The following is a 41,913-nucleotide window of genomic DNA, read 5'->3' as shown; positions in this document are numbered from 1 at the left end:
TTTATATAAAAATGGCTGTTTGATATAATTTTTAAACAGCCATTTTTTATTTTATTACCTGGATTAGTAATATAGTATTGTGCTTATGTATTTTAAGAATTACTTTTTTCTATAAGCTTTATTCTTTTACTATTCCAATTTATAATAACACGATAATTTTTAAAAAAATCTAAACCAAAAGTCTTATCTAAATACTGCTCTGAATACACTTTTACATCTTTTAAAGTAGAATTTCCGAATTCTATTTCACTAATAATCCCGTTATAAGACTCCCTTGTTGTATTATTATTACCATATATTCCCGTACTTTGAGTTTCGGATTTTTTGAAATCTGAAATTTCACCGTTTTCCTTTTGCTTTTTAAATTCAGAATATGGAATGACGATATCTCCATTATAACCATAATCTACAGTAAAATTCCAAATTTTTTCCCCATTTATTTTAGCGGCAATAGAAGGTACTCCTCCAACACCAATAAATAACTTATTTTCAATTACGTCTTTAGGTAAGTTTAATTTTGATTCATTATCGGTTATGGTAATTTGTTTTTGACTGAAATCAATATCCCAAATAGCGTGTTGCATTAAATTTGCCCCTATAAATCCGTCAACGTTCAAAGAAGCCCATATTGGTGTAGCGTTAAAATCATTTATTAAGGCTGTTGTTCCAACAAAATCCACTGTTCCAACTTTAATATTTTCTATTCTTGTATATTTATTTTGTTGTGCTTTATTATAAACATCGGCCGCATTTACAGAACCGATAACTTTCATATTTAAACTTTCAGCAAGTTCTTTTGATACAAGAGTGGGGGATCCTGTGTCTAAAAGAAATTTATAGGTCTTATTTTTTATTTCTACAGGGACAATTATCCATCCTTTTTTAAGCTCAAAAGGAAAAGTAACTTTATAGTTTTCCTGCTCTGTTTTTCCTTCTTTAAAATATTTAGCGGCTTTACTACCTGAACAGCTATTTATAAGAATAAGTGTAATCAAATAAATAAATACTTTGGCTATTTTCATTTTTTAAATTTTGGTAATACAGTTTTTGGCTTATTCACGCTAAACAATCAGTATCTAACTTTTAACTAAATTACACCTCCGAATAAATTTTGAATCAGGCTTTGAAAAAGATTAAGGGTTGCGATTTAAAGGTAATTGCAACTTTAAATTATTATCTAAACCTCCAATTTCTTTAATTCTTTGTAATTTTTATTCAAACGTCTTAGTAGAATTCCGTAGATCACCCGGTAGAATAACCATATAATTCCCAGGAAAACTGCCAGTCCACCTAACATTATTCCAGCAAACATTAGCCATTGTAGCGGAGTAAAACTATATTTTTCAACATCTTCAACCACGGTATTAGTGGCGTGATAATTCATGAAAAAGTAAGTATAAATAAGGGTAATTAGCGCAGTGGAAATTAAAATATAACCTATATAGTATTTTACAGTTTTTCTTGTTCGTAGAATATTTTTAATCAATTTCGCTACACTATCTGTAGAAGATATTCTTCGGTAGTTCTTATAAAAGCAATAAATAAAGAAAAAGGTTATTCCATAATTAATAACATAGGTTACTACGGTAAATTCTTTTAAATGAATACGTTCCATTTCGGCCCAGTATTCGTGATCTGCCCAGAAAATAGTAATAAGTGCCCAGAATAGAAATTCAAGAATACTAATTACAAAAATCCATTTTACAATTGAAGATGAGCGCTTCAACAGCATCTTATAAATTTCATCGTAGGAAAGTTGGGGAATATTACCTTCCCGTTTTTTCCAGTCTTTTTTTAATAAATCCAGTCCATCCATTATTCTCTACGGATTTAAAATATTTTTTAACTTAGTTTTTACCCTGTTCATCTTCACTCTTGCATTTACTTCAGTAATACCCAGGGTTTCAGAAATATCTCTATAATTTTTATCTTCGAGATATAAAAAAACGAGTGCTTTTTCAATATCGTTTAATTCCTGTATTGCCGAGTACATTACTTTTAATTGTTGCTCGGTCTCATCATCATATTCTTCGGCTTTAATTTTAAAATCTACAGTATCAAAATCCTGCGTTTTTATACTTCTTTTTTTCTTTCGGTATAAGGTGATGGCAGTATTTAAGGCAACCCTGTACATCCATGTACTAAATTTTGCTTCTCCCCTAAACTTGGGGTAAGCTTTCCACAGTTGAATAGTAATTTCCTGAAATAGGTCGTTGTGGGAATCCTGATCATTAGTATAAATACGACATATTTTATGCGCTATATTCTGGTGTTTCTCCAGATTTTTTACAAACTGGTGTTCTAATTCTTTATCCACAATAATTGGTTAGCTCTTATATGTAGTATTACAGGCTGTAATGTTACAAAAAAGTATAAAGTATAGTTAATGCAGGCTTATTTTTTCAGCCAAAGCGGGAGAAAACTTAAATTTGAGTGCATAACTTCCATAAAAAGGGAGCGATCTAAATCTCGATTATCGAGTAAAACCAACCTTTATGAATATTCCAAGAACAAATTTACCTAGAGTCGTTATTATTGGTGGCGGTTTTGCTGGAATGGCAATGGTAAGAAAATTAATTGGCGAAGACGTTCAAACCGTTATTTTAGACCGTCATAACTATCATACTTTTCAGCCTCTATTATACCAGGTTTCTACCTCTGGTTTAGAGCCTGATTCTATTGCATATCCTATGCGTAAAATTACACGTAATAGTAAGAAATGTCTTTTTAGAATGGCTGAGGTGAAATCTATAAATACCGAAAAAAGTTATATTGAAACTTCTATTGGCGATTTAATTTATGATTACCTGGTGATCGCTACCGGATCCAAGACTAATTTCTTCGGAAATAAAAGTATTGAGAAGAATGGAATGTGGATGAAAACCGTTCCGCAGGCATTGAATATTCGAAGTTTAATTCTGGAAAATTTAGAACAAGCCGTAATTACTGATGATCCTGAAAAACGAAAAGCACTACTTAACTTTGTTTTAGTAGGTGCAGGGCCAACCGGCGTAGAGCTTAGTGGCGCCATTGCAGAATTAAAGAATCATATTGTACCTAACGATTATCCCGATATAAACCCTAACGAAATGAATATTCATTTGCTGGAGGGATTAGATAGGGTTTTACCTCCTATGAGCGAAAAAGCTTCTAAAAAAGCTCATGCTTTTTTGGAAGAGTTGGGAGTTAAGGTTCATTTAAATACCATGGTAGAAGAATACGATGGCCATTTAGTGACTACCAACACAGACCTCGCCTTAAAAACCGAGACTTTTATCTGGGCCGCGGGAGTAACCGGTGCGCCGGTTAAAGGATTAAAGGCCGAAGCCATGGTAGAAAAAGCCAATAGATATGAAGTGAATGCTTTTAACCAGATTAAGGGTTATGAGAATATCTTTGCAATTGGAGATATTGCGCTAATGCAAACTGAAGCCTATCCAAAAGGGCATCCCATGGTTGCTCAACCGGCAATTCAGCAGGGGAAACATTTGGCCAAAAATATTATGAATATCCTGGAAGGGAAACAATTGGAAGCGTTTAAATATAAAGATAAAGGAACTATGGCCACTGTGGGTAGAAACCGTGCGGTAGTAGATTTAGAACAGGGCTCTTTCGGCGGATTTTTTGCCTGGTTTATCTGGATGTTTGTACACCTTTGGTTTCTAATTGGATTTAGAAACCGGCTGGTAACTTTCTTTAACTGGCTTTATAACTATTGGAATTATGATAAAGCCGCCAGGCTAATTATCAGGCCATTTAAAGGTTACGAAAAGCAAATGAAAGTTGATAAAGAAGAGATATAAAAATTAAAAATGCAGTTAAGGGTTTTTCGCTTAACTGCATTTTTTAAATTCCAATTACCTCATTTTCTTTATCTCTTTGTTGTAATCTTCTGCAAGGCTGGTTTTTTGTTTTTCGGTTAAGGCTTTTCCGGCCATTTGAAAAACTTCCTGTTCTTCTTCATCAAGATGATGAGTTACCTTATGTTCAAGTTCTTTAGCGATTTTTAGCCAGTTAGAAGCGTCCATTTCAGTGTCTTCTAATTCTTCTATTAGTTCATCCATTTCGTGATGCTCGGCCACACTATGCCTGGCTTTTTCCTGGGTAAGATCTTTCTTGATCAACGGAATATAAAAATGCCTTTCTTCGGCATCGGCGTGAATTTTTAATTCGTGTTTTAACTGCTCAAAAATCTTTTTTCTTTCTTCGGTATCACCTTGGGTTTCTACCAATTTAGCCACAAGATCGCGTTGTATTTCGTGTTCCTGGCGTAATGCTTCAAAAATATTCATAATTTAGTATGGGTTTTATATCGAAATTATAGATTTATAAGTTAAGGAAAATATAATCAGGTAATTTCTTTATAGTTTAAATCGGTTCTAAAGAATAATTACGGTTCAGTTTTAGTTTTCTACAATTCAGAAATTTTAATTAGTAAAGAAATTGACTTTCTCGCATCTTAGCTCCTGTAAATAAAAATTGATGAAATTTTTTCTGAAAATATTTAAAATCAGTCTCATAATCACTTTTTTGGTGGTTTTTCTTGAAATTGTTTTCAACCAATTTAAACTGGAAGCATTGCTGGAATTTGAAACCTGGATAATTTACTTTCTATATGCTTTTATTCTAACCCTGATAAATGGAAGTTACTTTTGGTGGTTTGGTGCTAAAATAGGCTGGGAAAAAGCTACTTTAAGAAAGGTCCTGGCGGGGGCTTTTGGCGCTGTTATTTTAACTTTAATTGGTTTCTTTATTTGCCGTTTGCTGCACCACGTAGTATATGACGGAGTACCACTTCAGGAATTTTTGGACAATGAGAGGATGGCTTTTTATCTTTTTCCTTTCCTTTTCACTACAATTATTTCCCTGTTTTTTCATCTTATTTATTTCTACAAAGCTTTACAGGAAAAGAAGGTAAAGGAGCAAAAGATAATCGCCGGTACGGCTTCGGCTAAATTTGATGCGCTTAAAAATCAATTAGATCCGCATTTTTTATTTAATAGTTTAAATGTTTTAAGTGCTTTGATTGATGAAAACCCCGAACAGGCACAAAAGTTTACCAGTGCGCTTTCTAAGGTTTATCGTTACGTTCTTGAACAAAAAAATAAGGAATTGGTTGATCTTGAAGAAGAATTAAAATTCGCCAAAACCTATATGGAATTACTTAAAATGCGTTTTGAAGATGCTATTGTTTTTAATTTTCCTTCAAATTTAAAGAATCCCGAAGCAAAAGTTGTCCCGCTTTCACTGCAATTACTTTTAGAAAATACTATAAAACACAACACTGTAAATTCTGAAAATCCATTAGAGATTAGCATTGTAGAAGAAGATAGAAATCTGGTGGTGAAAAATAATCTTCAGCCCAAAGCAATTCTCAAGCGGGGTAGTGGAGTAGGACTTTCAAATATTAAACAGCGCTATCATTTGCTAACCGACAGGAAAGTGCAAATAGACAATTCAAATAACATTTTCAGCGTAAAATTACCGCTGTTAACCAAAATTGTAAAAATGGAAGAAAAACCACCGGCGTATGCCGAACAGGACGCTTATTTACGGGCAAAGAAGCAAGTAAAAGCAGAGCGTGAATTCTATGGTAATTTAACATCTTATTTAATTGTAATTCCTGTATTGGGATTATTTAATTACCTCACCTACAGCGGATTTATATGGGCTATTTTTCCGGCAATAGGTTGGGGCATAGGAGTGTTTTTTCACGGCTTATCGGTTTTTAATTATAATCTTTTACTCGGAAAAAATTGGGAAGAGCGAAAAATTAAAGAATTAATGCAAAAAGATAAAATCAACTAATTATGGAAACTTCAGAAGATAAATATTTAAAAGCCCGGGAGCGGGTTAAAGAATTACGTGAGTTCTACAATCATTTATTCTCCTATATTTTGGTGAATTTATTTTTAGCCGGAATCAATTACTATACAAACCAATGGGAATATCCCTGGTTTTTATGGGTTGTAGGCGGTTGGGGAATTGGTTTAGCCTTTGATGCTCTAAAAGCTTTTAGGTTAAACCCTATGTTTGATAAACGCTGGGAAGAACGTAAAATAAGGGAATATATGGAAAAGGAAGAAAAACAGCGTTGGGAGTAATGGAATTAGTAATTGTTGAAGACGAAAAACCTGCCGCACGCCGCTTACAAAGAATGCTGAAAAAGCTGGATTTGGAAGTAAATACTATGTTACACTCGGTAAAAGAAGGAATTGATTGGTTTAATAAAAATCCTGAACCCGATCTCGTTTTTCTTGATATTCAACTTAGTGACGGCATTTCCTTTGAAATATTTGACAAGGTAAAAATCAACAGCGCTGTTATTTTTACCACCGCTTACGATGAATATGCGCTAAAAGCTTTTAAACTAAATAGTGTAGATTATTTGCTGAAACCCATAGATGAAGAAGAATTGGAAAATGCCGTGAACAAGTTCAGGGAAAATTACCAGAAGAATAATTCCCAAATTGATTTTAATGCTTTTAGAAAAATTCTTGAAACCGGAGTCAAACCAGATTATAAAACGCGTTTTACCATTCAGGTTGGGCAGCATTTAAAAATTATTTCAACCAGCGAAATTTGTTGTTTTTATTCTGAAAATAAAGCGTCTTACCTCACTACAATTTCCGGTAGAAATTATCCTGTAGATATTTCGCTTGAAAACCTGGAAAACGACCTGGATCCTGAAAAATTCTTCAGAATTAATCGTAAATCTATTGTGAATATTGATTGCATAGAAGATATTATTAGCTACACCAACAGCCGTTTAGAGGTTAAGTTGAATGCTTTTTCTGGGTTTCAATTAATTGTAAGTCGGGAGCGGGTTAAAGACTTTAAAAATTGGATTTCTTAACCTTAAACTGTTAAAATAGAATATTTTAAAACTTTAGACTTATTTCTTCGTAAATATTGATGAAGACTGGATTTTAAACAACTTTGTTTTCTTCCAGTTTTCTATTTCTATTTTTTTGGTTGGTTATGTGAAGGTTTGCTGTATAAGATATGGCGAACCTTCATTTTTTAATGATGGAGATTCACTAAAATGTTTTGTTTTAAAATTAAGGTGCAGCTACAGTTCCTAAAACATATAGTTGTTCCATTGTTGGAGTTTCACTACCGCCCTCAGGCTCCAGGGTAATTCCAAAAGCTTCAGACTGGTTTGGGTTTTCCAGACTAAATACTTTATTATCATCGGCTTCAAAATTTGCCAGTAAACCTAAACTGGTAGGAGTAAAAGGTTGCATGGTAAGTGACCAAACCTGGTAAACTTTCCCTCTGGGAGGTTCAGGTAAATCTTTTGCATCTATATAAGCGGTATTCTTCTGGGTATTCCAATAAACGGAAGCAAAGGCTTCAGGAGCTACCTGCTGACCTTTTAGCGGGATACGCTGTACGTTTCTGTCCCTTATAACTGCAAGTAATTCTTCTGCTTTTTCAGCATCCTCACGGGCGTTAGCGATTTGTTCTTCCATTTGAGCATTTCTGGCATTGGCAGCTTGTAAATCTTCTCTTAATTCGTTGGTGCGGTTAAAGAAAATAAATAGACCAATAAGCAATAATAAACTTGCTGCCCAACCGGAATAGGTAATCCAGTTTATGCTTCTAACCGGAGTCGCTACCGGAGCGGTAGTTGCAGTTGGTTTGCTTAACTTCTCTTTTATTGAAGAAATTAAATGTTCGGCATTATTTGGAGCCGTAGCAGCTGAAAGTGTAAGTAATGCTTTTTCAATTTCTTCAACTTCGGCTTTAACTTCAGGATATTCTTTTAGCACACGACTAACCTCTCTACTTTCTTCTTCAGAAAGGGCTCCATAAACATATAGTTCAAGAATTCCAGACGATATGTACTTTTGAATATCCATTACTTAATTACCATTGCTCTTAATTTATCTATACAAACACGGTTTCTGGTTTTCACCGTTCCCAGTGGCATATCTAATTCTTCTGAAGTTTCTTTTTGAGTATAGCCTTTAAAAAATAAGTAATCAATCAATTTTTTACAAACCGGTTTTAAAGCGTCTATGTACTTTTTAAGACCTATAGAATCTACAGCTTCAGAGAAATTAGTTTTAGCCTCTAATATATCTACGAAGTTATCGGTCTTAAGGTTTTGTTGGTCGTTTTTAAAATCTTTAGATCGTATTTTATCTATAGAAGCATTTCGGGCAATATTAAGAATCCACGTGAAAAAACGGCCTTTATCTGAATTATAACTGGGTGCTTTGTCCCAGATTTTTAAAAACACGTCCTGCAATACTTCTTCAGCAACTTTTTCGTCTCTAATTATGGTAAAAATAATTCCATAAGTACTTTCAGAATATAAATGGTAAATACGCTCAAAGGCACGTTCGTTACCCTTTTGAAGTTCTAAAATTAAAGCTTCTTGTTGCATAAATATATAATGACTTGCCGGGTAAAAATATGATAAACTCCCGTGTAAAAAAATAAAAAGCGGCAATTTGCCGCTTTTTATTAATTCTTATGTGAAAAGATTTACATTTTTATTACTCCACATCCAACTCTAGTGCCTGCAGCTCCAGAAGGTTGAGAGGTGAAATCATCAACTCCGTCGTGAACTATTATTGCTTTTCCAACAATATTCTTGTTTTCATCGTCACAATCTATACACCATTCATCTGTAGTCATGCTCACAGTACCTTCTCCATTGGCATCAACTTCAAAGTTGCCTATATCGCCTTTGTGGTAGCCTTCAGCATCACCCCACTTACCATGTTTTTCGTTGGTTGGGTTCCAGTGGCCCCCGGCAGAAGTTCCATCTTCAGCAGAGCAGTCTGCTTTCTGGTGAATATGGATCGCGTGTTGACCCTCGGCTAAACCTGTGATGGTAGCTTCCATAGTAACTTCTCCATTTTCCTGGGTAAAAGTTACTTCACCACCTAAGTTGCTTCCGCTTTTAGGCTCTAGAGGTACAGTTATTTCTTTAACTTCTTCCTCGTCTTGCTGTGCTTCCATTTCAGAATTCATTTCTGTTTCGGCAGCGTTTTCAGCGTCATTGTCTTTTTTGTCGTTTTTACAGCCAATTATAAATAAAGAGGCGCAAAATACTAATGATAAACTTATTCTTTTCATAATCTATCGATTGGTTTTTAGATTAAACAGTACTAAATTAAGCCTATCCCAAGGCCTGACCAAAGATTTAAGGATAGGTTAACAAACTCAGTTTTTTGGCTTTTTAAATTAGTTTGGTAGTAATATTTGTTTCTGAAGTTAAACTTCTGTGTACAGGGCAACGATCGGCAATTTCCAAAAGTCTTTGTTTTTGTTTTTCATCTAATCCCCCAACCAGCTTAATTTCCCTTCTAAAAGTATCTATTTTTGAAGTTTTCTCTTCGCAGTTTTTGCAATCTGTACTATGTTCGCGGGAATAATGAACGTGGGTTTCAACGTCTTCTAAAGGCCAGTCTTTTCGTTTAGCATACATTTGAAGCGTCATAGAAGTACAGGAAGCCAGGCCAGAAGATAAGAACTGATATGGAGTAGGGCCGTAATCTTTACCGCCGGCTTTTATAGGTTCGTCTGCCAGGAAAGTATGGTTCCCGGCTTTCATTTGGGTGGTAAACCCATCTTCTGCTTCTAAGCCTGCTACCACATCAGCTTCAGATTCTGGTACTTCTTTTTTAGGAATGTCTAAATATCTTGAAGCCCAGGAAGCAATAACATTTCCGGCATAAGCGGCGTCTTCTTTATTGGCAAGCAAATGTTGCGAACCGTCCAGGGAAATAAAACTTTTAGGATGCCGGGCAGCAATATAAAGTTCTTCCGCATTTTTAATACTTACAATTTTGTCTTGTGGCGAGTGCATTATTAACAGTGACTTTTTAAGCTCACCCAGGTAAGATTTTAATTCGTGTTTATCAATATCTTCAAGAAATTGCTTCTTTATTTTAAAAGGTCTACCGCCAATATTTACCTGTGCCTCACCGTTTTTCTCAATTTCCTCAACATTATTTTGTATTAAATGCTGAACATGAGCAGTAGTTGAAGGCGCTGCTATAGTGGTTACTGCTTTAACCGATTTTAATTCTTTTGCAGCGAATAAAACTGCTGCACCACCTAACGAATGCCCAATTAAAAGGCTGGGTGCTGTAAATTCTTCCTCTAAATAAGTTGCAGCTGCCAGAAGATCCTGAATATTTCCTGAAAAATTACTTTCTGAAAATTCTCCTTCGCTTTCTCCCAGTCCTGTAAAATCGAAACGTAATACTCCATAGCCGTTTTGGGCCAACGTTCTACTGATATTTTTAGCAGCAAAAAAGTTCTTATTGCAGGTAAAACAATGGGCGAAGAGCACAAAATTATGAGGATCCTGATTAAATGGAAGCTCTAAATATCCAGATAAATCGTCTCCATTTTTATTCTTAAAGTTTACTTTTTCAGTTTTCATCTATAAGTTTTTATTCAAGGTACAAATTGTTTGCAATGGCTAAAACAAAAAAGCTGATTGAATTATCAAAAAAATGGATTTTTTGAATTTCAATCAGCTTTTAATAACAAGGAGGTTTCTGCTTATTCCAGTTCCCTTATTTTAATATTTCTAAACCAAACTTTATCGCTATGATCTTGTAAAGCAATGTGGCCTTCCCGATTTTTACCGAAATCTTCCCAGTCTTTAAACTTTGAGTTTTCTACCAATTTACTCCATTCTTCCCCATGTACCGGGAACTCGTTTATTAAAGTTCCATTTAAACGTACAGAACCTTTATTGGTTTTATGGTTAATTCTAATTATGGTTTTGTTCCATTCTCCCGCATTTTTGGTTTTATCTTCACTTGGCGGCATCATATCGTAAAGGGCACCGGCTTGTCTAACCTCACCATTTTTTGCATCCGGATGCAGTTTATTATCCAATAACTGAATTTCGGGACCTGTTAAATATGGTTCAGAAAATTCTTCGCTTTCCTGAACTCCCCACATAATTCCGCTATTTCCTCCTTCTGAAATTTTCCATTCCAGGGAAAGTTCAAAATTAGTATAGGTTTTTTCTGAAATTAGATTCTCAGAACCTTCACGCTCTCCTTCAGCAGGGGTAAAAGCAAGCACGCCATCTTTTACCTGCCACTGGCTTGAAATTGAATCGGCGTTAAAGGCTTTCCAGCCCTCAAGGTTTTGCCCGTTGAACAAGTTGGTGTAATTTTCCTCATTATTAGCCATTGCCGTAGTATCATTCGCTGCATCAGCTTCATAGGCCTCTTTTGCTTCCTGGTCTTCTCTATCTGATTTATTATCAGATTTACAGGCGGTGGCCATAATTGTAGCCGTTACTAGAATTAAACTTATTTTCTTCATTTTATATAATTAGTTGATTCCTAAGATTCGTTTTAATTTCTTCTCGTCTATTTCGCTTCCTGCAAAATCATCAAATTTCTTTTGAGTAGCTTCAATAATATGACTTTGAATAAAAGGAGCTCCCTCGCGAGCACCCTGGTCTGGAGATTTAATACAGCATTCCCATTCCAGAACCGCCCAAACATCGCAACCATATTCGGTTAATTTTGAAAAAATGGTTTTAAAATCTACCTGGCCATCTCCGGGATGTCTATATCTTCCCGCTCTGTCTATCCAGTCACCATAACCTCCAAAAGAACCTTTTTTCCCCGTAGGGTTAAATTCAGCATCTTTTACGTGAAACATTTTTATGAATTCGTGGTAATGGTCTATATATGAAATATAATCTAATTGTTGCAGCACAAAATGGCTGGGATCATACAACAAATTAACCCGCTTATGATTATTAGTAGCTTCAAGAAAGCGTTCAAAAGTAACTCCGTCGTGAAGGTCTTCTCCCGGGTGAACTTCATAACAAACATCTACGTTTTGTTCATCAAATTCATTTAAAATAGGGAGCCAGCGTTTTGCAAGTTCCTTGAACCCCATTTCTACCAAACCTTCCGGTCTTTGCGGCCAGGGATGAGCGGTATGCCAAAGCAAAGACCCGCTAAATGTACCGTGCACATCAAGACCAAAATTACGGCTTGCGCGAGCTGCACTTTTCATTTGTTCTACGGCCCATTCGGTTCTGGCCTTTGGATTGCCTTTAACTTCTTTTGGAGCAAAATTATCAAACATAGTATCGTAAGCCGAATGTACTGCCACGAGTTGTCCCTGTAAATGGGTGCAAAGCTCTGTAATTTCCAGTCCGTAAGATTCTACTTTTCCTTTAATCTCGTCGCAATAATCTTTGCTTTCTCCAGCTTTGGTTAAATCTATCAAAGCTGATTCCCAGGTTGGGATTTGTATTCCTTTATATCCTAAATCTGCCGCCCATTCACATAAACCATCCAAACTATTGAAAGGTTTTTCTGTATCCATAAATTGGGCTAAATAAACCGCAGGTCCTTTTACTGTTTTCATCTCATTAATTTTTTATGCGTCTATTTTTATCCAAACATTTCCTTTAGCGTGAGACTCTACTACTTTTTCTATAAAGTTCATTCCACGTATACCATCTTTCATAGTAGGAAATTCAGCAGGGTGATATTTTTCGCCATTGATGGCGCGAGCAACTCCTTTATAAATATTCCCCATAGAATCAAAAATACCTTCTGGATGTCCCGGAGGTAGCTTGGTGCCGTCTAAAGACAGGGCAGAATTGTACTCGTGCCCCGGTTTTAAAACCTTCATAGGTTGCCCTTCTTCTAATTTGTAAAGGTAATTTGGGTTTTCCTGTTCCCATTTTAAACCGGCTTTTTTTCCATAAATCTTTACCGCAAAGTTATTTTCTTCCCCGGTAGCGATCTGGCTTGATCTAAGCACTCCTTTTACAAATTCTGAAAAACGAAGAAGCACTGTGCCGTCCACATCCATCTTATTATCGGAGTATACGTAGTTCAGATCGGCTAAAAGCTCTTTTACTTCCAGGCCTGTTACATATTCAATCATATCAAAAGCGTGGGTTCCAATATCACCAATACAACAACTTATTCCACCTTTTTCGGGATCAAGTCGCCAAATACTATTTCTTTGTTCTTTATCGTGTATAATTGAATTTATCCAACCCTGATAATATTGCACGTCAATTTTTTGAACTTCCCCAATCTCTCCGGCAGCAATCATTTCTTTCATCTGCCTAATCATTGGGTAACCGGTATAGGTATAGGTTACCGCAAAAACCGTCTTAGATTTTGTAAGTGTCTCTTCAAGTATTTTTGCTTCTTCGTAAGTGGTGGTCATTGGCTTTTCACAGATCACGTGAAAACCGTTTTCCAGCAGCTGTTTTGCCATTGGAAAATGTAAAAAGTTGGGGGTTAGAATAGAAACAGCTTTTATGCGCTCTTCTTCAGGCAGTTTTGCTTCTTCTGCAATTAAATGGTCCAGGTCTTTATAAACCCTATCGGTACCAATGCCAAGTTCTCTAGCAAACTCCTGACTTTCTTTTAATTCTGGATTAAAAACCCCGCCTACAAATTCAAATTTATCGTACATAGAAGAAGCGACCCGGTGTAAAACACCTATAAGGGAATCTCCACCGCCGCCTAATACTCCTAATTTTATTTTTTTACCCATATTTCAGTAATTTTTTGATTGGTTATATTTCAATATCTTTTTTGGCTATTTTTTCATCTTTAAAGAAAATAGCAAATAATATAAGAACTACAAATGCAAATGCTGCCGGGAAGATCCAAATTTGTTCCCAATTATGGCTGCCATCGGCGTTCAAATACATGTCGCTAACCTGCCCCGCTACCCAGAAACCAATAAGCATCCCCACACCATAGGTGGCTAAAGTAATTAAGCCCTGAGCGGCACTTTTAATTTTTGGCCCCGCTTTGGAGTCGGTATATATTTGTCCCGAAACAAAGAAAAAGTCATAGCAAATTCCGTGAAGGGCAATTCCTATTATTAACATAAAAGCAAGTTCCCCGGTATCACCATAGGCAAACAGCAAATATCTAACCGTCCAAGCTAACATTCCTGCCAGGATGGTAATCTTAAATCCGAATTTTTTAAAGAAATAAGGAATAAGTAGAAGAAACAAAGCTTCTGATACCTGACCTATAGACATTTTTGCTGTAGGATCTTCCATTCCAATTTCAGAAAGAAAAGGATTGGCATTTTGGTAATAAAAAGCCAGTGGAATAGAAATTAGAATTGAGGAAATAAAGAAAATAAGGAAGTTCTTGCCTTTAAGTAGGCCAATTGCTTCCAGTCCTAAAATATCGGAAATTGAAACTTTTTCTCCTTTGCTGCTCGGTGGAGTTTTAGGTAGACTAAAACTGAATAATCCTAACATAGCAGAAGCTATTGCAGCCATTAAAAAGGTATATCGAAGCATTCCTTCTGCACGGCCCTCGGCAGAATCCCAGGCAAAAACGAGACTTATTATTAATCCTGAAATTATCCACCCAATAGTTCCAAATACTCGAATACTTGAAAATTGTTTAGAAGGATCTGACATTTGATAAAAAGAAATGGAATTTACTAAAGCCAGGGTAGGCATATAAATAATCATATATCCTAAAACATAAGGATAAAAATTGCTAAAATCTTCTGCCTGAAACATCATATAAAGCAATAAGGCACCAATAAGATGAAGTACCCCAAGGATGCGTTCGGCATTAAAAAAACGGTCGGCAATTAGCCCAATAATAAAGGGAGCTACAATTGCTCCCCAGGATTGAGTAGAAAAAGCCATAGCCGTTTGTGCACCAGTGGCTTCTAAATTTTGTGGTAAAAAAGTACCTAAAGTTACAAACCACCCTCCCCAAATAAAGAATTCGAGGAACATCATGGTCGATAGCTGGAATCTGGTTAAACTTTTCATTATCTTTTGTAGCTTCTCTTAGTTATTGTTGCTGTTTAATTTGCTCCCAACTTCTATTAAAAGTTCTTTGGTGGCTTTTATACCTTCCTCAGGAGATAAATTCTCTCCTTCATATTCTACTCCAATGAAACCGGTGTATCCTGCATCCTGAACAATTTTTAAGATTCTCTCATAATCAAGGCTCGTTTCTTCCCCTTCGTCATTAAAATCGTAAGATTTGGCGCTCACAGCTTTTGCATGAGGCATCATTTCTTCAATTCCCTGGTACTTAGGATATTCCTCTACACATTTTGCTTCCCAACGTTCACCGCCCTGTCTTTTAAGGCAAAAATTACCAAAATCTGGAAGAGTACCACAGTTTTCCATATTTACATCTTCAATAACTTCTACAAGAAGTGCCGCGTTAGAAGAAAGATATCCGTGATTTTCTACTAAAACATTCACATTTTTTCCCGCTGCATATTCGCTAAGCGCTTTTAAACCTTTGGCGGCTGAAGCTTTCCATTCTTCCGGTTCTTCACTACCAAAAAGATTAACTCTTATAGAGTGGGCGCCTAAAAAATTAGCGGCATCAACCCATTTTTTATGATTTTCTACGGCTTTTTCACGTTCAGCCTGGTTGGGGCTGGCTAATTCGCCTTCACCGTCTACCATAATTAGAACGTTCTCTACATCAAATTCTTCGCTCTTTGCCTTTAAAGTATCCAGCACTTTTTGCATTGCTTCTTCAGGATTATTGGCTTCACTAATGCGCTGGCCGTAAAAGCTACTAACATATTCAATGCCTTCAAATCCCATTTCGTTCGCTTTTTCAGCAAAATCTATTGGATCTAATTCTCCGGCAAAAATTGGCTTATTAAGAGACCATTGTGCAAGAGAAAGTTTAAAAAATGGTTCAGCATTTTCTTCAGTTTTAACTTCAGCGGTTGCTGCGTTGTCTTTTTCAGCTTTTTGATCTTTACAGGAAAAAATTCCGAAGGAGATAAAAAGGAATAATAAATAATAAGAAAGTTTGGTTGGTCTTAGGTTCATAAAATAGGTTTAAGGGTTATTAGAATGTGATTTTACTGATAGTTTAAAATCTTAAAAGTATACTTTTTTTTAAAGAAGCAAAATTATAACCATAAATTTATATATTTGAAGGCATTCGATTAACTAAATTATTAATTAACTACAAGACAGTGAGCAATTATTATGAAAAAGACACTTATGATGCAATAGTCGTAGGTACAGGAATTAGCGGTGGTTGGGCCGCCAAAGAGCTTAGTGAAAAAGGATTTAAAACCCTTGTGCTTGAACGTGGACGTATGGTAAAACATATTGAAGATTATCCAACAATGAACGATGATCCCTGGGATTATAAGTTTAAAGGACAATTAACACGCGAAGAAGAAAAACGTCAGCAAAAACAAGCACGTACCGGTTATACTACTAATAAAGCCAGCGCACATTGGTTTGTAGACGATATTAAACACCCGTATAATGAAGTAAAAAGATTTGACTGGATGCGTGGGTATCACGTGGGAGGAAGATCTATTATGTGGGGACGTCACAGCTACCGCTTGAGTGATTTAGATTTTACCGCAAATAAAGAAGATGGCCACGGTGTAGACTGGCCAATTCGCTATAAAGATATTGCACCCTGGTATGATTATGTTGAATCATATATTGGCGTGAGTGGTGAAAACCTTGGGTTAAGCCAATTACCCGATGGGAAATTTCTTCCGCAAATGCCGTTAAACTGCGTGGAAGATCACCTTAAAAGAAGTATGGCCGACAATTTTAGCGACGGCCGTGTGTTAACCGCAGGTAGGGTTGCGCATATTACTGGTGATAAAGAATTTGAAGGTAGGTCTAGTTGCCAATTTAGAAACCGTTGTATTAGAGGTTGTCCTTACGGCGCTTACTTTAGTAGTAACTCTTCTACATTACCAGCGGCAGAACGAACTGGCAATATGACTTTAAGACCTAATTCTGTAGTAAATCAGGTAATTTACGATCCTGAAACTAAACTTGCTACAGGGGTAAAAGTTATAGATACTGAAACTAAAGAAGAAATAGAATTTAAAGCTAATGTTATCTTCCTTTGTGCTTCTGCCATTGCTTCTACAAGCATCCTTATGCAATCAAAATCTGATAGATTTGAGAATGGTTTGGGGAACGATAGTGGAGAACTGGGACATAATGTAATGGATCACCATTTTAAAGCCGGAGCATCTGGTAAATATGATGGTTTTGAAGATCAATATTATAAAGGAAGAAAGCCTAACGGAATCTATTTACCTCGTTTTAGAAATATTAACGGAAGCGATAATTTAGGCTTTACCCGTGGTTATGGTTATCAGGGTGGTGCGAGTCGTGGAGACTGGAGTGAAGGTATTGCTGAAGCTTCCTATGGAAAAGAATTAAAAGAAGCTATCGTTAAACCGGGTGGCTGGACTATGGGCTTAATGGGCTTTGGGGAAACCTTACCTTACCATGAAAACAAAATGACCCTGGATTATGACAAAACCGATGAATGGGGCTTACCAACAGTAACTTTTGATGCAGAGTTCAAGGAAAATGAACTTAAAATGAGAGAAGATATGGTAGCCCAGGCAGTAGAGATGCTGGAAAAAGGCGGATTTAAAGATGTACAGGGGTACGATGATATTGGTGCACCGGGACTTGGAATACACGAAATGGGAACTGCCAGAATGGGTAGAGATCCTAAAACTTCGGTTTTAAACGGAAACAACCAGGTGCACGCTGTTCCTAATGTATATGTTACCGATGGTTCTTTTATGACCTCTGCAGGTTGCCAGAACCCGTCTTTAACTTATATGGCTATGACTGCCAGAGCAGCAGATCACGCTTCTAAAAACTTTAAAAAATCATCTAACGCTTAATTATTAGGATTATGAATAGAAGACAGGCATTAAGAAATATAGGACTTGGCGCGGGAGCTATTATTGTAGGTCCCACTACTTTAAACCTTTTGCAAAGCTGTAAAAATGATCCTTCTTATAACTGGGAGCCAACTTTTTTAAGTGCTGCTAACGGTTTCGCGTTAAAACAGGTTTTAGAAGTTATTATTCCAAAAACTGATACTCCTGGTGCTAATGATCTAAATATAGCCGAATTCATAGATTCTTATATGGAAGAGGTTGCTCACCAGGACAGGCAGGAGAAATTCAAACAATCTGCTGATGCTTTTTCCAGGGCGTTTAAAAACGAATTTGATAAAGATGCAGGAGAAGGTAGTGCTGAAGAATATGAGCAAATTGTAGCAAAATATCTTAGAGCAACTCCGGCAGAAAGAGATGAAATAGCTAAACGAAATACCGAAACCCAGGATCCGCAGGATAAAGATCAAAAAATAACTTTAGATGCAGATGCCGGTGCTTTAGCTTATTTGGAAGAAGTAAGAAGTATGGGAATTTGGGCCTATAAGACCAGTGAAAAAATTGGAGAAGAAGTAATGTGGTACGATCCAATTCCAGGGGAGTATATTGCTTGTGGTCCCGTTGATGAACTGGGCGGGGGCAAGGCTATGTCGCTTTAAGTTTTAAGAAGTAGTCTGAATAAATATCAAACCTCACAGATTTTTAAAACCTGTGAGGTTTTTTTAGTATTAAATGCACCAAGACTTGTTTTGAAGACACAATATGTTTTCTCACCACTGCCAGCCGCGCATTTTAATTCAGGTTGTTACCGTATTAGAGAAAGTCTAAAAAGTACTATTTTCGTTAAGCTACCCCGAATCTTCAGGGTTGTATCAGCTTTTAACATGGTTTGATTATCAATTATCTTAGATACTGTAACAAGTTCAGGATGACAAATTTCAAGAGGATAAGAGATAGTATTCTATTCTAGTATTGGTAAATATATATCAGCTTCCCATAAAGATTCATCTCCACCCATTTGCGGATTATCTTTAAATATTTCCAGAATATTTTCGCTTTTAACCTCAATATTATTCTTTTCGGCATAATCAAGTAAATGAAACCAGGCATTATGCGAAAACATATAATTGCCGTGAAAACTCGCTTTTAAAGCTTTTTCTGAAGTAATTTTTTGAATATCAATTAATAAATCTTTAGGATAGGTTTGCATTTTTGCGATTGGGAAACAAAAACTGAAGTTGATATTTTTAGTCTTTTTATTCCAGGAATTAATTAGAATTCTAGGCCTGCCCAGGGTTTTTAGATCGTTCTCCAGGATATAATTTGAAAGTATATCTATAGTCTTCATCATTTCAAAAGCTTTTTGATCTACTTTACTGTTGGTGGTAATACAGGCGCAGGTGTTCTCAGGAATAACACTTTTTCCTTCAATTTTTACGGTATATAACGCTCTATTGGTAGATAAAGCTTTTTTAAAATAGGCAATTTCAGCTTTCATTTCTTTCTGAAATTTGCTTTGACCTATCAGTAAGAAGAAGCGATCTTTAAAAGAATTATTTTTATTGCTTACCTTAACCTTTACCTCACTTATCGAATCGTTTTTGGGTTTAATAATCCAAATGAGTTCATAACTTTCTGCATTCAATTCCGTTTCCTGAATTACACTGGAAAAATCAGATTTAATTTCAGAATTATTGATTTCCATTTTATCAAATATTGGAGAATCTACCCTATATACTATTTCACCGGGAAGCGCTTTTGCTTCAAATTTTATAGCGTAATCATTATTTTTAATCGTAAAATACCAAAGCAAAAAAAGCACAGGTAGACCAATAAGAAACAGTAGCCAGTATTTTTTTGACATTAAATTAGTAGGTAAGAGGTTGTATGTTGAGGTTTTCTACTACGTGGTTTCCAAGATTTCTTCCCTGTACAATTCCATTTTCTACAGCAGAGCGGTAATGAATTCCCCCATATAATCTACTTATTGCCGCTTCGTTGGCAGCCTGGGAAAAAGAAGTAAACGATCTTACCGGTAAACCATATTTTACCTCGGTATCATCTTCAAAATTGAATTCTTCACCAAAAATACGGGTAAGAACAATAGAAGCCGCCCCGGAAACTACAGAATGCCCACTAGAATATTCAGGAAATGGTGGCGTTTGCAGTACAGGTTTCCAATTCTCGTCTATATACTTATTAATTAAAGTTTCAGGCCTTACCAGGTTACTTCTGTATTTTTCGTCCCAACAGCTTATAAACCCGTCGGCCAAAGCAATAGCAGTTGTGGTATAAGCATATGAACTTTGTGCGAAGTCTAACTCTGCCTTTTTAGAAGCAATTTTGCAAATTCCCATCCAGTGCCCGCCAGGAGTGATTTTCTTAGTTGCAAACATAAGATGACCGCGTTGGGTAGACACATAAGGATTGCAATCCCAAAATTGAGCAATTTTCATTTCTTCGGCTTCATCTCCTTTTTTCTCCATTTCGTTTTTAATCTCGTAGACTTCAACGAGCTCATCGTAAAAAGCTGTTCCTTTTTTTAATGAAAACTCGGGGTGAGGTAAAGGTTTAAATTGGGAGGCAGAATCTAATGTAAAAGGTCTAATTTTTGGCCAGTGAGGCTCAATACCATCCATATAAGATGGTGGGGTAGGCTGCCAACGGCCGGGATCGTCACTATACACCGAGTATTTGGGCATAGTGCGGGTTTCTTTATAATTATCTTTATCCATCCAGGAGGAAAGATGCTGAGCAACCGCCAGGCCATAATCTTTTGACGAGTTAAACTCATCTTTATTCGTTTCTTCCCATTCTGTGTAGAGGCTGTCACGGTAAGTGGTAAGTAAATCTTCAGAAAATATTAATTTTTTTCCAATTTCTATTTTTGCAACCAGCGCTGCAAGTTTATAATTGATATTTGCAGAAGAATTGGCTTTTGGAATTGGCTCGAGTTCTTCAAATTTTGTGGTAAAATCTATTAAATTTTTATCCTCCTGCCGCATAACTTGATAAGCAGCCAGGTTAGAATAGGCATAAATGCGACTTGCCACCGGGGGGGAGAAGATATCATGCACCATAATATCAGTAATTTTATCTACCGTTTGGTGGTAATTTTCAGCTGTAACCACAATGGGTTTATTTTCCTTCATACAGGAATTTAAAATCAGTATACAGATGATTAAGTAAAAGTATTTTTTCATATTAATTCTTCAATTTATAAAATAAAGGTTTAGCATTATTAAGGCTAACCATAAGGTAATCAATTCCTTTAAAATTTATTAGATCAAGGCTTCTTACACTTTTTTGGGTAAGATTTAATCCCAGCTCAACTCCTTCTAATACTTCACCATTCTGTGTGATTAAATTACCGGCCATTGCGTCAAACCTGCCGTGATACGGAGTTACCCCAAAATAATTCCCTGCAACTAATACTTCTTCGTGATTATCCTTGTTAAAATCGGCTTTTAAAAATGCCATAATAGGCGCTGTTTGCAATGCATTTTCGAAGCGTTTAAAAATAAACTTTCCATCCTTATTTAGCAAATACCCCGAAGCCATTGTGTGCACTTTCAGCAATTTAGCTTCTTTTAACGATTCCTTTTCAAAAATTTCTTCGATGGTTTTTCCGGCAAAATCTTTATATGCCGGAAATTTTTTGCGCAAATAAGAAAGTTGGCCTACCAGTTCATCGAGCCCATTTGCCGGATAATATTTGTGATTTTTGGCATAAGCTATAATGGTTTCTGTATTTCCATTTTTATCGAAGTCGGAATAATACATTCTTAGCGGGAACTCTGCTGAAGCCGGAAATTTAGAATTCAAGCCCCAGTTTCCGAGCAAATAATCCATTTTCCCGTCGTTATTTATATCAAACGGAATTATTTTTTGCCAAAGTCCGTTGAGCTTTTCCTCAAGAATTTCTTTTGAAACATTCTCTAAATTTCCATTATTATTCCTGAAAAATTGCGGGGACATCCATTCTCCAACTACAATCAAATCTTCCTGACCATCTTCGTCAAAATCTGTCCAGATGGCATCGGTAATCATTCCTGCTTTTTCGAGTTCTGAATTTTCCTGAATTTTGAATTTACCCTGTTCATTAATGAGCAAATAGGAGGAAGGGATTTTTCCAAAATTATTGGATACTGCGGCACCGCCCACAAAAATATCTAAATCGCCATCGCCATCAATATCACCTAATTTTGCAATTGAAGTATTTTCAAAAAATTGTGGCAATTTTTTAGTTTTTAATTCAGCGTTTTCATAAGCATATAATTTATCTAGTAAAGCATCTGCCTCACCATAAAATTCACCGCCACCGGAAGTCACAAAAAGTTCATTCTTTTTATCCCCGATAAGATCTACAATCGTTGCCGAGGTATTTTCAGTCTTTTCATCTTCTTTTAATATTCCAAAATCTTGCTTTTTAAAGGAATTCTCCTGTTGAAAATAGATCTCAGCCGGTGCAAACTTTGAATTTCCGAAGTAGATATCATCCTTGCCATTCCCGTTTAGATCTCCAACGGCAACCGCAGGTCCACGATCTGAAATTTGATAAGGAATCAATTTTTGACGGTTAAAATCTGTATATCGATTTTCTATATGTTTAAAATCTATTCCCGGTAAAGAATCTATTTTCTCAAACCATGGTTTTGGTGTAGGATAAAGTTTTTTATAATCAATAGGATTAAGGTCTGAATTCGGACTTATTACCAATTGCTGATTTAAATCCAGTTTATCCTGTTTTTGATAGGTGTTATCTGGCCAGATAATTATAAGCGAGTCTAACTTATCCTTCTTCGGAAATCCGAAATGAATAATAGGCTCTGAAGAAGATTGAAAGCCTTTTGAATTATAAAGCTGGCGCATTTGCATTTTTCCCTCCTGCCAGGCAATTGCTTTTGTCCCAATTCCGAATTTATTTTGAGTATCAAGTTTAAACGATAATTTTAAATAATTTGATGTTGCGTCTGACTGGTTTTCGTAAATATTGGCGTTTGTATTAATGTTATTGCTTACAATATCCAAATCGCCATCATTATCTAAATCAGCGTAAGCTATACCCGTAGAGATCACAGAATCCCGAGCCATCCATTTACCAGATTGATCTTTAAAATTAAGATTGGCAGAACCTTTAAAAACATAATTATGCACCTTTCCGGAAGGCATCATATTTAAAGCTTCCTTGTCTACTAAACGGGTATTATTTATTTTTTTCTGAATCTGGTTACTGGAAACATATTTTATATAATCTAAATCGTTGGGGCGTTTGGGAATCCCCGTAGCTATAAATATATCTTGAAGCCCATCCTGATCAAAATCTGCAAACAGTGGAGCCCAACTCCAATCGGTGGCGGCTACACCGTTTAAAAGTCCGGTTTCCTGGAAGTATTCTCCTCCCTGATTTATTTGAAGCATATTTCTGGTATACTGGTAATGATATCCCAATTCATCGGTTTTTAGCTTATCCAAATCCCGGGGATCGTCTCCTACAGAGGCTTTTAAAACCTTTTCATCCTGGGGAAGCATATCCAGAGTAAGAATATCTATAAATCCATCATTATTCACATCCGCGGCGTCATTTCCCATAGAAAACCGACTAACATGCCCAAATTTAGATTTTAACGTTTCGGTAAAAGTGCCGTCTCCATTATTCAAATAATAATAATCATCTTCGTGAAAATCGTTACTCACGTAGATATCTGTGAAACCGTCATTATTAAAATCGGCAGTGGCGAGTCCGAGTCCGTAACCGTTTGCACCACCATAAATCCCGGCTTCTTCGCTAACGTCCACAAATTTTCCGTTATCATTTCTTAATAGTTTATCACCGCTTTCAGCAATACGTTTATTTCTAATATCTGCAGGGCCGTAAGTATTCACCGTGTGAACAGCGTGATTAAGCAGATACATATCTAAATCGCCATCATTATCAAAATCAAAAAAAGCAGCTGTTGAAGAATAGTTTTGAAAATCCAGCCCGAATTCTTCAGCTTTTTCAGAAAATGTGCCGTCACCATTATTGATGAATAATTCATTTTTTCCATTTAAACCGTTTATTCCAGAGACCGCACAAACATAGATATCTAACAAACCATTACCGTTAACATCGGCCATAACAACTCCTGTATTCCAATTAGAAGTGCCTGAAACTCCTGCCTTTTCGGTAATATCTTCAAACTGCAAGTTTCCTTTATTAAGAAAAAGTTTATTTTTTACCTGATTTCCGGTTAGGTAAATATCTGGTAAACCATCCTTATTTATATCGCCCACAGCAACGCCGCCGCCATTATAGAAATACAAATAATCTAAAATATTTAGCGCATTTGTTTCGGTAAGCTCGTTGCTAAAATTTAGGCCTGTGGTTTCTGCCGGCAGGTTTTCAAAAAGAAAATCTTCCGAAGTTTTTTCTTTTTCACAGGAAGTGAGAAAGATGAATAAAAATACCAGGCTAAAGAGTTTTCTCATCAAACTTAAAGATTTTTGGTTCCTGATTATTTATGGCTACCAGAATAAGAATTTCTGCATTTTTATTTGATATTTTCCTTATGTGTTTCACTTCACCTTCAACTAAAAATCCTGATTTCTCTGAAGATATAATCTCCATATCACCATTCCCACTCACCTTTAGGAGAAGCCCTTTACTTGCATCCAAACGCCCAAATTGGGGTTTTAAGTTGAAATCGTTTCCGGCGAGTAAAAAATAACTATTTCCATTTTTGGTAGTTAGATGTTCAATAGCGTGAATACTTGATAACTGTGCTTCGGTAGGAAGTTCTTTAAACTCATAATTACCTTCAGCATTATTTAAAGCAAGAAAACTTTTAAAAGTGGTTATCTCTTTTACAATAGAATTTTCAACAATTTTTTCTGAAAAAAGTTCCTGAATTGACTTCGTAGCATATTCTGAAAATTTAAGATTCTGCTTTTTTATTGCTGAAATTTGCCCTGCCAGTTCTCTTCTTAAATGAATTGGGATATCTCTGCCATCAATATTTCTGGTAAAAATTTGTTCTATAGTACCATTATTATCAAAATCGTTGATATAAACTTTAACCGGATTTTCGGCTGAAGTTTGATAAAACGAGTTGGTACCGCGATTTCCTAAAATAAAATCTGGATTTTCATCCCCATTTATATCTGAAACCGATAAACCTGTCCAGGCTCCGGAAAATTCGTTCAGATTATTATCTGCCGGGTTAAAAGAATTTCCGTTGTTTTGAAGAATTTTAGGCGCCATCCAGTCGCCGGTTAAAATTAGATCTTTTTTCCCATCAGCATTTGTATCTTCCCAAGTGGCATCGGTTATCATTCCCAGGTCGTTAAGTATGTAAGCTTTAGCATCGGTTACATCTTTAAAACTGCCTTTACCGTCATTTTCTAATAGCTGATGTTTGGGGTTAATTCCAAAAATTCCCGGCACGCTTCTCTTTCCTATAAACAAATCTATGTCACCATCATTATCAAAATCATATGGCGCGATCACTGAAGTATTTTGTGCAGAATTAGGTAGTTGATATTCTGAAGCGCTAAAACTTTCATTTCCCTGATTTATATAAATTCTATCGCGAAATATTTCTTTATCAACGTTAGCTTCATTCCCGCCTGAACCTACTATCAGGTCTGGTTTATTATCGCCGTTTACATCAGCAAAAACTGCATAGGTATCTTCAAAACTTGAATTTGAGGTAAAAACTTCGAGATTCTTTTCGCTAAAGCTTCCTGAATTATTCTGTAGATAAAGAACTCCGGCCTGGCCTTTTGCGCCTCCTAAATAAAAATCCTCATTTCCATCACCATTTATGTCGCTTACAGCGAATGCCGGGCCTTCACGCGATAACATTTTTGGTATTAGACCTTCATAATCGTAGTCTATATAATTATTTTCTTTGTGGTTTTGAAGTTTTGTATTTATTTCAGTAAAAATAGTTTGGATTTGCGGTTTTTGCAGGTTATAAGTTGAATTTGCTTCGGTTTGATTAAATTTCAAAGTAGTGTTAATCTCCGGATTTTTTACCAGCTGCGTAGATTTATCGGGCCAGATAATTCGAAGCGAATCAATATTCTCAGCTTCTCCAAGCCCGAAAGTAAGGCTGTAATCTATTGAAGATTGAAATCCCCGGGTAGGAATTAATTCCTGAGAAAGCACCTGGTTATCAAGATAGAGTAAGGCTTTACTGCCAATGGCAAATGTATTTTTTTCTTCACCTTTTAGATTTAATTTCAGGTAATTATTATCTAATTTTTCTGAAGTTCTATTCTTATAAATAAATACCTCCTGGTTTACGTTATTAATGACAAGGTCAAGATCGCCATCATTGTCTAAATCGGCATAAGCGGAGCCGTTTGAAAAACTGGGTTCATTTAATCCCCAATCCTGTGCTTTGTTCTCAAAAGTTAAATCGCCATTATTCTGAAATGCAAAATTGGGAATAGGATTGCTTGGCATTTCATTTAGAATGGAATCAAATTCCTTTTTCTTTCCGGTAAGCACCATTTCCTGAAGAATATCGTTGGCAAAGAAATCCATAAAATCCTGGTTAGTGAGATCGTGGTAGATGCCGTTACTCACATAAATATCTTTGAAACCGTCATTATCCATATCAAAAATTAGGGCGCCCCAACTCCAGTCTGTTTGTGCAACACCACTTTGAAATGCGATTTCAGAGAAGGAATTTTCACCCGTATTGAGCTGTAGAGTATTTTGCATAAATTGGTGATAGAAATCCCTACTTTCTTTGAGTTTATAGATGTCATATCGTTCAAAATCTGAAGTCTCTTTAAGGCGTTTATCGCTTTCCGGAAGCATATCGGTAACAAAGATCTCAGGACGCGCATCGTTATTGATGTCCGCCATATCTGCGCCCATCGACGACAGACTTAAATGAGATACACGGTTTTTAATATCTTCAGTAAAAGTACCATCACCATTATTGATATAAAGATAATCGCGTTCATAAAAATCGTTAGAAATATAGAGATCGGGGAGTTGATCGTTGTTTACATCGCCTACGGTAACTCCAAGTCCAAAACCTATTAAGCTTCCGTAAATTCCTGCTTCTTCACTAACATCGGTAAATTTACCATCATCGTTGCGTAGTAATTTATCACCACCGCCTTTAAAAATTTCTGGTAAGTCCCAATCTTCACTTCTTAGGTCACGTTTGTTATTAAAACTTAGGCTGGAAACCGGGATAAAGCTATTATTAAGAATATATACATCAAGATCACCGTCCCCGTCATAATCAAAGAAAGCGGCGTGGGTGGTAAATCCATTTTCGTCTAAATTATAGGAAGCGCCGTCTTCAGTGAATGTAAGGTCTCCATTATTGATGAAAAGTTCATTTTTACGATCTGCACCTTCAATATTTCCGGCATTGCTCACATAGATATCCAGCAGTCCGTCGTGATTAATATCTACCATACTTACACCGGTGCTCCAGTTTTTTGTTCCTGCCGTTCCTGAGCTTTTTGTAATATCTTCAAATTTAAAATCGCCTTTATTCAGGTAAAGTTTGTTTTCACCAAGATTTGAGGTTAAATAAATATCAGGCAAACCATCGTTATTGATGTCACCAATTCCTACACCCGCACCATTATAAAAATTTCTATATCGAAAAATGTTGAAATCTTTAGTATTGGTTATTGTATTTTCAAAATTGATTCCCGTTTGAGTAGATGACATTTTGGAGAATAATGCATCCTTATTTTCTTTTTCCGCAGGTATTTCATTTTCTGTTTTATCATTAGCACAAGCCATAAAAAACAGCATAATAAAGATTGAACCAAAAATTGAAGAAGATAAATGAGAAGTGATTTTCATTGAGAAAAACAGGTTAGAAGGGAGGCTATTTTAATTGGCAATTTAAACAAAATTTAAGAAGAATTTAGGAGTCTAAAAAAAGAGACTAAAAATGCAAATGCATTGATAGCCTCTTTAATATATAAACTATTTCAAGTAATTAGTAACCTTCGTTTTGTTCTAAATTAGGATTAGATGTTAAGGCTGTTGAAGGTATTGGGAACAATACCCTAAAAGCTTCTGTATTATCTTTAAATTCCCAGGTATCGGTATAAGTACCAAATCTAATTTGATCCTGTCTCCTGGTGAATTCCATATAAAGTTCACGACCACGCTCATCAAGTAAATCTTGATCTGTAAGGCTTTCCAGCGGAGTAGCCTGTCTTAGTTCACGTAATTCATTAACCAGGCCTAAAGCAGACTCATCTGCAGTTCCACCGCGATGAATAGCTTCAGCTTTCATAAGATGAGCATCTGCATAACGGAAAACGATTAAATTGCCTGGATAAGCTCCATCTGATGGATGGTATTTTAGTAATCTAATACCTGTTCTCTCATTGTTACCTACTAAACCTGGCAATTCTTTGGTATAAACTAAAGGGTTCCCGGTTCTATCGTTTAATTCAGAGCCATCTAAAGCATATTGCTGATTTATAAGAAATCCATATCCGATATAAGAACCATCTTCCATTCCGTCTTCATCATCATCTAAATCATCTCCTTCAGCTGTATTTCCTGAAGTAGGTACAAAACCTCTACGTTCCTCCTGTCCTGAACCCGGTACGTTAACCTCTGGGTCTCCTTCAAAAAGATCATAAAATTCAGCTAAAGTTGAAAAACCATTCCATCCTCCTGCGGGTTGACCGGGTGTTCCCTGGTTGTAGTGTAATGTACTCCAAATACGTGCATCTGCTCCATAATTAGTTCTAAAAATTATTTCAGTATCAGAAACATCTACATCGGGTTCAAAAATTTCGAAGAATCCACTTTGAAGTGCAAATCCATCTTCAGTAATAGCATCAACGTGATTTATCACTTCATTCATATCTTCGGGAGATGCAGTTCCTGTACCTAAATAAATATGCTTGTTTAGGTGCATTTTTGCTAATAGAAAGTTTGCAAGTGCCTTAGAAGCTCTATTGGTTTCAGCTCCAGGACCATTGGCTGGTAATTCAGGCAATGCTTCTTCAAGATCTTTCATAGCAAAATCAAAAGCTTCGGCTCGTGACATTACCATTGGGCTAACATCTGGGCCTTCATTAACACCTCTAAACGGCACCTGGCCAAATAGATCTATTATCCAGTACATACTGAAGGCTCTTAAAACCTTGGCTTCTGCAACTTGTGCTGCGCTTGCCTCAGGGGTTTCAATGATTTCTGTTAATGAAAATACACTGGAATTAAAGTTGTTCCAGGTATTTAAAAGATAGGGGTGGGTAGCATCCCAGGTGTGCTGGTGCAAGGTTCTCCAAACCCCATTATCTCCCCAGTCTGTTCCCCTGGTTGGAATTAATAATTCATCTGATGTGGCTTCCTGTAAAGCATATAAATTTTCCTGGGTTTGTAAATGTCCCTGGATCGTGTTATACGCGTTATTTATTGAGCCTTCTACGTTGCTTACTCCGTCAAATCCTCCGTCTGAAGTTTCACGGGATACCGAGTCGGTATCTTCAAGTTCCAGATCGGTACAGGACACGATACTTAGAACTCCTAAAGTAGCTAGTGTTATTTTTAAAATACTCCTTTTCATAATACTTTTTTAAAATGATGCATTTAAACCAAAAGTCACTGTTGTAGGTCTTGGGTATGCGGTATAATCTATACCTGCCGAAGGAACATTATTTAGTGCTTTATTGGTATCTACCTCTGGATCAAGACCTGTGTAATCTGTAATTACAAAAAGGTTTTGACCTGTTAAAGATAATCTCAATGTATTAAATAAACTTTCTTCAGCGATATCAAAGTTATATCCTAAAGTTAGGTTTTGCATTCTTAAGAAATCTCCTTTTTCAAGGAACCTTGTAGATACATCTGGTGCGTTAAGGTTAGATTCTCCATTTCCAATTACATTTTGAGTAACATTTCTACCATTACCAATTGCTCCCGCAGTAAAGAAAGCATTTTCGGTATTGTTATAAATATAGTGTCCAAACTGGCCTGTTAAAAATGCAGATAGATCCCAGTTTAAATATTGAACACTGGTAGATATACCTAAATTGGTAGTTGGTAGTGCACTTTTTCCAACAAATTGTTGAACATCTCCATTAGGATAAATAGACTGGCCTGTTTCATCAAAGCCTGCGAATTCCCTTAAAAAATAGGAGAATAGTGGTTGGCCACCAACTAAACGCTGAGCAAAGGCTCCCGTTAATCCCTGTCCGCTAATTCCACCGGTATCAATAACTCCATCAAAATCTTCAACCATATTATCGTTGTAAGCAATGTTGAAGCCGAAGTTCCAGAATAAATCTTCTTGCTGAATTATATCATAATCTATTGCAAATTCAACCCCTTTGTTAATCACATTAGCATCCAGATTTTGGAATACGAATGGTTGTGGAGAAGGTTGAGCAGAGAAAACCTGGATTAAAAGATCTGTAGTGTTTTTGTAATAAAAATCTAAAGATCCGCTTAACCTATCGTTCATAAAACCATAATCAAGACCTATGTTGGATTGACTGGTTTCTTCCCATTGTAAGTTTGGATTAGCAAATGATACAAGGGTAGTACCTGGGGCATCTATACCGCCTCCATTGTTAATTCCAAAACCTGCCCATCTCTCACGTTGCTGGTATTGGTTATAAGGAATTTCCTGGTTACCGGTAACCCCGTAACCCAATCTTAGTTTTAAAGTAGATATAGCATCTGGGATGAAATCTTCATCACCCATTTGCCAGGCAAAAGCTCCAGAAGGGAAGTAACCGTATTTATTATTTCCACCAAAACGTGTAGAACCATCAGCTCTTAAAGTCGCGGTGAATAAATATTTCCCGGCTAATTCATAATTTAACCTGGTGAAGAAAGATTGCAACTCATCGGTTACATCAAATTTATCACCGGCAATGGCACTGGCTACTATATTTCCTGGGTTAGACACATTATCTGTAGCAATTTCAGGAAAAAGACGATTTACAAAGATATCTTCTCCGGTATAACCATATTGCTGATAAGAACCACTTATAGAACCTTCTATAGCGTCTCTACCGGCTTGAAGTTCATCTATCATCGCATCCATATCCCCGGTTGAGAAACCAAATCCTGAAACATTTATTCCTGAACGACTAAAGTCCTGGAAGGAGTAACCGGCTAATGCGGTGAACTTAGAATTCTCAAATTGTTTTTCGTAATTCACGGTAAGTTCCATTAAGCGGTTGGTAGAATTAATCTCATTGATATAACCTCTACCATTTCCCGGAACACCAGATCCTACCCCTGCGATGTCCCCAGAAAGAGCGGCACCACGGTAGGAGTTAGATTCATCATATCCAAGGGCAACTTTTGCACTTAACTCTGGTAAGATTTTATAATCGGCAGATAGATTAAGTAAAACCCTATCAGTTTCAGTTTCATCCTGGTTATACTTTAATAATGCCAACGGATTTATAAAATCACCACCAGGAGTAAATTCAGGGTCGGCCGGGTAGGTAGGATTAGCAAAATATGCTGTTCCTAATAAATCTCCCTGCGCCCCTGCATTATCTGATATTGGTGCACGTTCATCATTCACTCTTGCAATGGTAGATTGAAGGTTTAGCTTCAATTTATCATCAAATAGCCTATGGGTGATATTTAACCTTCCAGTTAATCGCTCCATAGAGGAATTCTCTATTATCCCCTTTTGGTCGGTATAATTACCAGAAACTCTATAGTTACCACCGGTATAAGAATTAGAATAGGAGAGATTATGAATTTGAGAAAAAGCAGAGCGGGTAATTTCGTCCTGCCAGTCAGTATCTCCACCAAAATCAAGGTCTTCTCTATTACCGCCATAACTTTCGGCAGCGTCTAAGAATTCTTCTCTGTTTAAAAGATCAAATTCGTTAGCCGGAGTTGCAATACCAAGGTTGGTACTGTAATTTAATCTTCCCTGATCTCCTCTACCATCTTTTGTAGTAATAATTACAACCCCGTTAGCTCCCCTGGAACCATATATTGCGGTTGCAGAAGCATCTTTAAGAACGCTCATACTTTCAATATCAGATGGGTTAAGGAAGTTTAGTGGGTTTTTAGCACTAGAAGAACCAAAACCTACATCATCTCCACCTGCTGATACTTCATCACCAGCCAATGGCACACCGTCTACAACGAAAAGCGGATTGTTACCACCCCTAACCGAAGTTGTACCTCGAATACGAATGTTAACACCGGCGCCAGGTTCTCCACTGGAGGTAGTAACCTGTAAACCGGCTGTTTTACCTTGTATAAGTTCTTCTGGCGAAGAAATTACACCCTGGTTAAATTCATCAGAAGAAACTGTAGAAACCGCCCCAGTGGCATCTCGTCTTTCTACATTTCCATAACCAATAACCACTACTTCGCTAAGGGCATCGGTGTCCTCCTGCATGGTAGCATTAATAGTTGTTCTTCCGTTTACCGAAATCTCTTGTTGGGCATAGCCTACAAAGCTAAATACCAGAACACCATCACCTGGAACATCGTTTAACGAATAATTTCCGTCAAAGTCGGTTACCGTACCATTAGAGGTACCTTTAACCACAACGTTCACTCCCGGTAAGGGCATTTCCCCATCGGTTACCGTTCCTGTTATTGTTTCCTGCGCCTGGACAAATCCGAAGCTGCAGATTGCAAACAGAAACAAACCGATTTTGAGTAATCCTTGTTTCATAAATTTAATTTTACAGTTGATTAATTAAACCATTAAGTTGATGACCTAAATTAGTAAAAAATTATGCTAAATATTAAGTAGTCTATACACGCAAACGTTTTCGTGTTTTCAAAGATGTGAATATTGAAGGGGTTTTTTAGACTAAAATTGAAGCTAAAATTTTATTGAAAATATCGCAATACGAAGTAAACAGCTGTCTTACAGGATTCTAAAAATTAAATGTAATAAATACACGTGATGAAATCGTAATTTTATAATTTTTGTTGATAAAATTTCATTTTATTCCCTTTAATAGGTCATTATTGATAGTTTTTTGGCCGAAATTTTGACAGAAATTTCTTCCTTTTCTCCAATATATTCACCATCAACCTGAAAAGCGACCGGTTTTCTACAAAAAACTCTAGCACTTTTAACCGGTATTATCTCCACAAATTCAGAGTTTACGTCAGTTTCATTACGTAAAGTTTTTAGAATCTCCAGGATGTCGAAGTTTTTGAATAAAAGGATTTCAAAAACACCATCATCTATTTTTCCTTTGGGGTTTACGTTAGCACCGGTGCCGTATTTTTTTGCATTGGCAAATGCCAAGAGAATTCCTTTTTTGGTAATAGTCTTATTTTCTAATTCTATTTCAAATTCAAAAGGATATTTACTTTCCCAAAGAGTAGGTATAGATTGTAGCAAATAGCCCATTTTTCCTCGTATTCTGGAATGTTCGTAATTTTTAATTAATTCAGCATTTAATCCCAAATCACTTATGTGCAGGCAGAGTTCTCCATTAATTTCAAGCATATCCATTTCTTTATGTTCATTACCCAGCGCTATTTTCAATTGTTCTTCCAGGATGTTGGGAATGCCCAGGTTAACAGCAAGCCCGTTGGCTGAACCTGCAGGAAAGATTGCTATAGGAATTAGAAAATTAATTAAAGCCTCTGCTACTTGTTTTATAGTCCCGTCGCCACCCGCTACAAAAACCCGATCAAAATTATTTTCGGTAACCAATTTCTGAATTTTCTCACGATCATTTTTACCGGTTGTTTTATAGGTTACGAGTCCAGCATTAATTTTTAAAAGCTCATATTCAAGAGTTTGTATTATATGCTCCTTACTAAGACCTCCTGAAATTGGGTTTACAACAAGTAGTACTTTTTGTATTTCTTTCATATAGCTTCTAAAATATGCTTAAATTTAATTATTTTGGAGTAAGAAAAATTCAATAAAAATCTAAAATTTTGAAGTTAGATCTAAAACTTTATCGTGGTTATGTTAATAATCAGGAGCTGGTTGTATCTGGCCATTTATTTAAATCCTGGGCGCCAGATAAGTACAGGCTGGATAGAAAAGGAATAAAACATGCGGTAGCTATTATTCATATGTTTCGCATTAGTCCTTTAAAAAACAAGGAAATCACCTTGAAATTTCGCAATACTACAGTAACCACTAAAACCCTGGACGATGGCTATTTTAGATTTACAATTCCTTTTTCAGAAGAATTAAAAAGCGGCTGGCATGAATACGAGGTGAGTTGTAATATCAAGGATTTTGGAATGATAGAGAAGGGGGAATTATTAAAACCGCACCCATCTAAATACGGTATAATTTCAGATATAGATGATACTTTTCTTATTTCACATAGCAATAGCTTTTTTAAAAAGTTATATGTGATGCTTTCCAAAAACATCAATAAGCGCAAGATTTTTGATGACGTTGTAGATCATTATAAAGAATTGAGCCGTGCGGGGCAGGACTCTGAGCATGCTTCCAATTCCTTCTTTTATGTTTCCAGCAGTGAGTGGAATTTATATGAGTTTATCAATGAATTTGCCAAGATGCACCAGTTGCCTAAAGCGGTAATTAAACTAAAGAAAATTAAAACTGGGATTTCAGATTTTCTCTCTACCGGCCGCGGAAGCCACGATCATAAATTTGAAAAGATAAAAGATATTATTTCTTTTTATCCCCACATTCCTTATGTACTATTAGGAGACGATTCCCAGAAAGATGCCCATATTTACGAGCGTATATGTAAAATTTTTCCAAAGAGGTTAAAAGCAGTTTATATACGACAAACCGGAAGAAAAAAGAAGCCGGAAATCACTACAATTCTCAAGAATATAGAAAGCCTTGGCGTAAGTATTTGTTACTTTAAACATAGCAATAAGGCCATAAAACATTCCCGCGCAGAAGGGATTATTTAAAGTTTTTGAATCCTATATTTGCTGAAATTAACTCACGGTTTAAATATACACAACCGAAGTTTAAGATCATATTTTAATTAATCTGAAATTTCATTTTTTGAACGTACAGGACTATATAAAATCCAGGGCCCAATTGCCCGTCAAAAGTATTCAGAATACTATTGCACTTTTAGAAGCCGATGCTACAATTCCGTTTATTTCCCGCTACCGTAAGGAAGCCACCGGAAATTTAGATGAGGTTGCTGTTGAAAAAATTGCGCTGTTACTCAATTCTTTTAACGAACTCGAAAAGCGAAAAGCAGCGGTGCTTAAAGCTATAAAGACTCAAAATGAGTTAACTGAAGCTTTAGCGGAAAAAATTAATAAAGCCAATACTTTAACCGAAGTTGAAGATCTCTATTTACCTTTTAAAAAGAAAAGAAAAACAAAGGCTGATGCAGCCAGGGAAGACGGTTTAGAACCACTTGCCAAAATCTTAATGGCTCAAAATACAGCCAATATTGACCTCTCTGTAAAACAATTTCTTTCTGAAAATATAAAAACTAAAGAAGCAGCTTTTTACGGGGCCGGGCATATTATTGCTGAATGGATTAATGAAAATACTTATGTTAGAAATTCCTTTAGAAGATTATATGCCCGAAAAGCGCAACTAAGTACCAAATGGGTAAAAACAGAAGAAGAACATCCCGAAGCTTCCAAATTTTCACAGTTTGAAAAGTGGGAAGAACCGCTTAAAAGAATTCCTTCACACAGATTTTTGGCTATTTATCGAGCCGAAAAATTGGGGATAATTAAACTAAAAATTGAAGTGGATAAAGCGGAAGCTTTAAACTTAATTGAAAAAGCAATAATTAAAAATACCGGTTTTTCTGGAGTAAAATATTTAAAAGAAGCGTTTGAAGATGCTTTTACACGATTGCTGAAAAAATCTTTTGCTACCGAATTTTTAAATGAAGCTAAGGAAAAAGCAGATGAAGATGCCATCGGCGTATTTGCTTCAAATCTTGAGCAACTTTTAATGGAAGCTCCTTTGGGCAGCAAACGAATTCTCGCATTGGACCCGGGTTTTAAATCAGGTTGCAAATTGGTGTGTTTAGATGAACAGGGGAATTTATTACATAATGAAACAATATTTCCTCACCCGCCACAGAAGAAAACAGATGCGGCTTCAGCGAAGATTAAAAGTTTGGTAAATGCTTACAAAATTGAAGCTATAGCTATAGGTAATGGCACCGCAGCCAGGGAATCCGAGCAATTTATTAAAAACATTTATCTACCAAAAGAAGTTTCGGTTTTTACGGTTAATGAAGCAGGAGCTTCGGTTTATTCTGCTTCAAAAATTGCCAGGGAAGAATTTCCTAATTATGATGTTACGGTGCGTGGAGCAGTTTCTATAGGCAGAAGATTGAGTGACCCGTTGGCCGAACTGGTGAAAATAGATCCAAAATCAATAGGAGTAGGGCAGTACCAACACGAGGTAGATCAAACCAAATTAAAGGAGAAACTTGATGTAGTAGTGATGCGTTGTGTAAATAAAATAGGAGTAAACTTAAATACGGCAAGTAAAGAATTATTGTCTTATGTGTCTGGAATTGGCCCGGGATTGGCACAAAATATTCTGAATTACAGAAAAGAAAATAAACGTTTTACAAGCAGAAAAGAATTGCTAAAAGTACCTCGCCTGGGAGAAAAAGCCTTTGAACAATCTGCGGGATTTTTACGAATTAAAAATGCTAAGAATCCATTAGATTATTCGGCCGTGCATCCAGAAAGTTACTTTGTGGTAGAAAAAATGGCGAAAAATAATGCCTTGAAGCCGGAAGAACTAATAGGAAATACTGAAGTTCTTGAAAGGATAAAACCGGAAGATTATATTTCTGATAATATTGGATTACTGAGTTTAAAAGATATTCTGGGAGAATTAAAAAAACCTGGAGCCGATCCCAGGGCAAAGAAAAAGGCCTTTAGTTTTGATCCTTCAGTAAAAAGTATTACCGATTTAAAGCCGGGTATGAAACTTCCGGGAATAGTAAATAATATAACCAATTTTGGCTGCTTTGTAGATATTGGAATCAAAGAAAGCGGGCTCATTCATATTTCAAAACTTGCCAATGAATTTATAAGTGATGTAAATTCGGTGGTTAAACTCAACCAGGAACTGGAAGTCACCGTACTTTCTGTAGATGAAGAAAAAAAGAGGGTTCAACTTTCTTTAATAGATTAATACAACGAGGCTGTTGAAAAACTGGTAGCAGCCTCGTTTGTTTTAAACTTTCTAATTTCTTTTTCTAAAATTTGCGCCGTCAAATTCTTCCCGCTCATAAAATTCATCATCAGCGTAATGAGCTTTGCTATGACGGTCTCTACGATCATTTTCATCGTCAATAATTTTCCCTTCCCTTTGTTCAGAAATTGGCTTATCGGCATATTCCTCTTCTTTTCGGCGTTGGAGATGCTCGTCTTCTTTTTCTACAGAAGACGGACGATTATAAGAGCTTAAAACAGTTTCTTCATAATGTCTATCTGGATTAGCACCGCGTTCAATGCGTTTTGTTTCAGCAAAGGTTTGGTGGGTAATCCTTGAAGTATAAATGTATTTTTCATCTTCTTCGAGCTCTACCAGGCCTATGGGTACAATTACGTGATTCTGGCCGTCTTTGTTTACAAACTCCTTAATTTCAGGATCTGCGGGTTTACCATAGGGATCGTGCCGGGAATCTATAATGGTCTGGTCTACTTCCACATCTACGTAAACTACGCGATCAAGATTTTTATTAATGAGTAAATTATCAACTTTACCAACTACACGCTTGTCGGCATCTCTAACAACCCAGCCCCGAATATCGGGATAACCGCCTGCAATTTTATAGTCTTTTAATTCACTTAAATAATATAGATTCTTATTCTTTATATCCTTGCTCATAATTCACAATTTTTTAGTTATGCAATCAATTCTTTTGAATAAAGAAAACTGATCTTGCTATTTTCATTAAAATAAATGCCTGAAGTATCATTCAATTCTTCAATATCATTGGTATCATCAATGGTGTCTACATCATCAGTAGTGTCATTATAAGCGAAAACATAAAATAATATTCCCAGTATGATGATAGCGATTAAAAGAATCCATGGCCAAATAGGTTTTTTCTTTTCAATTTTAATTTCTGCCATAATCTTAGTTTTTGTTTGGTTAGACTACTAAAGTTAAAAAATATTGTTACTAACTATTATTAAGGTTAGCCCAAACTATTGTTAATTAGGTCCTAAGCCAAAAAAAGGCATCCCTACGGAATGCCTTTATAAAAATAAATATGTATAAAAGTTTATTTTAAAAGATCTTTAAGTCGCTTCCAGGCTTTATCGTGTGCTTCTTTATTTGGTTTTTCGGCCTCTGGTTGGTGGCCACTGCGCATAAAGGCGTGGCCGGCGCCTTCGTAGATTTCATATTTATAAGTCTTGCCGGCGTCTTCCATCATTTTTTCACTGGCCTCAATCGTGGAATTCACACGGTTATCATCACCACCGTAATATCCATAAATAGGAGCCGAAATATTTGCAATTACTGAAGCATCTTCAGGACCGGTTCCGTAGAAAACGTGCGCTGAAGAGATTTCCTGGTTATTTGTAGCATACTTAAAGGTTTGTGAACCACCCCAGCAAAAACCAACTACAGCAACTTCTCCGGTTGATGCCGAATCTTCCTTAATATAGTTGAAGGCAACATCAAGATCTGCAGTTACCTGTTCTGGGTCTAAAGCATAAATGGCGTCTCTTGCAGCATCAGGATTTTCAAAATCTGTGGTGCGACGTTTACCTTGAGTATTTGAAATCAAATCGGGAGCGATCACCAGGTAACCGGCTTCAGCAAGTTTATCGGCAAACAACCTTGCCCAATCATTTAAACCACGGTTTTCGTGAATTACAATTACAGATTTTGTAGCTTCATTTGTTTCGGGATAGGCTACAAAAGCCTGAAACTCCCTCTCACCGTGAGATAAAGTAACCCATTCGTGATGCCTTGGGGAATCAGAAAGTTCATCGGCTTCAGTTTTTTGAGCCATTGTAGTATCGGTTTCAACTTGAGCTTCCTCCTTATTATACTCTTTTTTATCATTTTTATTTCCGCAGGAAAAAAGCGAAAATGCAAAGACAAACAGCAGGAAGACGTGGTTTAAATGTTTCATAACTATAAAGTTTTAATTGAATATTGTTTCAATTTCCTATCTGAAAACGCCGGAAGGAAAAACTACTACACTTTCGTGACCGTCTTTTCCAACCGCTGCTACGCCAAAGAAGAAATTATCTATAACAATTCCGTCAAGGGTAAATTCACTTACATCACCTACAAATCGGGAATATTGCCACTGCGCTTCAGTTGTTTCTCTCCAGTAAATCTTATAACCGGCAATATCGCCTTCAACCTTATCCCATCTTAATTTTGCTGAAGGTTCTACAATTCCTCCAATTTCAACGTTTTTAGGGGCTGGTGGAGCCCAGGCAAGACTTGCCATATTTATCGCATTTACTGCGGTAAGTTTTTTAGCATAATTGAAATTTACCCCTTCTATAACATCGCCATATTCAATACCGTTTTCGGTTCTAATATCCTGGTGTTGGCGGTTGTAATTTTCATGGGCTTCCATAATCCTTATTCCGGCGAAGCCAAGATCGTTAAAGGGGCGGTGGTGACCACCACGACCAAAACGGTCTAAACGATAGATCATCATCGGGTTCATTTCAGGCATATAAGTTTCAGTAGTTTTATGTACATAACGAGCCAACTGACGGGAAATACCATCTACCTCGCCACCGTAAACCCTACGCATAGTTCTTTCTCTTTCAGATTCATTTGGAGGAACGGGTTCAGAAAATATTCTAAAAGTGCGATTATCAATTACGCCATCTACACCTTCAATATTCCCAATCATATCGTTATTTAAAACGCCAATAATTTCCCATTCATTTTCTTTAGCATACTCTGCAAGGCCTTTCCCGCCAAACAAGCCCTGTTCTTCACCAGAAAGACCAACGTAAACCACGCTGCTTTCAAACTCATATTGCGATAAAACCCTTGCGGCTTCTATGGCTCCGGCCATCCCGCTGGCATTATCGTTGGCTCCGGGCGCATCGGTTTCAAAATCCATAGTATTGCTGGCGCGAGAATCTATATCGCCGCTCATAATAATATAACGGTTTGGATATTTGGTTCCTTTTTGAACCGCAACCACATTTACCACCCAGGCATCGTGCGGAATGCGTTCGCCATCTTCTGTAGTAACAAAGTCTTTTTGGTAAAAAACATCAAGACAATTATCGCAATTATTAGATATATTATCGAATTCAGATTTTATCCATCTACGTGCGGCACCTATTCCACGGGTGTCAGAAATTGTATCACTAAATGTATTCCTTGTTCCAAAACCGGCAAGTTTCCTAATATCGGCTTCAATTCTATCTGCAGAAACGCTATCTATTATTTCGTAAATACGCTCATCGGTTTGCGCATTTGTTTGTTGAAAAATGAGTCCTGAAAATAGGAGTAGGGCAAGACTGGGTATATTTCTTATCATAAAATTATTTTTTTAAGCTTCTAAAATACCTAATGTTTGGATGATTTCACAATTAAATACGCTTTAGAAGTATTATGAAACAAAAAAATCCCGACAAAAAATGCCGGGATTTTAAATCACATTCTAATTAACTACAATTTAGCTTGCTTTCATATTATGAATTTCAGCTTTTGCTTCGTGTGCTTTTTGGTCAGCTTTCGAGTTAGAAAGGCTGGCTTTAGTTTTGTTCTTTAAAGCATCAACTTTGTGGCTTAAAGAGTCAGAAAATTCATTGAATTTTCCTTTAGTTCCTTGTATAGCTTCGTTGCTTGAATCTGAAATCGCCTTTCTGGTATCTGCACCTTTTTTAGGGGCAAATAATAGTCCTAAGGCCGCTCCTGCAGCTGCTCCTGATATTAATCCTAATAACATTTTTCCTGATTTCATCGATCTAAGTTTTTAAGTTTTGGTTCGTATTTTTGTTTAATGTAAAATTAGATCATAATCACGCCGTTACCATATTTTTGAAGTTAAGTTATGCATAAACTTTCTTAGAAAATGTCAAGGAATTTAACAGTTTAAAGGCTTATGAATTTTCAGCAAACTTTTTAAGTATATCCCTTACCTTTAAAGTGTCTTCAACATAATAACGTGCGCTGGTTTTTTTCATTCCAACTTTAACCGTAAAAGAATTTTCTGGAAGTTCCTCAAACATATATTCATCTGTCCAGTCATCTCCAATGGCAAAGATGAAATCGTAATCTTTGCCAACCAGTTTTTTATTGGAAGCTTTTCCCTTATTTACTCCGCTACTTTTTATTTCCAGTACTTTATTTCCTTCAAGAACGCTAAGTCCACGGTTAGAAATTAATTCCTTTAAAACATTTGAAAGCTCATTAGCTCTAATTTCACCAAGTTCGGGATCGGCTTTTCTATAATGCCAGGCTAGTGAATAGTTTTTATCTTCTATAAATGTACCGGGCGTTCTATCTACAAAAGTTTCAATTACCGGGCGCACCGCACTCATCCAATCGTTATTCACGTTTTCTGAAAGTTCCCATTCGCTATCTTTTTGGCGCATCCAAACCCCGTGTTCTGAAATAAGTTCTACAGGAATTTCCTGCCACCACGCACCAAGGGTGTCTTTATCCCTACCACTAATAAGAACTACATCTGTATTTGCTGATTGATTTAATTTGTGAACTAAATCTATTAATTCCTGGTCTGGTTTTGCTTTTTCGGGCTTATCGGTAAAGTTTACTAATGTACCGTCGTAGTCCAGGAATAGGATTCGGTTCTTCGCATTTTTAAATTTCTCCAGAATTTCATCTGAAACTTTAGAGGAAATTCTTCTCGCTTTAAACGCATCTCTATCCTGACTCGTTTCATGTAAGGCTTTCATAAAATCGTTTGCCCATTTTTCTACACTATAGCGTTTCAGTCGCTTTTGAAGTATTTTATTGCGCTGCTTTTGTTCTTCTTCAGGCATTTCAATTGCCTGGATTAAAGTTTCGGAAATCTGCTCAAAATTATTCGGATTAATAATTAACGCCTCGTTCATCTCGTGTGCGGCACCAGCCATTTCACTTAAAATAAGTACTCCGGTTTGATTTATTCTTGTAGCCACAAATTCTTTGGCAACCAGGTTCATCCCGTCCCTAATTGGTGTTAATAGTGCAATATCACAACTCGTATAAAGGTCAATTAAATTTTCAAAAGGCATAGAGCGGTAAAAATACCAGATAGGCGTCCAGCTCACGGTAGAGAATTTACCGTTTATTCTTCCAACTAATTCATCTATTTCCCTTTTTAAACGTTGATATTGCGGCACGTTAGATCTTGATG

The 41,913-nt window shown here is 36.4% G+C and carries 34 protein-coding genes; 8 read left to right on the top strand and 26 right to left on the bottom strand.

Annotated features, from left to right (window positions below; all coding sequences use genetic code 11):
• Positions 1-92 precede the first annotated feature (92 nt).
• The 3 genes from AACZ30_RS03110 to AACZ30_RS03100 all read right to left on the bottom strand — a co-directional run bounded on the left by AACZ30_RS03110 (position 93) and on the right by AACZ30_RS03100 (position 2,317).
• Entirely contained in the window at positions 93-1,022 is a 930-nt protein-coding gene (locus AACZ30_RS03110) for a retropepsin-like aspartic protease (protein WP_339647750.1), read from the bottom strand.
• Between the two features lie 155 nt (positions 1,023-1,177).
• A complete protein-coding gene (locus AACZ30_RS03105; protein ID WP_093304895.1) occupies positions 1,178-1,816 on the bottom strand; it encodes a hypothetical protein in 639 nt (212 codons plus the stop codon).
• Between the two features lie 6 nt (positions 1,817-1,822).
• Positions 1,823-2,317 carry a sigma-70 family RNA polymerase sigma factor gene (locus AACZ30_RS03100; protein ID WP_075327291.1) on the bottom strand — a complete coding sequence of 165 codons (495 nt, stop codon included), beginning with the start codon at positions 2,315-2,317 and terminating at the stop codon, positions 1,823-1,825.
• 178 nt (positions 2,318-2,495) lie between these two features.
• Between AACZ30_RS03100 and AACZ30_RS03095 the strand changes: the two genes are divergently transcribed.
• On the top strand, positions 2,496-3,803 hold the full coding sequence (locus tag AACZ30_RS03095; RefSeq protein ID WP_075327290.1) for an NAD(P)/FAD-dependent oxidoreductase: 1,308 nt from the start codon (positions 2,496-2,498) through the stop codon (positions 3,801-3,803).
• A gap of 54 nt (positions 3,804-3,857) precedes the next feature.
• Here the strand turns inward: AACZ30_RS03095 and AACZ30_RS03090 are convergent, their stop codons facing one another.
• Entirely contained in the window at positions 3,858-4,292 is a 435-nt protein-coding gene (locus tag AACZ30_RS03090; protein ID WP_339647749.1) for a hemerythrin domain-containing protein, read from the bottom strand.
• 190 nt (positions 4,293-4,482) lie between these two features.
• Here AACZ30_RS03090 and AACZ30_RS03085 point away from each other — a divergent pair, with 190 nt between their 5' ends.
• The 3 genes from AACZ30_RS03085 to AACZ30_RS03075 are packed head-to-tail and all read left to right on the top strand — an operon-like array spanning position 4,483 to position 6,856.
• Entirely contained in the window at positions 4,483-5,808 is a 1,326-nt protein-coding gene (locus AACZ30_RS03085) for a 2TM domain-containing protein (protein WP_339647748.1), read from the top strand.
• 2 nt (positions 5,809-5,810) lie between these two features.
• Entirely contained in the window at positions 5,811-6,104 is a 294-nt protein-coding gene (locus AACZ30_RS03080) for a 2TM domain-containing protein (protein WP_075327287.1), read from the top strand.
• On the top strand, positions 6,104-6,856 hold the full coding sequence (locus tag AACZ30_RS03075; RefSeq protein WP_339647747.1) for a LytTR family DNA-binding domain-containing protein: 753 nt from the start codon (positions 6,104-6,106) through the stop codon (positions 6,854-6,856). Before AACZ30_RS03080 ends, AACZ30_RS03075 begins: the two co-directional genes overlap by 1 nt.
• Before the next feature lie 205 nt (positions 6,857-7,061).
• Here the strand turns inward: AACZ30_RS03075 and AACZ30_RS03070 are convergent, their stop codons facing one another.
• The 9 genes from AACZ30_RS03070 to AACZ30_RS03030 all read right to left on the bottom strand — a co-directional run bounded on the left by AACZ30_RS03070 (position 7,062) and on the right by AACZ30_RS03030 (position 15,817).
• Positions 7,062-7,865, bottom strand: a complete 804-nt coding sequence (locus AACZ30_RS03070) for an anti-sigma factor (protein ID WP_339647746.1) — start codon at positions 7,863-7,865, stop codon at positions 7,062-7,064.
• Entirely contained in the window at positions 7,865-8,395 is a 531-nt protein-coding gene (locus tag AACZ30_RS03065; RefSeq protein WP_339647751.1) for a sigma-70 family RNA polymerase sigma factor, read from the bottom strand. The genes AACZ30_RS03070 and AACZ30_RS03065 overlap by 1 nt, the downstream gene beginning before the upstream one ends.
• A gap of 101 nt (positions 8,396-8,496) precedes the next feature.
• Positions 8,497-9,093, bottom strand: coding sequence for a superoxide dismutase family protein (locus AACZ30_RS03060; RefSeq protein WP_075327283.1), 597 nt, complete (start codon positions 9,091-9,093; stop codon positions 8,497-8,499).
• 103 nt (positions 9,094-9,196) lie between these two features.
• A complete protein-coding gene (locus AACZ30_RS03055) occupies positions 9,197-10,408 on the bottom strand; it encodes a bifunctional alpha/beta hydrolase/OsmC family protein (RefSeq protein ID WP_339647745.1) in 1,212 nt (403 codons plus the stop codon).
• 122 nt (positions 10,409-10,530) lie between these two features.
• On the bottom strand, positions 10,531-11,310 hold the full coding sequence (locus AACZ30_RS03050) for a DUF1080 domain-containing protein (RefSeq protein WP_339647744.1): 780 nt from the start codon (positions 11,308-11,310) through the stop codon (positions 10,531-10,533).
• A 9-nt stretch (positions 11,311-11,319) separates the two neighbouring features.
• Positions 11,320-12,375 carry a sugar phosphate isomerase/epimerase gene (locus AACZ30_RS03045; protein WP_208225968.1) on the bottom strand — a complete coding sequence of 352 codons (1,056 nt, stop codon included), beginning with the start codon at positions 12,373-12,375 and terminating at the stop codon, positions 11,320-11,322.
• Between the two features lie 12 nt (positions 12,376-12,387).
• Positions 12,388-13,527, bottom strand: a complete 1,140-nt coding sequence (locus tag AACZ30_RS03040; RefSeq protein WP_339647743.1) for a Gfo/Idh/MocA family oxidoreductase — start codon at positions 13,525-13,527, stop codon at positions 12,388-12,390.
• A gap of 22 nt (positions 13,528-13,549) precedes the next feature.
• Complete coding sequence (locus AACZ30_RS03035) at positions 13,550-14,785, bottom strand: nucleoside permease (protein ID WP_075327278.1); 1,236 nt, start codon at positions 14,783-14,785, stop codon at positions 13,550-13,552.
• An 18-nt stretch (positions 14,786-14,803) separates the two neighbouring features.
• Positions 14,804-15,817 carry a sugar phosphate isomerase/epimerase family protein gene (locus AACZ30_RS03030; protein WP_208225965.1) on the bottom strand — a complete coding sequence of 338 codons (1,014 nt, stop codon included), beginning with the start codon at positions 15,815-15,817 and terminating at the stop codon, positions 14,804-14,806.
• A 149-nt stretch (positions 15,818-15,966) separates the two neighbouring features.
• On the opposite strand from AACZ30_RS03030, the gene AACZ30_RS03025 reads away from it, so the two are divergent.
• A complete protein-coding gene (locus tag AACZ30_RS03025; protein WP_339647742.1) occupies positions 15,967-17,673 on the top strand; it encodes a GMC family oxidoreductase in 1,707 nt (568 codons plus the stop codon).
• 11 nt (positions 17,674-17,684) lie between these two features.
• Entirely contained in the window at positions 17,685-18,329 is a 645-nt protein-coding gene (locus tag AACZ30_RS03020) for a gluconate 2-dehydrogenase subunit 3 family protein (RefSeq protein ID WP_339647741.1), read from the top strand.
• A 302-nt stretch (positions 18,330-18,631) separates the two neighbouring features.
• On the opposite strand, the gene AACZ30_RS03015 is transcribed toward AACZ30_RS03020, so the two are convergent.
• The 7 genes from AACZ30_RS03015 to AACZ30_RS02985 form a co-directional block, all read right to left on the bottom strand.
• Positions 18,632-19,534 (bottom strand): hypothetical protein, encoded by a 903-nt coding sequence (locus AACZ30_RS03015; protein WP_339647740.1) that lies wholly within the window; start codon positions 19,532-19,534, stop codon positions 18,632-18,634.
• Between the two features lie 4 nt (positions 19,535-19,538).
• Positions 19,539-20,822 (bottom strand): vanadium-dependent haloperoxidase, encoded by a 1,284-nt coding sequence (locus AACZ30_RS03010; protein WP_339647739.1) that lies wholly within the window; start codon positions 20,820-20,822, stop codon positions 19,539-19,541.
• Positions 20,823-20,874: 52 nt separating this feature from the next.
• A complete protein-coding gene (locus AACZ30_RS03005) occupies positions 20,875-24,141 on the bottom strand; it encodes a VCBS repeat-containing protein (RefSeq protein ID WP_339647738.1) in 3,267 nt (1,088 codons plus the stop codon).
• The gene (locus AACZ30_RS03000; RefSeq protein ID WP_339647737.1) at positions 24,125-27,496 is read right to left on the bottom strand and encodes a VCBS repeat-containing protein; all 3,372 of its coding nucleotides are present in this window, start codon (positions 27,494-27,496) and stop codon (positions 24,125-24,127) included. Before AACZ30_RS03000 ends, AACZ30_RS03005 begins: the two co-directional genes overlap by 17 nt.
• A gap of 139 nt (positions 27,497-27,635) precedes the next feature.
• Positions 27,636-29,225, bottom strand: coding sequence for a RagB/SusD family nutrient uptake outer membrane protein (locus AACZ30_RS02995; RefSeq protein ID WP_339647736.1), 1,590 nt, complete (start codon positions 29,223-29,225; stop codon positions 27,636-27,638).
• 9 nt (positions 29,226-29,234) lie between these two features.
• Positions 29,235-32,321: a TonB-dependent receptor gene (locus AACZ30_RS02990; RefSeq protein ID WP_286760534.1), complete on the bottom strand. Its 3,087-nt coding sequence runs from the start codon at positions 32,319-32,321 to the stop codon at positions 29,235-29,237.
• 288 nt (positions 32,322-32,609) lie between these two features.
• The gene (locus AACZ30_RS02985; RefSeq protein ID WP_208225956.1) at positions 32,610-33,485 is read right to left on the bottom strand and encodes a diacylglycerol kinase family protein; all 876 of its coding nucleotides are present in this window, start codon (positions 33,483-33,485) and stop codon (positions 32,610-32,612) included.
• Positions 33,486-33,553: 68 nt separating this feature from the next.
• Here AACZ30_RS02985 and AACZ30_RS02980 point away from each other — a divergent pair, with 68 nt between their 5' ends.
• Together AACZ30_RS02980 and AACZ30_RS02975 are read left to right on the top strand one after the other, a co-directional pair.
• The gene (locus AACZ30_RS02980) at positions 33,554-34,519 is read left to right on the top strand and encodes an App1 family protein (RefSeq protein ID WP_339647735.1); all 966 of its coding nucleotides are present in this window, start codon (positions 33,554-33,556) and stop codon (positions 34,517-34,519) included.
• A gap of 97 nt (positions 34,520-34,616) precedes the next feature.
• Positions 34,617-36,743, top strand: coding sequence for a Tex family protein (locus AACZ30_RS02975; protein WP_339647734.1), 2,127 nt, complete (start codon positions 34,617-34,619; stop codon positions 36,741-36,743).
• A 51-nt stretch (positions 36,744-36,794) separates the two neighbouring features.
• On the opposite strand, the gene AACZ30_RS02970 is transcribed toward AACZ30_RS02975, so the two are convergent.
• The 6 genes from AACZ30_RS02970 to otsB all read right to left on the bottom strand — a co-directional run.
• Complete coding sequence (locus AACZ30_RS02970) at positions 36,795-37,442, bottom strand: photosystem reaction center subunit H (protein ID WP_339647733.1); 648 nt, start codon at positions 37,440-37,442, stop codon at positions 36,795-36,797.
• Positions 37,443-37,459: 17 nt separating this feature from the next.
• The gene (locus tag AACZ30_RS02965; protein ID WP_339647732.1) at positions 37,460-37,690 is read right to left on the bottom strand and encodes a hypothetical protein; all 231 of its coding nucleotides are present in this window, start codon (positions 37,688-37,690) and stop codon (positions 37,460-37,462) included.
• A 152-nt stretch (positions 37,691-37,842) separates the two neighbouring features.
• Positions 37,843-38,703 (bottom strand): dienelactone hydrolase family protein, encoded by an 861-nt coding sequence (locus AACZ30_RS02960; RefSeq protein WP_339647731.1) that lies wholly within the window; start codon positions 38,701-38,703, stop codon positions 37,843-37,845.
• Positions 38,704-38,739: 36 nt separating this feature from the next.
• Positions 38,740-40,089: a M28 family metallopeptidase gene (locus AACZ30_RS02955; protein ID WP_339647730.1), complete on the bottom strand. Its 1,350-nt coding sequence runs from the start codon at positions 40,087-40,089 to the stop codon at positions 38,740-38,742.
• A 138-nt stretch (positions 40,090-40,227) separates the two neighbouring features.
• On the bottom strand, positions 40,228-40,515 hold the full coding sequence (locus AACZ30_RS02950) for a YtxH domain-containing protein (protein WP_075327262.1): 288 nt from the start codon (positions 40,513-40,515) through the stop codon (positions 40,228-40,230).
• A gap of 139 nt (positions 40,516-40,654) precedes the next feature.
• Positions 40,655-41,913, bottom strand: a 1,259-nt coding sequence (gene otsB / locus AACZ30_RS02945) for a trehalose-phosphatase (protein ID WP_339647729.1), incomplete at its 5' end; no start/stop codon positions are given.

The sequence above is a fragment of the uncultured Salegentibacter sp. genome (assembly GCF_963972535.1).
Taxonomy (GTDB): domain Bacteria; phylum Bacteroidota; class Bacteroidia; order Flavobacteriales; family Flavobacteriaceae; genus Salegentibacter.
The sequence above is the reverse complement of the archived record's forward strand: the minus strand, read 5'-3'. Positions and strand labels throughout refer to the sequence as shown.

Coding starts and splice junctions, on each gene's coding strand:
- AACZ30_RS03110 (WP_339647750.1), bottom strand. CDS start 1,022: ATGAAAATAGCCAAAGTATTTATTTATTTGATTACACTTATTCTTATA.
- AACZ30_RS03105 (WP_093304895.1), bottom strand. CDS start 1,816: ATGGATGGACTGGATTTATTAAAAAAAGACTGGAAAAAACGGGAAGGT.
- AACZ30_RS03095 (WP_075327290.1), top strand. CDS start 2,496: ATGAATATTCCAAGAACAAATTTACCTAGAGTCGTTATTATTGGTGGC.
- AACZ30_RS03090 (WP_339647749.1), bottom strand. CDS start 4,292: ATGAATATTTTTGAAGCATTACGCCAGGAACACGAAATACAACGCGAT.
- AACZ30_RS03085 (WP_339647748.1), top strand. CDS start 4,483: ATGAAATTTTTTCTGAAAATATTTAAAATCAGTCTCATAATCACTTTT.
- AACZ30_RS03080 (WP_075327287.1), top strand. CDS start 5,811: ATGGAAACTTCAGAAGATAAATATTTAAAAGCCCGGGAGCGGGTTAAA.
- AACZ30_RS03075 (WP_339647747.1), top strand. CDS start 6,104: ATGGAATTAGTAATTGTTGAAGACGAAAAACCTGCCGCACGCCGCTTA.
- AACZ30_RS03070 (WP_339647746.1), bottom strand. CDS start 7,865: ATGGATATTCAAAAGTACATATCGTCTGGAATTCTTGAACTATATGTT.
- AACZ30_RS03065 (WP_339647751.1), bottom strand. CDS start 8,395: ATGCAACAAGAAGCTTTAATTTTAGAACTTCAAAAGGGTAACGAACGT.
- AACZ30_RS03060 (WP_075327283.1), bottom strand. CDS start 9,093: ATGAAAAGAATAAGTTTATCATTAGTATTTTGCGCCTCTTTATTTATA.
- AACZ30_RS03055 (WP_339647745.1), bottom strand. CDS start 10,408: ATGAAAACTGAAAAAGTAAACTTTAAGAATAAAAATGGAGACGATTTA.
- AACZ30_RS03050 (WP_339647744.1), bottom strand. CDS start 11,310: ATGAAGAAAATAAGTTTAATTCTAGTAACGGCTACAATTATGGCCACC.
- AACZ30_RS03045 (WP_208225968.1), bottom strand. CDS start 12,375: ATGAAAACAGTAAAAGGACCTGCGGTTTATTTAGCCCAATTTATGGAT.
- AACZ30_RS03040 (WP_339647743.1), bottom strand. CDS start 13,527: ATGGGTAAAAAAATAAAATTAGGAGTATTAGGCGGCGGTGGAGATTCC.
- AACZ30_RS03035 (WP_075327278.1), bottom strand. CDS start 14,785: ATGAAAAGTTTAACCAGATTCCAGCTATCGACCATGATGTTCCTCGAA.
- AACZ30_RS03030 (WP_208225965.1), bottom strand. CDS start 15,817: ATGAACCTAAGACCAACCAAACTTTCTTATTATTTATTATTCCTTTTT.
- AACZ30_RS03020 (WP_339647741.1), top strand. CDS start 17,685: ATGAATAGAAGACAGGCATTAAGAAATATAGGACTTGGCGCGGGAGCT.
- AACZ30_RS03015 (WP_339647740.1), bottom strand. CDS start 19,534: ATGTCAAAAAAATACTGGCTACTGTTTCTTATTGGTCTACCTGTGCTT.
- AACZ30_RS03010 (WP_339647739.1), bottom strand. CDS start 20,822: ATGAAGGAAAATAAACCCATTGTGGTTACAGCTGAAAATTACCACCAA.
- AACZ30_RS03005 (WP_339647738.1), bottom strand. CDS start 24,141: ATGAGAAAACTCTTTAGCCTGGTATTTTTATTCATCTTTCTCACTTCC.
- AACZ30_RS03000 (WP_339647737.1), bottom strand. CDS start 27,496: ATGAAAATCACTTCTCATTTATCTTCTTCAATTTTTGGTTCAATCTTT.
- AACZ30_RS02995 (WP_339647736.1), bottom strand. CDS start 29,225: ATGAAAAGGAGTATTTTAAAAATAACACTAGCTACTTTAGGAGTTCTA.
- AACZ30_RS02990 (WP_286760534.1), bottom strand. CDS start 32,321: ATGAAACAAGGATTACTCAAAATCGGTTTGTTTCTGTTTGCAATCTGC.
- AACZ30_RS02985 (WP_208225956.1), bottom strand. CDS start 33,485: ATGAAAGAAATACAAAAAGTACTACTTGTTGTAAACCCAATTTCAGGA.
- AACZ30_RS02970 (WP_339647733.1), bottom strand. CDS start 37,442: ATGAGCAAGGATATAAAGAATAAGAATCTATATTATTTAAGTGAATTA.
- AACZ30_RS02965 (WP_339647732.1), bottom strand. CDS start 37,690: ATGGCAGAAATTAAAATTGAAAAGAAAAAACCTATTTGGCCATGGATT.
- AACZ30_RS02960 (WP_339647731.1), bottom strand. CDS start 38,703: ATGAAACATTTAAACCACGTCTTCCTGCTGTTTGTCTTTGCATTTTCG.
- AACZ30_RS02955 (WP_339647730.1), bottom strand. CDS start 40,089: ATGATAAGAAATATACCCAGTCTTGCCCTACTCCTATTTTCAGGACTC.
- AACZ30_RS02950 (WP_075327262.1), bottom strand. CDS start 40,515: ATGAAATCAGGAAAAATGTTATTAGGATTAATATCAGGAGCAGCTGCA.